The sequence below is a fragment of the Streptomyces sp. YS415 genome (assembly GCF_023544665.1).
Classification (GTDB): Bacteria; Actinomycetota; Actinomycetes; order Streptomycetales; family Streptomycetaceae; genus Streptomyces.
Window position 1 is genome coordinate 1 of sequence record NZ_JAMJFL010000007.1, and the last position, 56,549, is coordinate 56,549.

Sequence of the window (56,549 nt, forward strand, 5' to 3'; positions counted from 1 at the left end):
TGGTGTGGGGGTGCGCGGGTGGGCGGGGTGGGGCTCAGTCGCCGGGCTGGAGCAGGCGTTCCGGCGGCTGCCCGACGGTGCGGCGCGCAGACCCGCCCGGCGGGGCGGAGCTTGGCCCGCCCGGCGGAGCTGGTCCCGTGCCTGCCTGGCGGCTCCGCGCGCAGCGCTCAGTCGGCGGGCTGGAGCAGGTCCCAGCGGTTGCCGTACAGGTCCTGGAAGACGGCCACCGAGCCGTAGGGCTCGTGGCGCGGCTCCTCCAGGAAGGTCACGCCCGCGGCGAGCATCCGGGCGTGGTCGCGGGCGAAGTCGTCGGTGTGCAGGAAGAACCCGACGCGCCCACCGGTCTGGTCTCCGACCCGGGCGGCCTGGGCGTCGCCCTTGGCGCGGGCCAGCACCAGACCGGTCCCCTGGTCGCCGGGCTCCACGACGACCCAGCGTGAGCCGTCCGGACGCGGGCTGTCCTCGACGAGCCGGAACCCGAGGGCGCCGGTGTAGAAGCGGATCGCCTCGTCGTAGTCGTCGACGACGAGGGTGACCAGGGCGATGCGTCTCATCGGTACCTTCCGGGGACGGGCGATTGACGGGAGAGGTTATACGTAAAACCCACCTCGGCGCCAGTCCAAGCCCACCGGACCGCTCAGCGCTCGGTCCACGGGCCTAGGGCCAGGGCCCGAGGCGCCCCGGCACGGCGCTCGGTAGCGTCCCCGGCATGACGATCACCGATCCGCCCCGCACCCCCGACCAGCGCCGACGCGACGTCCTCGACCGGCTGGAGCGGGAGATCGACATCTGGGTCTCCACGGCGGACGCCGAGGGGGTGCCGTGTCTGGTGGCGCTCTGGTTCGTCTGGGACGGCGAGGCGCTGTGGCTGTCGACCCGGGGCACCAACCCCACCGGCCGCAATCTGCGCAACGGGCGGCGCGCCCGGCTGGCGTTCGGGGACACCCGCGATGTCGTCCTGATCGACGGTGAGGCGGAGGCGTTCACCGCCGAGGAGGTGCCGGCCGCGGCGGCGGAGGTGTTCGCGGCCAAGACGGGGTGGGACCCGCGCGCCGGGCGCGCGCCGTACGACTTCTTCCGGGTGCGCCCACTGGCGGTGCAGGCCTGGCACGAGCAGCACGAGTTGCCGCAGCGGCATCTGATGCGGGACGGGAACTGGCTTGTCCCGACAGGTTCGTCCCCTGTACCAGCCTCGGACATGTGATGCCCCCTGCGGGGTTACCCGGGGGTAACTCCTGATGGTTTGATGTGCGGCGCCACCCAAGCCCCCTCCACCACAGGGAGAACCCGTGACGCCTTCCGCACAGCGCCGTGCACAGGGATCGGCCGCGCTCGCCTTCTCGCTCGCCGTCGCGGGTCTGGCCGGCGCGACGCCCACCGCGTCCGCCGCCGCACAGACTCCGGCGCTCGATGTGTTGTCGTACAACGTGTTCCTGTTCAGCAAGAACCTCTACCCGAACTGGGGGCAGGACCACCGGGCCGCCGAGATCGTGAAGACCCCGTTCTTCCCCGGCAATGACGTGGTGGTGCTCCAGGAGGCCTTCGACAACTCCTCCTCGGACGCGCTGAAGTCGGCCGCCGCGGGCGCCTATCCGTACCAGACGCCCGTGGTCGGCCGGAGCAGGACCGGCTGGGACGCGACGGGCGGGGCGTACTCGGCGACGACCCCGGAGGACGGCGGGGTCACGGTGCTCAGCAAGTGGCCGATCGTCCGCAAGGAGCAGCACGTCTACCAGGACGCGTGCGGTGCGGATTGGTGGTCCAACAAGGGCTTCGCGTACGTGGTGCTGGACGTCAACGGCACCAAGGTGCACGTCGTCGGCACGCACGCCCAGTCCACCGATCCTGGGTGCGACGCCGGTGAGGCCGCCGCGACGCGCAGCCGTCAGTTCCGGACGATCGACGCCTTCCTGGACGCCAAGAACATCCCGGCGGGCGAACAGGTGCTGGTCGCCGGTGACTTGAACGTCGACTCGCACAGCGCGGAGTACGGCACGATGCTCGCCGACGCCGATCTGGTCGGCGCCGACGCGCGCACCGGGCACCCGTACTCCTTCGACACCCAGGACAACTCCATAGCGCGCGACCGCTACCCCGACGACCCCCGCGAGGACCTTGACTACGTCCTGCATCGCGCGGGCCATGCCCGTCCGGCCCTATGGAAGAACGACGTCCTCAAGGAGCAGAGCGCAACCTGGACGGTGTCTAGTTGGGGCACCGAGCACACGTACACCAATCTCTCGGACCACTATCCGGTGACCGGTTCGGCGGGCTGATCACGGCGGGGAGGCTTCACCGCCGGGCCCACTCCTCGGCCAGCAGCCGGTACGAGCGGACCCGGTCCGCGTGGTCGTGGGTCATCGTCGTGATGAGCAACTCGTCTGCTCCGGTGGCTTCCTGGAGCTGCTGGAGCTGGTCGGCGACCCTCCCCGGGGAGCCCACGAACTGGGTGTCGACGCGGTCCTGGACGAGCGCCCGGTCCGCTTCGGTCCAGTCGTGGGCGCGGGCCTCCTTCAGGGTGGGGTACTCGATGGCGCCCTCGGCGGTGCGGATGCTGCGGACCCAGGGACCGTAGCCCTCGGCGAGTTCCCGGGCCGTCTCGTCGTCCTCGGCGACGACGACGTCCGCCGAGACGCTCACATACGGGCTGTCGAGCACCTCCGAGGGCTGGAAGAAGGCCCGGTAACCGTCCACGGCTTCGAGGACGGTGGCCGGGCTGACGTGATAGTTCGCGGCGAAGCGCAGGCCGCGGGCGCCTGCCGCCTCGGCGCTCTGCCCGCCGCTGCTGCCCAGGATCCACACCTGGACGTCGGCGCCCTCGCCGGGCACGGCATGCGCCTCGATGCCGTCCGGGGAGCGGTAGGTGCCGGCGAGCAGGGCCAGGATGTCGTCCAGTTGCTCGGCGTACTCCTGCGACTGCGCGTTCGGCAGCATCAGGAGCTTGCGCTGGAGGGCGATCCGCGGGGAGCCGAGCAACTGCTCGAAACTGAAGCGGGGCGGGATGAGCAGGCCGTTCGCGGCGGCTCGGGGCGGGGCTTGCGCGGGCTTGCCCGTCGGGCGTCCGCCGGAGCGGCCGAGGCCCAGGTCGAGGCGGCCGGGGTGCAGGGCGTCGATCAGGCCGAATTCCTCGACCGTGGACAGGGCGGTGCGGTGGCCGAGTTGGACCGCGCCGGAGCCCAGGCGGATGGTGGAGGTGGCAGAGGCCGTCAAGGCCAGTACGACCGCGGGGGACGTTCCGGCCACTCCGGGGTTGAGGTGGTGCTCGGCGAACCAGTAGCGGGCGTAACCGAGGCGTTCGGTCTGCCGGGCGAGGTCGATGGAGTTGCGCAGGGCCTGGGCGGGGGTCGCGCCGGACGGAATGGGCACCAGGTCCAGGACGCCGAGGGGGATGGCTGACACGGGGTTCTCCTCAGAGGTCGGCTGGGACGGGCTCGGGCAGGACGGGGCCCCAGGGGAACGGTGGATCCGGGATGCTCCGGCGCAGCCGCGGTGCGACCTCCGCCTGGAACAACTCGAGCGACGCACGGTGCTGACGTGGCGTCAGTCCTCCTGCCTCGGCCTGCAGATGCAGGACGGTGTGGCCGAACTGCTCGTGATAGCGGTGCACCTTGTCGAGGACCTGCTGTGGGCTTCCGATCAGGGCGGAGCTGCGGGCGACGAAGTCCTCCAGTGTCGGGAAGACCGGCTCCAGGCCCATGCTGCGCTGCAGCTCCATGGTGCTTTCGAAGACCGGCCGGTAGGCGGCGATCGCCTCCTGCGAGGTGCGGGCCACGTACACGCCCGCGGTGCCGGCCCCGACCGCGATCCTCGCCGGGTCGTGGCCGTAGTGGTCCCAGCGCTCGCGGTAGTGGCGGATGAGCTCGGCGTACGGCTCGATGGGGTGGGTGACGTTCGCGGAGAACAACGGGTCGCCGTAGCGGGCGGCGAGGTCGACGCTCTCCTTGCTGGTCGCGCTGCCGTGCCAGACGCGGACGGGGTGCTGGTACGGCCGCGGCCACACCTCGGCGTCCTTGAGCGCGGGGCGGAAGCGTGTGCTCGCGGTGACCTTGTCCTGCCGCCAGAGCTGCCGGAACACCTCGTAGCTCTCGGCGTTGCGCTCCCACTGGTCCTCGGGCGTGACCTGGAACAGCTCGCGCTGGGCGGTCCCGTTGCCCTTGCCGATGATCAGTTCCAGACGGCCGCCGGAGAGGTGGTCGAGGGTGGCGTAGTCCTCGTGGGCGCGCACCGGGTCGAGCAGGCTGAGTGTGGTCACGGCCGTGAAGAGTCTGATCCGCCGGGTGAGAGCGGCTATGTGGCTGAGCACGACGGGCGGCGAGGAGGACAGGAACGGCCACTCGTGCCGCTCCCCCACGCCGAATCCGTCGAAGCCGAGTTCCTCGGCGAGCAGGGCGCTGTCGAGGACCTCGCGGAAGCGGTCGTGGGTCGGCTTCTGCTCCCCGGTGAGGGGATCCGGCCGGTGCACGATCAGGGTGATGGCGAGGAACTTCATGACGCCGCCCGCTGGTCGCCGAGGTCGTCCGGGTGGGCGAGGCCGAGGTGGTCGCGCAGGGTCGGGCCCTCGTACTCGGTGCGGAACACGCCCTGTTCCTGGAGGAGGGGGACGACCTTGTCGGCGAACTCGTCGAGGCCGCCGGGGGTGATGTGCGGGACGAGGATGAAGCCGTCACTGGCGTCGGCCTGCACGAGCTCGTTGATGGTGCGGGCGATCGTCTCCGCGGAGCCGATGAAGTTCTGCCGGTTGCCGGTCTCGATGACCAGGTCCCGGATCGACCAGTTGTTGGCGGCGGCCAGTGCGCGCCATTCACGGGCGGTGGCCACCGGGTCCCGGTACATGCGGACCTGGGCGCGGCCCTGGGAGATGTGGGTGTCGCTGACGTCCGGGTCGATGTCGGGGAGCGGCCCGTCCGGGTCGTAGGAGGACAGGTCCCGGTTCCAGACGAACTCCAGGTGCTTGAGGGCGGTGGCTCCGCTGACCTGCTGCCGGCGTACCGTCCTGGCCAGTTCCTCCGCCTCGGCGTCGGTGTCGGCGAGCGTGAAGGTGGCGGCGGGCAGGATCAGCAGCTGGTCGGGGCGGCGGCCGTACGTGGCCAGGCGGTTCTTGACGTCGGTGTAGAAGGCCCGCCCCTCGGTGAGGGTGGCGTACCGGCTGAAGATGGCGTCGGCGCTCGAGGCGGCGAACTCCCGGCCCTCGTCGGAGTCGCCTGCCTGGAAGATGACCGGGCGTCCCTGGGGGGAGCGTGGGACGTTGAACTGGCCGTGGATGTCGAAGTGGTCGCCGGTGTGGACGAAGGAGCCTGCCTTGGCGTCGCGCAGGAAGACCCCTGCGGCCTGGTCCGCGACGATCTCGCCGCCGTCCCAGGAGTCGAAGAGTTCGTTCGCCGTGGCGAGGAACTCCTTCGCGCGGGAGTAGCGCTCCTCCTGGGGCAGGAAGCCGCCGCGGCGGAAGTTCTCGCCGGTGAAGGCGTCCCAGGAGGTGACGACGTTCCAGGCGGAACGGCCGCCGGACAGGTGGTCAAGGGTGGCGAACTGGCGGGCCACCTCATAGGGCTCGTTGAAGGTGGAGTTGATGGTGCCGGTCAGCCCGAGGTGTTCGGTGACGGCGGCGAGGGCGGCCAGCACGGTGAAGGTGTCGGGTCGGCCGACGACGTCCAGGTCGTATATCCGGCCGCCCTGTTCGCGCAGTCTCAGGCCCTCGGCGAGGAAGAGGAAGTCGAACTTGGCGCGTTCGGCGGTGCGGGCGAAGTGGGCGAAGGAGCTGAACTCGATGTGGCTTCCGGCTGCGGGGTCGCTCCAGACGGTGGTGTTGTTCACGCCGGGGAAGTGCGCGGCCAGGTGGATCTGCTTCAGGGGCTTGGGCATCGGGGTCTCTCCGGCTCAGGCGGCGTAGCGGTTGGCGGGGCGGGTCAGGCCCAGCAGTCCGCGCAGGGTGGTGGCCTCGTAGGCGCGGCGGAAGGCGGCGCGGCGCTGGAGCTCGGGTACCAGGTGCCGGGTGATCCGCGGGAGGTCGTGCCCGAGTACGGCGGGCCGCAGCCGGAAGCCGGTGAGCCCTCCTTGCTGCAACTCCTGCAGCAGGTCGGCCAGTTCGGTGGGCGTGCCGGTGAAGACGAGGGCGTCGCCGGCGAACGGCTCTGCCGCGAGGGCGTCGAGGCGGTCCCGGCGGGCCGCGGCCGCACCGGGGTCGTCGTCGAGGAAGACCACCAGGTCACCGAAGACGTGCAGGGGCTGCTCGGCGCGGCCCGCCGCCGTCTGCTCGGCGCGGATCTCGGCGACGATCGCGCGTGCCTCGTCGACGTCGTGCGGGGTGATGTAGCCGATGTCCGCCTGCCGGGCGACCAGCCGGTACGGCACGGTCTGGTGGGCCAGGGCGGTGACGATCGGCTGGCCCTGGGGCGGTCGCGGGGTGATGGAGGGGCCCTTGACGCTGAAGTGGCGGCCGCGGAAGTCGATGTGGTGCAGCTTGTTCCGGTCGATGAAGCGGCCGGTGGCGGCGTCGCGTATCTCGGCGTCGTCCTCCCAGCTGTCCCAGAGGCGGCGCACGACCTCCACGTAGTCGGCGGCCTCGTCGAAGAGGTCGGGGACCGTGGGGTCGTCGTAGGTCTCGATCGTCGGAAGGGTGCGGCGGCCGAAGTGGTCGGCCTCGTTCGGGCGGGCGGTGATCTGCACGCGCAGGCCCGCCCGGCCGGTGCTGACGTAGTCGAGGGTGGCGATGGCCTTGGAGAGGTGGAAGGGCTCGGTGTGGGTGGCCACGACGGTCGGGACCAGGCCGATGCGGCTGGTGAGCGGGGCGACCCGGGCGGCGATGAGGACGGCGTCGAGGCGGCCGCGGACCTGGTCGGTTCGCTCGTCGGGGTCGAGGAAGTGCGAGGACTGCAGGCCGAGTCCGTCCTCGAAGGTCACGAAGTCGAGCAGTCCGCGCTCGGCCTCGGTGACCAGGTCGGCCCAGTATCCGGCGGTGAACAGGTCCTGGGGGCGGGCCACCGGCTCCCGCCAGGAGGCGGGGTGCCAGCCGGTGCCGTCGAGGGCGACGGCCAGGTGGAGCGGGGCATGGGGTGTCGAGGACACGAAGGGGTGCCTTCCTGAAGATCCGTACGGAGATCACCGGCCCGCGTATCGGTCGCGGGCACGGCCGTCGGGGAACGGTCAGGAACGACAGAGCGCGCCGGCCACGCGCTGGAGGTCGATGTGGGGCCGGGAGTGGAGGTGCACGGAACGGAACCGGTGGGTCACGTCCGTCACCTCCCTTCTTCGGGCGCGTGCCGGGGCCCGGTCCATGCTCTTGCTCCGCCCAACACCCGGACCGGGTCGCGTTGTTCCCGGTTCCGGTCCGCTGTGCACGGGGTGGAGTTCCTTCACAGCGGCTCGACCTGTGACGGGGCGGCCGGGGTGCCGTCCGCGTGGGCCGCCCAGTCCAGGATCTGGACGGCCGCTCCCGCCGCTTCGAGGCCCTGGCAGCGGGCATGGTGGCGGCGGGCGATCCCGTCCAGGTCGAGGTGGGCGCCGAAGGCCGGGTGGGCGGCGAGCCTGCGTGCGTAGGCCCACACGGTGGGGTGCCCGGCGACACTCTGCACCGCGGCGGCGTCCAGGTGGTAGCGGTGGACGGTGTCGAGCTGCACCAGGGTGACCCACAACTCGACATCGGCGGCGGTGAGGTGATCGCGGATCGCGTACTCGTGCCCGGCGAGCGACTGCTCCAGCGCGTCCAGGGTCTGCGTCAACTCCGCGAGCGCGTCTGCGCGTTCCGCCTGCTCGCCGCCGGCCGACCCGGCGCGCTGCGCGGCGCTCTCGATGCCCTGCGCGCACATCTGCGCGAACGCGTCGATCTCCGACTCCGCGTCGCACGGGTACAGCGGTGGGCGGTCGCCGCCGAAGTGCCGGGCCAGGTCACGGGTGATGTCTGGGGCGTGGGTACTGACGATGCGCCCCGACCAGTCGTCGCTGAGGACCGGGCCGAGAGCGGGTCCTGGGTAGCGGTGGGCGCTGGCGTCGTAGAGCGGGCGAAGCGCGGTGTGTCCGCCGTCGGGGCAGTCGGGGACGGCGGGCAGGTAGACGGCCGGACAGATGTCGTCGAGGCCGAGCAGGCTGTGGGTGACGGCGACGCGGAGGCCGTCGGGGCAGGCGGTCGACAGATGGAGCCGGAAGCGACGCGGCACCGCGTAGTGGCCGCTGCGTGCGTCCAGGCCGATGCGGCCGTGGAACGCGGCGGTGTGCTGCACGGACAGGTGGCCGGTCAGTGGTGTGACGGACATGACTCTCCCCGGGGCAGGAGCGCAGGGTGATGCGCGGTGGAAGCGACGGCTTGCGGGGGGGGTGGGCCGATCCGGGCGCGTCGACGGGAAGGGTGCGGTCGACGCCGGTCGGGTGCGGGCGCGCGGTGGTGGGACCCGGTTACCCGACGGGACCGATCGCGCTGCACACGCGCAGCAGATCGATGTGGCGACGGGACGTCAGCAGGGGCGAGGGCGCGTGCGTACGGCTCACTCGACTGGTGACCGGCTCCTCACGCTCCATGTTCCCTACCTGTTCACTAGGATTCCCTTTTCGGAGTGTCGATCGGGCGGCGGCCGACGTCAAGAGGGTGTCCACAGTGCGGCCGTCGGGACCACCGGCGTGGTCGGCGGTGGGGTGGGCGTAGGGCCTCATATGAGAAAGAGGGGCCCGTGACAGCGGCGGCCCAGCGCCGATGCGGGCCCCTCCGGATCTGCGTCCTACCGCGTACTCCCCGCGCCCGCGAAGGGCGTCAGGGAGCCGGCGACCGTGTCGGTCCGGAACGGGTGGGTCCACAGCCCCCGCGCCGCCAGCCTCGGCAGCACGCCCTCGCCGAACCAGTACGCCTCCTCCAGATGCGGATAGCCGGAGAGCACGAACTCGTCGATGCCCAGCCGGTGGTACTCCGTGATCCGCTCGGCGACCTCGTCATGGCTGCCGACCAGGGCGGTGCCCGCACCTCCGCGGACCAGACCGATCCCGGCCCACAGATTCGGGGTGATCTCCAAGTCGTCGCGCCTGCCGCCGTGCAGGGCGAGCATGCGCCGCTGCCCCTCGGACTCGCTGCGCGCGAGACCGGCCTGCACGGCCCGTACGGTCTCCGGATCGAAGCCGTCGAGGAGGCTCCGCGCCTCCGCCCAGGCCCGCTCCGACGTGTCACGCGTGATGACGTGCAGCCGGATCCCGAACCGGAGGGTCCGGCCGTGCCGTGCGGCCAGTCCACGGATCCAGGCGATCTTCTCGGCGACCTGAGCGGGCGGTTCGCCCCACGTCAGATAGACGTCGGCATGCCGGGCGGCGACCTCCCCGGCCAGGGGCGAGGAGCCGCCGAAGTACACCTCGGGCACGGGGTCGGGAACCCGGGCCAGCTGGGCGCCCTCGACCCGCACGTGCTCGCCGTGGAGGTCGACGGACTTGCCTTCCCACAACTCCCTGACGACGGAGAGGAACTCACCGGTACGGCGGTACCGGTCGTCCTTGTCGAGGAAGTCGCCGTACGCCCGCTGCTCCTGGCCCTCCCCGCCGGTGACGACGTTCAGCAGCAGCCGTCCGCCGGACTGCCGCTGGAAGGTGGACGCCATCTGCGCGGCCAGTGTCGGTGAGACGAAGCCGGGCCGGAAGGCGACCAGGAACTTCAGGCGCTCGGTGTGCCTGCTGACCATCGCGGTGGTCAGCCAGGCGTCCTCGCACCAGGCGCCGGTGGGCGTGAGCGCGCCGACGAAGCCCAGGTCCTCCGCGGCGCGGGCGATCTGGCTGAGATAGCCGACCGTCGGCGGCCGGTCCTGTCCGGAGGCGGTGGCGGGGGTGCCGTGGCCGCCGCCGACGACATGGCGGCTGTCGCCGTTGGTGGGCAGGAACCAGTGGAAGGTGAGGGTCACGGGGTCTCCGATCGGGGCGCGTGCGGTGCGGCGGAGGGTCAGCCGGCGGCGGCCAGCACGGGGCGGCCGCCGAGGGCGAGGGAGAACTGGTCGGTGACCTGGACCAGGGCCTCGGCGGAGCCCGGGGCGACGGTGAGGGTGCCGTCGTCCCTGACGGTGATGTCCTTGTCCAGCGTGAACCAGCCCGGGGTGATGTGGGCGGGCCCCATGGAGTTCAGGACGGGACGCAGGGCGTAGTCGATGGCGAGGACATGGGCGGTGGTGCCTCCGGTGGCCAGCGGCAGGACGGTCTTGCCCGCCAGGGCGTACTGCGGGAGCAGGTCGAGCAGCGCCTTGAGCAGGCCGGAGTAGGCGGCCTTGTAGACGGGGGTGCCGATCACGATGCCGTCCGCCCGCTGCACGAGGGCGGTGGTCTCGACGATCGCCGGGTGACGGAAGTCGGCGCCGAGAAGGGCGTCGGCGGGCAGGGTGCGGACGTCCAGGGGGATCACCTCGTGCCCCTGGGCCCTGAGCCGGTCGTCCAGGTGGCGCAGCAGGCGGGCGGTGCGGGAAGCGGCGGAAGGGCTGCCGGAGACGGAGAGGATGGTGGCCATGGCGAAACCTTTCGGGAGAGGCGGGGTCAGGAGGCGGTCTTGGGCAGGCCCGGAGGATTGATCTCGGACGCGGTCACGGCCTCGTCGGACAGGCCCCAGCGCTTGAGCACCTTCGCGTAGGTGCCGTTGTCGATGACCTCGTTGAGCGCGTCGGCGAGCGGTTCGGCCAGGCCGCTGTCCTTCTTGGTGGTGGCCGCGATGAGGCCCTGCAGGGTGGCTCCGGCGCCCGAATAGGTGCCGACCACCTCCGTCTTGCCGCTGGAGGCGGCGTGATAGGCGGCGGTCGGGTTGGGGCCCAGATAGACGTCGATACGGCCGGACTGGAGCGCGAGATAGGTGTCGCTGTCGTTCTGGTAGTACTTGATGTCCACCGGTTCGCGGCCGGCCTTCTCGTTCTCCTTGCTCCACTCGACGAGCAGCTTCTCCTGGTTGGTCCCGCTGCTCACGGCGACGGTCAGACCGGCCACGTCCGCGGGCCCGGAGATCTTCAGACCGCTGCCCTTCTTCGCCTCGAAGCCGAGGTTGTCCTCGCGGTAGGTGGCGAAGTCGTACTTCTCCTTGCGCTCCTCGGTGACCGTGATGTTGCTGAAGCCGACGTCGTACTTGGCGCTGTCCAGGCCGACGAAGATGTTCTCCCAGGACACGGGGTTGAGGCGGAGCTTCAGCCCGAGGACGTCGGCGACCAGGGAGGCGATGTCGGGTTCGACGCCGATGACGGTCTTGTTGTCGGTGGCGTAGAAGGTCAGGGGCGCGGCGGAGCCGGAGGAGTTGACCACCTCCAGCGTGCCTCTCTTGCGGATCTCCTCGGGGACCCGGTCGGCTATCGCCTCGACCTTCTCGGTGGTGACGCGGTTCTGGTCCGGGCTGAGGTTGATCTTCGTGGTGTCGCCGTTGGCGGCCGCGACCTCGGCCGTGGCGCCGTCGTCGGGGTTGCCACAGGCGGACAGGGCGAGGGCGGCGGTGAGTCCCAGCGCGGCGGCGGTGCGGCGGGCGATCGAGGCGGGCATGGCTGTGCTCCTTGCAGAGGTGGGGTTTCAGAGGACCTTGGAGAGAAAGGCACGGGTGCGGGCGTGCCGCGGTGCGTCGAGTACGGCCGTGGGCGGCCCCTGTTCCACGACGACACCGTCGTCCATGAACAGCACGGTGTCGGCGACCTCGCGGGCGAAGCCGATCTCGTGGGTCACGACGATCATGGTGGTTCCGGTGCGGGCCAAGTCCTTGATGACGTCGAGGACTTCGCCGACCAGTTCCGGGTCGAGCGCCGAGGTGGGCTCGTCGAAGAGCAGCACCTTCGGTTCCAGCGCGAGCGCCCGGGCGATGGCGACCCGTTGCTGTTGTCCGCCGGACAGCTGGCGGGGGTAGGTGTCCGCCTTGTCGGCCAGGCCGACCCGGGCGAGGAGTGCGCGGGCCGTCTCCTCGGCCTCCCGGCGGGGACGGCGCAGTGCGGAGACGGGCGCCTCGACGAGGTTCTCCAGCACGGTCAGATGCGGGAAGAGGTTGAAGTTCTGGAAGACGAACCCGATGTGGGTGCGCTGTTTGAGGACGTCCCGTTCCTTCAGCTCGTGCAGCTTGTCGCCGGAGCGGCGGTAGCCGATGAGCTCTCCGTCGATGCTGATCCAGCCCCGGTCGACCTTCTCCAGGTGGTTGATGGTGCGCAGCAGCGTGGACTTCCCGGACCCGGACGGGCCGAGGATCACGGTGACCTCGCCGGCCCGGACCTGGAGGTCGACCCCGCGCAGTACGGCGAGCGGGCCGAAGCTCTTGTGGACGCCGTGCACGTCGACCATGACGTCGTTCATGTCTTCTCCGTCAGCTGTCGGGTGGCCAGGAGCCGTTGGGTCGCCACGAAACGCCGGACGCGCTGGAGCGGGGTGGGCGGCGGGGTGCGGTTCGCGCCTCGGGCGTAGCGCCGCTCGACGTAGTACTGGGCGATCGACAGCAGGGAGGTGAGGACGACGTACCAGGCGGTGGCGACCAGCAGCAGCGGGATCACCCGGCCGTTGCGGCCGTAGATCACCTGCACCTGGTAGAAGAGCTCGCCGATGGACATGACGTAGACCACCGAGGTGCCCTTGAGCAGGCCGATGATCTCGTTGCCCGCGGTCGGCAGGATGGCGCGCATGGCCTGCGGGAGCACGATCCGGCGGATCTGGCGCAGCCGGGGGATGCCGAGCGCGGCGGCGGCCTCCAGTTGGCCGTGGTCCACGGCGATCACCCCGCCGCGCACGATCTCGGCGGCGTAGGCTGCCTGGTGCAGGGTGAGTCCGATGACGGCGGCGCCGATGGTGCCGATGAGGCTGTTGCTGTCGACCGACCAGAACACCGGCCCGAAGGGGATGCCGACGCCCAACTCCTCGTACAGGGCGCTGAGGTTGAACCAGAACACCAGCTGGACGATCATCGGGATGGACCGGAAGATCCAGATGTAGCTCCAGGCGACGGTCTGGAGCACCGGGCTGCGGGACAGCCGCATGAAGGCGATCACGGTGCCGAGCAGGAAGCCCAGGACGGTCGCGTAGGCGGTCAGTTGCAGGGTGACCCACACCGCCTGGACGATCGTCTCGGAGAAGATGTAGGCGCGGAAGACGTGCCACTCCCAGACGGGATTGGTGGCGAGCCCGTGGGTGAACTGGGCGAGCAGCACGATCACGGCGACGGCTGCGGCCCAGCGGGCGTAGTGGCGGGCGGGGACGACCGTCAAGTCACGTGTTGTGGCGGTGGGTTCGGTCAGAGTGTCGGTGGTCATGGGTCACCTGTGCTCGGGTGGATTGATCCGCGAGGTGTCGATCGCGGAGGCGGTGGTGCCCCACTTCTTGAGGATCCGGTGGTAGGTGCCGTCCTCGATCAGCTCGTTGACGGCCGCCTGGAAGGCCTTGGTGAGCGGGGAGCCCTTCTTGAAGGCGAAGCCGACGTCGAGGCGGTGGTACTCGCCGAGGAAGGTGGTTCCCGCGGCGGGCTGGGCCGCCTGGTAGCGCAGGCCGTTGATGGTCGACATGACGACATCGATACGGCCCTGCTGGAGCGCGGTGAGGGTGGCGCCGTTCTCCGAGTAGACCTTCACGTCGTACGGCTTCTTCCCGGCCTTCGCGCAGATGCCCTTCTGTGCGGTGAGGGTCGCCTCGAAGGTGGTGCCGGCGCCGGTGCCGATGGTCAGGCCGCACAGCTGGGTGAGGTCGGTGATCTTCTCGGTGAGTTCGGTGTTGCCCTTCTTCACCGCGAAGCCCTGGCCGTCGTTGATGTACGTGACGAAGTCGATCGTCTTGAGGCGATCGCTCGTGACGCCGAAGTTGCCGGTGCCGACGTCGTACTTGCCGCTGCCGAGGGCGGGCAGGATCGTCTCGAAGGAGGCGTCCTGGCGTTCCAGGCGTACGCCGAGCACCTTGGCCACGGCGTCGGCGAGGTCGATGTCCTGTCCGGCGGGCGCCTTGTCCTGGCCGTTCGGGTAGTACGCGCCGGGCGGGAAGCCGACCGAGCTGCCGATCCGCAGGCTGCCGACCTCGCGTACCTCGGCGGGGAGCAGGGCGGCGACGGAGTCCACCGTGCGTACGGCGGCGACCGGGTCGCCGGTCGGTGCCGGGGCGGCCTGTGCGCTCGCCGCGCTGTCGGTCCCGGGGGAGGCGCAGGCCGTCAGGGCCAGCAGGGCGACGGCGGCTGTGAGGGTGAGGCGCTTCACCGCGGGGACCTTTCCAGGTGCTTCTCGAAGGGCAGCGGGCCGATGGTTTCCGGGTCGGCCTCCGTGTCGAACAGGGGTGTGTAGCCGGCGGCGAGGTACAGGGCGCGGGCCTCGGGCTGGCGGGGTCCGGTGGTCAGGTGGATGCGGTGGTAACCGCGGCCCACCGCCTCGCGCTCCAGTTCGGCGACCGCCCGGCGGGCGAGGCCGCGCCGGCGGTGCGCCGAGTGCGTCCAGATGCGCTTCAGTTCGGCGGTCGTGGCGTCGTACCGGCGAAAGGCCCCGCCCGCGACGGTCTCGCCGCGTTCCAGCAGCAGCAGGAGCACGCCGCCGCGGGCCGGCGTGAACTCCTCGTCGGGATAGCGGGCGAGTTCGGCGTGGGCGTCCTTGCCGTAGCGGGCGGAGTACTCGTCGCCGAGTTCGCGCAGCAGGGGTCCCACCCGGGGGTCGGTGACCGCGACTTGAATGACCGTCAATGCGGCGGCGGACGGCGCCGAGGGTGCGGAGGTCATCCCTGCACCGCCGCCAGGGTTCCGCGAGCGGCGTCGCGCTTGGCGACTTCCTCGCGGACGAGCGGGATGACGTACCGGCCGAAGTCGATGGCGTCGTCGAGCAGGTCGTAGCCGCGGGCCGAGAGGATGTCGACGCCGAGGTCGTAGTAGTCCAGGAGTGCCTGCGCGACCGTTTCCGGGGTGCCGACCAGGGCGTTGGAGTTGCCCGCGCCGCCGGTGGCGGCGGCCGTCGGGGTCCACAGGGCCCGGTCGTAGCGCTCCCCCGCCTCGGCGATGGCCAGCAGCCGCTGGGAGCCGGTGTTCTGCGGCGCCCCGGTGCGATGGCGGCGCTTGAGCCCCGCCGCGCCCCGCTCCCGGATGGCGCCGACCGTGCGGTGGGCCTTCTCCCAGGCCAGCTCCTCGGTCGGCGCGATGATCGGGCGGAAGGCGACCTGGATGCGGGGGGTGTCGGTGCGGCCTGCGGCCCGCGCGGCGGCCTTCACCGACTCGATCTGTTCCGCCGTCCGTTCCAGCGGTTCGCCCCACAGGCAGTAGATGTCGGCCTCGGCGCCCCCGGCGGCGTACGCGGCGGGCGAGGAGCCTCCGAACGAGACGCGGGGGCGGGGCTGTTGGACGGGGAAGACCTCGCTGACGAAGTCGTGGAAGCGGTAGTGCTCGCCCTCGTGGTCGAAGGGCTCGTGGGTGGTCCAGATCTTCTTGACGATCCGGATGTACTCGCGGGTGCGGGCGTACCGCTCGTCCTTGGTGAGGGTGTCGCCCTCCCGGCCCTGTTCGTGGTCGTTGCCGCCGGTGATGAAGTGCACGGTGAGCCGTCCCTCGCTGATCCGGTCGAGGGTGGCGAAGGTCTTGGCGGCGAAGGTGGGGTAGGAGACGTTGGGCCGGTGCGCGAGAAGGATCTGGAGGCGGTCCAGGCGGCTCGCGATGTACGCGGCGGCGGGGGCCGGGTCCGGTGATCCGGAGCCGTAGGCGAACAGCACCCGGTCCCAGCCGTGTTCCTCGTGGGCGCGGGCGAGCCGGAGTGTGTAGTCCTTGTCGAAGGCGGCGCCGGAGCGCGGGGTGGTTTCGGAACCGTCGTTGGTGGCGGCGATCCCGAGGAATTCCACGGGCATGGAAGGGAGGCCTTTCGGAGACGAGCGCACGCGGGCAGGCCCAGGAGCAATGCGCTGCGGCATGGGTGACAGACCGTCAGAAACGGTGGTGACGACACCGGGCGTCAGGAAGAAAGAGACAGTGCTGCGGCAGCGCGCAAGAAGAGAGCTCGGCCCGCGACGGGGTCACCGAGGGAGGGAAGAAGGGCCGGTCAGACGGCCCGCTGCCGCGTCAGGTACAACACGCGGCGGACCACACCCGACCGAAGTCGATGTGGTCGCGTGAGACCAGACGTGGCTGGGGGTTCATGCGAACAATTGAGCAGGGCAACCAGCTTTTCGTCAAGCCGCGCCCGGATGGCGGACCGGGCCGGGGAGCTGCGCCATGCGTGGTTGACAGCGCGTCGCGAGGGGCCCGTACGATCGCCTCCTGGGCCGCGTTGAGGGACGCGGGCCCGGGTGACGGCACCGGGCGGATCGCTCCCACCTCCCCCGGAGAACTTCCTGATGGTCACGCCTTCCGATGTCTCCCCCGCCCTCGCCGTACCGCCTTCGAAGGAGCCCGGCACCGCCGACGACCCGCGGATCGTGCCGCGCCGGCGCCTCGGCCGCCTGCTGACCGCCGCGGTCGCGCTGCTGGTCCTCGCGATGGTGGTCAACTCCGTCGTCCGCAACCCGGCCTTCCAGTGGGATGTGGTGGCCCGGTACTTCACCACCGCCGCGGTGCTCGACGGGCTGCTGCTCACCCTGTGGCTGACCGGCGTGGTGATGGTGCTCGGGTTCGCGCTCGGCATCCCGCTGGCCGTGCTGCGGCTGACCGACAACCCGGTGCTGCGCACGCTGAGTTGGGGCTACGTGTGGATCTTCCGGTCCACCCCGCTGCTGGTGCAGCTGCTGTTCTGGTTCAACATCGGTGCCCTGTATCCGACGCTCGGCCTCGGCATTCCCTTCGGGCCGCAGTTCGTGTCCGTCCAGACGGTCGATCTGCTCGGTCCGACCCTCACCGCGGTCATCGGTCTGACCCTGCACGAGGCCGCCTATGCCGCCGAGGTCGTGCGCGGCGGCATCCTCTCGGTGGACCCCGGTCAGACCCAGGCCGCGCAGGCGCTCGGCATCGGCAGAGTGCGCACCCTGCGCCGGGTCGTCATCCCGCAGGCCATGCGGTCCATCGTGCCGACGGCCGGGAACATGCTGATCGGCACGCTGAAGGGCACCAGCATCGTCAGCGTGCTGGCGGTGCACGACCTGCTGTACTCGGTGCAGTTGGTCTACAACCAGACGTACCAGGTCATCCCGCTGCTGATGGTCGCCACCCTCTGGTACATCGGGGTCACGACGGTGCTCAGCGTGGGTCAGTTCTACGTCGAGCGCCACTACGCGCGCGGCTCCGCGAGGCTGCCCTGAGCGCGGCCTTCGGAGTGACCTTCCCTACTTTTCCTACCGAGTTACTAGGAAACCATTGACGGGACTCCGGCAGGGTGCGCAGGATGGTGCCATGTCCCACACGCAGCAACGACTCGTACGTCGTCGGCATGTCGACTTTGGTCACGTCGTCAGTGCCGCCTGCTGTTGCGCGTAAGGCACGCATCGCGCGTCGCCACTCCGCTCCTTCTCTTCTCTCACTCCCCCTGAAGGGCGAACGCCATGACCACGGCACTTCCCAGCACTCCCCTGTCCGACGTGCGCCATCTGCGCCTGGTGGACGACATCCCGCAGGACACCGCACCCGGGTCCCCGCCCCTCGTCGGCTACTTCGTCCTCGTGCCCGAGGGCACCGATCCCGCCGAACTCTTCGCCCGGGCCGGGGTGCAGCCGGTGGCGCCTCCGGTCCGGCAGCCGGCGGGCGACGACGTCCAGGTCGACCCCGAAGGCCATGTGGCGAAGGTCGAGGGACGCGAACTCGACCTCACCTACCTGGAGTTCGAGCTGCTGGCCCATCTCGTCCGGCACCCTCAGCACGTGCACACCCGTGAGCGGCTGATGGCGGAGATCTGGGGCTACGACCATGTCGGCGACGGCCGCACCGTGGACGTCCACATCGCGCGGCTGCGCCGCAAGCTCGGCAAGGCCTACCGGGACCGCATCGTCACCGTGCGGAGCGTGGGCTACAAGTACGTGCCCGGCCGGCAGGTCAGCGGCTCCGAGCCCGCGCTGCCCACCCGACTCTGAGGAGAGCACTTCGATGGGCGTCGCCCCTGCCCCGCCCCGGCCCACCCCGCCGCCCGTACCGGACCGCCCGCACTGGCTGCGGGTGGCCCGGGAGACGGCTGACGACCTGGCCACCGACGCGGTGGCCAGGGAGCAGGCGGGCAAGGCGCCCTTCGACGAGGTGTCCCGGCTGCGCGAGGCGGGCCTGCTGACGCTGCTGGCCCCGGCCGCGCTCGGGGGCGGCGACGCGGACTGGCCCACCGCCTACGCGGTGGTTCGCGAACTCGCGGGCGCCGACGCCGCCATCGGCCGGCTGCTCGGCTGTCACTACGTCCTGTCGTGGAGCGCCCGGCTCTTCGCCGAACCGGCGCTCGCCGCGCGCCTCGAACAGAGGTCGGCGGCCGAGCAGTGGTGCTGGGGCGGCGGCATCGCCCGCCAGGAGCCGCGGCTGATGCTGGTGCCGTCGGAGAACGGGTACGTGCTCGACGGCCGGCAGAGCTACCCCACCGGAGTACTGGTCGCCGACCGGCTGGTGGTACGAGCGGTGCGCGCCGACACCGGCGAACCGCTCGCTGTCGTGACCGACCCCGGCCGGGAGGGCGTACGGATCGACGACGACGCCGACCCCTTCGGCCAGCGGCTCGCCGCCGGGGGGAGCGTGGAGTTCGACGGCGTCCGGGTGGACTCCGACGAGGTACTCGGCTCCCTCTCCCTCGACGAGGACCTCCTCTCCCCGGCGGCCTCGCTGGCCTCGCCGCTGGGACGGCTGGTCTCGGTGCAGGTCTGTCTCGGCCTGGCCGAAGGCGTACTGGCCGAGGCCCGTGAGTACAGCCGGATCGGTCACTCGTCCTGGCATCCGGACTGGCCGGCCGGGTCTCCCCAGGATCCCCGCACTCTGACGGAGTACGGGGAACTCACCGTCCTCACCCGCGGCGCGTCCGCACTCGCCGCCGAGGCGCTGACGGCCCTGGACAGCGGGCTGCAACGCGGAGCGGACCTCACTTACGACGAGGGCGCCGAGATCTCGGTCCTGGTCGCGGTCGCCGAGGCCGCCGCCGCCCGGGCCGCACGCGAATCCACCGCCCGTGCCCTGGACATCATCGGCGCCCGTTCCGCCTCCGCCCGGCTGGGCCTGGACCGGTTCTGGCGCGACGCCAGGACCCACACCCTGCAGGAGCCCGTGGCCCAGCGATTCCGCGACGTGGGGGGCTACTTCCTCAGCGGAGAACACCCGCCGTTCACGCTGCCGACCTGAGGCTTCTCACATAGCAAGATTAGCCTGTCCAACATGCGAACACCCCCTTGGGTCGGTGGCCGACTTCTGCCACGATCCCTAGCAACCCGGTAGGGAAGCTAGGAATCGATGGGGGGGGTGGCCATGGGACCGTGCGTCCGCGCAGCGCTTTCGCTGCCGCTGCTGACCTCCCGCCGCCACATCGACCTTCGCCGTACGTCGAGCGCCATCTGTCGGCCTGTCTGAGGCCGCAAGCCCACCTGTCGGCCTGGACCTGAGGCCCTGAGCCGAGCTGTCGGCCCGGCTCGAGGCCGTTCGCCGAACGTGTCGGCCCCCGTACTTCCTTCAGCGATCACCCGCGCCCTCCTCCGAGCGGGCGTGTGGCCGCGCACCCCTGATCCACCACACCCGAGAGGACACCTCCGTGTCTGCCGCAAGACCGCTCACCCCCCTGCGCACCCTCGCCGCCATAGCCGCGCTCCCCCTTCTGCTCACCGCCTGCGGTTACGGTTCGGACTCCGCCGACGACGACAAGCAGGCGCAGGTCGCGGCCGACGCCAAGAAGCTCTCCGCCGACGAGGTGCGGATCGGCTACTTCCCGAACCTCACGCACGCCACGGCTCTGGTGGGCGTCGAGGAGGGCATCTTCCAGAAGGAGCTCGGCGGCACCACGATCAAGGCCTCGACCTTCAACGCGGGCCCCTCCGAGATCGAGGCGCTCAACGCCGGTTCCATCGACATCGGCTGGATCGGCCCGTCCCCCGCGATCAACGGCTACAGCAAGGCGGACGGCTCGAACCTGCGGATCATCTCCGGCTCGGCGTCCGGCGGGGTGAAGCTCGTCGTGAACCCCGACAAGATCAAGTCCCTGAAGGACGTCAAGGGCAAGAAGATCGCCACCCCGCAGCTCGGCAACACCCAGGACGTGGCCTTCCTCAACTGGATCGCCGAGCAGGGCTGGAAGGTCGAAGCGCAGAGCGGCAAGGGTGACGTCTCCGTCGTCCGCACCGACAACAAGGTCACCCCCGACGCCTACAAGTCCGGTTCCATCGACGGCGCCTGGGTGCCCGAGCCGACCGCGTCCAAGCTGGTCGCCGAGGGCGGCAAGGTGCTGCTGGACGAGGGCGATCTGTGGCCCGACAAGAAGTTCGTGATCACGAACATCATCGTGTCCCAGACGTTCCTCAAGGAGCACCCGGACGTCGTCGAGGCCGTACTGCGCGGCTCGGTGAAGGCCAACGAGTGGATCAACGCCAACCCGGACAAGGCCAAGGCCGCCGCCAACGAGGCCCTGAAGAAGGAGTCCGGCAAGGCGCTGCCCGCCGAGGTCATCGACCCGGCATGGAAGTCGATCAGCTTCCTCGACGACCCGCTGGCCGCGACCCTCGACACCCAGGCCGAGCACGCGGTGAAGGCCGGACTGCTCGAACAGCCCGACCTGAACGGCATCTACGACCTCGCGCTCCTCAACAAGATCCTCGCGGCCGAGGGCAAGGACGAGGTCGACGACGCCGGTCTCGGCGTCAAGTAGCGGATCCGAAGAGCTCCCAGGAGGTGACGACCATGGCCATCACGATCGCCAAGACCGACGGCACGGACACGTCGGTCGAGCACGCCGCACGCATCGACCACGTATCGAAGTCCTTCGCCGGCCCGGCCGGGCCCCAGCTCGTCCTCGACGACATCACCCTCGATGTCGCGCCCGGCGAGTTCGTCACCCTCCTGGGAGCCTCCGGCTGCGGCAAGTCGACGCTGCTCAACCTGGTCGCGGGCCTGGACCGGCCGAGCGCGGGCGCCATCAGCACCGACGGCCGTCCCGCGCTGATGTTCCAGGAGCACGCCCTGTTCCCGTGGCTGACCGCGGGCAAGAACATCGAACTCGCGCTGAAACTGCGCGGGGTGCCCAAGCCCGAGCGGCGCGCCGAGGCCGACCGGCTGCTCGGACTGGTCCGACTGCAGGAGGCGTTCGGCAAGCGGGTGCACGAACTCTCCGGCGGTATGCGGCAGCGGGTCGCACTGGCGCGGGCGTTGGCGCAGGACAGCAAGCTGCTGCTGATGGACGAGCCGTTCGCGTCACTGGACGCGATCACCCGGGACGTGCTGCACGATGAACTGACCCGGATCTGGCGCGAGACCGGCGTGTCGGTGCTGTTCGTGACGCACAACGTCCGCGAGGCGGTACGGCTGGCGCAGCGGGTCGTGCTGCTGTCCTCGCGGCCCGGGCGCATCGCCCGGGAGTGGACGGTCGGCATTCCGCATCCGCGCCGCATCGAGGACAGCGCGGTGGCCGAGCTGTCCGTCGAGATCACCGAAGAACTGCGTGGGGAGATCCGCCGCCATGGCCAGCACTGAGACCACCGCCAAGGAGGCGAGCGACCTCGCCGGACTCGAAGCCGGCCTGGACGCCCTGGACGCCGTCCAGACCAGCCGCACCTCCGTCCGTGAAACGCTCACCAGCAAGGTGCTGCCGCCGGTCACGGCCGTCGCACTGGTGCTGTTGGTGTGGCAGGCGCTGGTGTGGATAGAGGTCGCCCCCGCCTACAAGCTCCCTTCGCCCTCCGCTGTCTGGGACGAGGTCCACGCCGCCTGGCTGCAGGGCACGCTCCTGGACTACATCTGGACCAGCGTCTCGCGCGGTCTGCTCGGCTTCCTGCTCGCCCTCGCCATCGGCACCCCGCTCGGTCTGCTGGTCGCCCGGGTGAAGTTCGTGCGGGCGGCGATCGGTCCCATCCTGTCCGGCCTGCAGTCCCTGCCGTCGGTGGCCTGGGTGCCGCCGGCCGTCATCTGGCTGGGCCTGAACGACTCGATGATGTACGCCGTGATCCTGCTCGGTGCGGTCCCCTCCATCGCCAACGGTCTGGTCTCGGGCATCGACCAGATCCCGCCGCTGTTCCTGCGCGCGGGACGGACGATGGGCGCGACGGGGCTGCGTGGTGCCTGGCACATCGTCATGCCCGCGTCGCTGCCCGGTTATCTGGCGGGTCTGAAGCAGGGCTGGGCGTTCTCCTGGCGCTCGCTGATGGCCGCCGAGATCATCGCCTCCTCCCCCGACCTCGGGGTGGGGCTGGGCCAGTTGCTGGAGAACGGACGCAACAACGCCAGCATGTCCCAGGTGTTCCTGGCCATCTTCCTGATCCTGCTCGTCGGCATTGCCATCGACCTGCTGCTCTTCAGCCCGCTGGAACGGCGGGTGCTGCGCAGCCGCGGCCTGCTGGTGAAGAGCTGATCCGCACCTCAGGTCAGCGGCTTCTCCAGGACGGCTTTGCGGTGACTGAACGTCTCGAGGGAGTAGCGGCCGTGGTAGTTGCCCGTGCCGCTCTCCCCCACCCCGCCGAACGGCAGGTCGGACACGGTGAGATGGGCCAGCGGGAGACCGAGGCCGAGGCCGCCGGACGACGTCTCGACGGCGATGCGCCGACGTGTGTCGTCCGACTCGGTGAAGACGTACAGGGCGAGCGGCTTGTCGCGGTCGTTGATGAAGCCGATGGCCTCGTCCAGGCCGGGGACGGTGACGATCGGCAGGACCGGACCGAAGATCTCCTCGCTCATCACCGGCGAGGCGGGGTCGACGTCGGCCAGCACGGTCGGCGCGAGGTACTTCGACGCGCGGTCACCCGAGCCGCCCAGGACCACCCGCCCCGAGTCGAGCAGCCCGCTCAGCCGGTCGAAGTGCCGTTCGTTGACGATGCGGCCGTACTCGGGCGAGGCCGCCGGGTCGGTGCCGTACAGCGACTCCACCGCGCGGACGAGCTCGGGCTCCAGCGCGGCGGCGGTGGCCGGGTCGGTGAGGACGTAGTCGGGGGCCACGCAGGTCTGCCCCGCGTTGAGGAACTTGCCCGCCGCCAGCCGGTCGGCGACGACCTTCAGGTCCGCGTCCCGGTCGACGAACGCCGGTGACTTGCCGCCGAGTTCGAGCGTGACCGGGGTCAGGTGCTCGGCCGCCGCACGCATCACGATGCGGCCGACCGTGCCGTTGCCCGTGTAGAAGATGTGGTCGAAGCGCTCGGCCAGCAGGGCCGTGGTCTCGGGAACTCCGCCCTCCACGACCGCCACCGCCTCCGGGTCCAGGTGGGTGCGCAGCAGCCGGGCCAGCACCGCCGAGGTCGCCGGGGCCAGCTCGCTGGGCTTGGCCACGACCGCGTTGCCCGCGGCGAGGGCGCCGAGGAGCGGGGTCAGCAGGAGTTGCGCCGGGTAGTTCCAGGGGGCGATGACGAGGACGACGCCGAGCGGGTCGTACTGCGTCCAGGCGCGCGCGTCGGCGCCGAGGTGGTCCGGGACGGGGGCGGGCTCGGGGCGCAGCCAGTCGTCGAGGTGAGCGAGGGTGTGGTCGATTTCGCGGACGGTGAAGCCGATCTCGGTGCGCTGGGCCTCCGTGGCGCTTTTGCCGAGGTCGGCGTGGAGGGCCGCGGCCAGTTCCGGGGTGTTCTCGGTGAGCATCGCGCGCAGATTGCGCAGTTGCGTGACGCGCCACTCGACGGGCTTGGTGCGGCCGGTGCTGAAGGCGGCGCGCAGGCGCGCCACGGTGTCGGCGGGGTGGTTCACGGTGCCTCACTGGGGATCGACGCATTGATGCATAGACCAACCATTCGGGCACGCGATCCATTCCCGTGCCCGCTCACCACCTCTCACCTCTACACATAAAGCCTGAATAAGAGCAGACTGTAGGAAAGCGGCGCTTATCCGCATACCGCACCAGACGCGGTCGGGCCTAGTCGAAGGAGACGAGTGATGGCCAACGTCTCGCCCACCAGAGGTGACATCACCAGCCACCCTGATGCACCCGAGATGCGGGATCGGTACGCCCGCATGCTCGGCGGTCGTGATGTGGCGCTTGTGGACGGACCGGTGTTCCTGCTCGGTCTGTACTGCGCCGTATCCCCCTGGGTCGTCCACTTCACGACCAGCCAGCCGAACCTCGTTCCGCACAACCTGGTCATGGGCATCGCGATCGGCCTCCTGGCCCTCGGCTTCACCCGCGCCCCGGAACGCATGTACGGCCTGAGCTGGGCCATGTGCGCGCTGGGCATCTGGATGATCGTCTCGCCGTGGATCGTCGGGGAAAGCCCGGACGCGGGCGTCGTGTGGAACAACATCATCATCGGCGCCCTGGCATTGATCCTCGGCCTGGTATGCGCCGGTACGGCGGCGAAGAGCGTCCCCCGGCCGTAGAGCCACGAAGTGAGGAACGAGAGACAGAAGGAGGACGCGCCGGCCGGTCCGTGACGACACGGGCCGGCCGGCGCTCTGCGTCCGCGGTCAGTTCCCCGGCACCAGCCAGGGCTCCTGCGGCAGCGCACTGCCCGTCTCCAGCAGCGACTTGAGGTTGGACAGCACGGCCGGCCAGCCCAGGGACACATCCGCCAGGTCGCGCTCGGTGCGCAGGTCCTCGTGGGTCACGGTCAGGCGCACGATGTCACCGTGCTGCCGGATGTCGAAGGTGACGCGGGAGGACCGGTCCGCATGCCCCTCGTTCTCCGGCTCGGTCCAAGTGGTGACGAGCCGGACCGGGCGCTCGCTCTCCACCACGGTGCCGACCACGTCGGCGACGCCGGAGCCGTCGGTGCGGACGTGCTCCCAGCGGGAGCCGCGCTGCCAGTCGGAGACATTGCTGTGGCCCCAGTAGGCGGCGGTGAGGTCGGCGTCGGTGAGGGCGTCCCAGACCTTCTCGGGCGTGCTCTCGATGTAGGTGACGTAGACGAAGGTCGGCTTGTCGGTCATGGCTTCCTCGGCTTGTCGCTTGACGGCACCGAGCACGCGCAGGCGCGGGCGCTCGAACTTGTCGATCCATCGCTCCTGGATCTCGTGGAGCGGGACCGGGTTGAGGTAGTGCAGCTTCTCCCTCCCCCGCCGCACCGTGCTGATCAGGTTGGCCGCCTCCAGGACGGCCAGGTGCTGCGTCACGGCCTGGCGCGTCATCTCGACACGCGCGCACAGCTCGCCGAGCGTCTGGCCGTTCTCCTCGTGCAGCCGGTCGAGAAGCCGCCTGCGGGTGTCGTCGGCCAGAGCCTTGAACGCCTTGTCCATGAGGGAGTCACTCTCCGATCGCACACTCACAGTTATGCAGGCAATTACTTGCATGTCAAGCTGCGCCCCGGAACGCTCAGCCGAGTTCCCCGCGGTGGTCCGCCACCCAGTCGTAAGCCGCCCGCACCTGCTCCACCACACCCCGGTCACGGAGGGCGACCATGGCCCCCTCTCCTCGCTCGGCCCCGGCCGCGATGCCCCGCAGGCACCGGTCCTGCCACCACAGCACGGTGTCGATCAGGCCGCCGAGGTCACCCTCGCCGTACGTCTCGCGGACGAGCCGGATCCGCCGGGCGGCCCCGGCCACGTCGGTCACACCCGGGCCGAGGTCGAGGTACTGCCAGCAGACATGGGCGACGTCGTGCACGCGCTCCCCGGGCGCGGCGAGGTCCCAGTCGATGAAGGCCCTCGGCCGTCCAGTGCCGTCGTACACGGTGTTCTTCGGCGCGAGGTCGTTGTGGCAGACCACGTCCCGGTCGCCGGCCAGGGGCGTGCCGTGGGTCAGGTCGTGGAACTCCCGGACCAGCCGGACGGTCCGCACCAGGGCTTCGTCCGCACGGGCCGCGGCCCGCTCCTCGGGGCTCACCGCGGCGCGCCCCTCGATGAAGTCGAGAACCTCCCGCCCCTCCTCGTCGGTGCCGAGGAAGCGCGGGGCGCCCGGCCACCGGTGGCGTTCGAAGAGGGCGAGCAGGTCGCGCACGTACGCCGATCCCGGTGACGGCTCGCGCCGGACCGTCGCTCCCACGCGTACGGCCTTGCTGACCGCCCCGCCATGCAGCGCGTGTTCCTTCATCCGCCCGAGTATCGCCGGTGGCCGGCCGGAACGGTTGCCGCCTCGGTCGTGGGCGTTCCGGGCCGCCGGGTCCGGTGCCGGGCCCGCTGCCGGTCAGCACCGGCCGAGCCATTCGGCGTACCAGGCCACCGTGGCGTCGATCGTTTCGGCCAGGGGGGTCGGCGTCGCGCCGAAGGCCCGCTCGAAGGCCGAGGAGTCCATGATCTGGGGCTCGGTGTGCTGGTAGAACATCTCCGCGTACTCGGCCATGAACTCCGCGTCGAAGGGGCCGAAGGGGCGGGCTTCGGGCACGGGCACGACGGTCAGCGGACTGCCCGCCCGCTTCTCGATCATGGTGAGGACCTCGCGGGTGGTGACGGCGGGCGCGGTGGGCAGATGCCAGACACGGCCGTCGCCTTCGGGCCGCTCGCCGAGGGTCGCGAGGCCGGCGGCCACGTCCTCGATGCTCGTGTAGCTGTGCGGCAGGTCGATGTCACCGAGCCCGGGCACCTCCCCGCCGGTGAGCGCGGCCGGGAACACGGCACCGCCGAGGGTGGAGCTGATCACCCCCGGGCCGACGAAGTCGGCCGACCGGCCGAGGACGACACGGGCGCGGCCCTCGCGGTGGGCGGCGAGGTACTTCTCGTCGAGTTCGGCGCGCATCCGCCCCTTGCGGGTGGTGGCCCGCCACGGCGAGTCCTCGGTCATCACCGCTCCGCCGGTCTCGCCGTACGGGTACAGCGTGTCCAGCACCACCAGGCGGGCGCCGACGGCCTCGACGGCGGCCAGGACGGCCTCCTGGATCCGGGGCATCACCTCGACCTGGAGGTGATAGCCGACGTTGACGCAGTGGTAGGCCACCGCGGCTCCGTCCACGGCGGCCCGGGCGCCCTCGGCGGTGGACACATCGGCGGCGAACCGCTCGACACCGTCGAGCGCGGGCCCCTCCCCCTTGCGGTCGACGAGCCGCACCGGGTGACCGCGGCGGACCAGTTCCCGGGCGAGCGCGGTTCCGGCGGGGCCGGAGCCGAGGACGACGTGCAGAGGGCGTGCAGTGGCAGTCACGGCTGACCCCTTGTCGAAAGTTAGTTACTGACTCCTTTGTTAGAGACTATAACCATCACGACAGGGTCTGGCAACGGCGGCCGGACGTAGGGTGCGAGGCAAGATCACCCGCGCGAGAAAGGTCGTACGCCATGGCCGTGAAGGACTCCGAACTGCCGCACCTGCGCCGCTGTGTGGAGCTGGCGGCCGAGGCGCTGGACGCCGGGGACGAGCCGTTCGGTTCGGTGCTCGTCGGGGCGGACGGCTCGGTGCTCGCCGAGGACCACAACCGAGTGGCCTCCGGCGACCGCACCCGCCACCCCGAGTTCGAACTGGCCCGCTGGTCGGCGGCGCACCTCACCCCCGGGGAGCGGGCGGCGGCCACCGTCTACACCTCCGGCGAGCACTGCCCCATGTGCGCGGCCGCCCACGCCTGGGTGGGACTGGGCCGCATCGTCTACGTCGCCTCCAGCGAGCAGCTCGGCTCCTGGCTGACCGAGCTGGGCGTGCCCGCCCCGCCGGTGCGCACGCTGCCGGTCCACGAGGTCGCGCCCGGCGTGACCGTCGAGGGCCCGGTGCCCGAGCTGGTGGACGAGGTGCGCGCGTTGCACGTCCGCTTCCACCGCCGACAGGGCTGACCAGGGGCGCTCGCCCGCCGAGATGCAGGGCCGGAGCCACGCTGCCTACGATCGGGAAAGGCCTTCGGCCGGATGGACGGCCGGGCCCCTCCCACGTGGAGGCGGATGCCCTTGCAGCCGGCTCAGCGGCCGATGGCCGCACTGTTGACGCTGGTCGCGGTCGCCACCGTCGTCTATCTGACGGTCCCCGCCGCGCTCACCCCCCTGTGGGCCGTGATCGGTCTGATGGGGGTGGCCGCCGTCCTCATCGGTGTCCACCTCCACCGCCCCGCTCACCGCTGGCCCTGGTGGGCGCTCGCGGCCGGTCTGCTCACCTTCATCGCCGGGGACACCTACTACAACGCGATGGAGGCCTACTTCGACGCCTCCAACCCCTTCCCCTCCCCCGCCGACGCCTGCTACCTCGCCACCTACCCGCTCTTCGCCATCGGCCTGTCCGGCCTGGTCCACTACCGCTGGGCCGGCCGCGACCTGCCGAGCCTGCTGGACGCGCTGATCCTCACCGCGGGTCTGGCCCTGCCGGTGTGGGTGTACCTGGTGCAGCCGCTCACCGAGCTGGAGGGGCTGACCTGGCAGCAGCGGGCGATCAGCATCGCCTATCCGCTCGGTGACGTGCTCGTCCTCGCCCTGCTGGTCCGACTGCTCGCCCCGACCCCGCTCAAAGGACCCAACCGGTCGGTACAGCTCCTGGTCATCGGCACCCTCACGCTGCTCTGCTTCGACATCGCCTACGGCATCCTCCAGCTCAACGGGACGTGGCAGACCGGCACGCTGCTCGACGCCGGGTGGATCCTCTTCTACACGGCGTGGGGCCTGGCCGCCCTGCACCCGGCCATGGTGGAACTGACCGCCTCCGTGCCCACCCGGGAGTCCCTGCTGCCGCCCGCTCGCCGGTTGCTGATCCTGGCGCTGGCGACACTGATCGCACCGGCGATCCTGCTCCACGAGGCGGTGCGCGACGCCGCCCATGACGCCGCCGTGATCGCCGCCTTCTCGGCCGTCATGTTCCTGCTGGTCATCCTGCGCCTGGCCGTCATGGTCGTGGCTCATCGCCGGGCCGTGGCCCGGGAACTCGCGCTGCGCGGCGCGGCCGCCTCCCTGGTCTCGGCGGCGCACCGGCAGGACGTCAACCGCGCCTGCCAGGCGGCCGTGACCACCCTCCTCGGGCCCGACGTGCACCATCGCACCCTGGTGCTGCCGCCCGAGGAGGTCACGGACCCGGCGCTGCGCAAGGCCCACATGACGGCTCCCGACGCCCTTGGGCCCTCGCTCACCGCCGAGCTGGGTGATCTGCCCTCGGTGCTGGTCTGTCCCATGACCCCGCCCGACCGGCCACCCGGCGATGCCGCGAGCGTGCTGCTGGTGGCCGGGCCCGCCCGCCCGCTCGCCGAGACCCGCGGTTCCCTGGAGATCCTCGCCTCGCACGCGGGGCTCGCCGTGGAGCGGGTGATGCTGCGCCAGGAGGTCGTGCGCCGGGAGAGCGAGGCGTACTTCCGCACGCTGGTGCGCAACACCTCGGACGTCATCCTGATCGTCGAGGACGACAACACGATCCGGTACGCGAGCCCGTCCGCCGGCTCCGTGTTCGGCACCTCCGACCTGGCCGGCAGCTCGCTGCCGGAGCTGGTGGAGCCCCGGGACCGGACCCGGGCGGCCCGGGCGCTGGCGTCCGTGCGGGACGCGCAGTCCCACGCCGGGCACGACCACTGGTGGGTGCGCCGCCGCGACGGACATGTCGAGGTGGAGGTGCGGTGCACCGACTTCCGCGAGGAGGCCACCGTGGGCGGCCTGGTCGTCACCCTGCGGGACGTGACCGAGCAGCGGCGGCTCCAGCACGAGCTCACCCAGCGCGCCTTCCACGACTCGCTGACCGGGCTGCCGAACCGGACGCTGCTGCTGGAGCGAACCGAGCGCGCCCTCCTGCGCGGTCGCCGCGAGTCGGCGCTGACCTGTCTGCTCTTCATCGACCTCGACGACTTCAAGCAGGTCAACGACACGCTCGGGCACTCCACGGGCGACCGGCTGCTGGAAGCCGTCGGCACCCGGCTCTCCCGCACCCTGCGCCGCAGCGACACCGCGGCCCGGCTCGGCGGCGACGAGTTCGCCGTACTGATGGAGGACGCGCGGGAGCCGCTGGACGCGGAACTGCTCGCGGCCCAGGTCATCCAGGCGCTGTCCCGGCCGATCGCGCTGGCCGAGGAGACGGTGACGGTGTCCGCCAGCGTCGGTGTGGCCACCGCGCGGGACAGCACGGACGCGGAGGAGCTGCTGCGCCACGCCGACCTCGCGCTGTACGCCGCGAAGGCGGCGGGAAAGCGGCAGTGGCGGCGCTTCCAGCAACTGCTGCACACCCGCATGGTCGAGCGGCACGATCTGCAGAGCCGGCTCGCCCGGGCCGTGGCCGACGAGGATTTCACGCTGCGCTACCAGCCGGTGGTGGACATCAGCGTGGGCCAGGTCGTCGGCTTCGAGGCGCTGGTGCGCTGGCCGAGGGCGCCCCAACCGCCCGTGCAGCCGGAGCAGTTCATCACCCTGGCCGAGGAGACCGGACACATCGGCGAGCTCGGCGCGTGGGTGCTGGAGAACGCCGTCCGCGACGCCGCGGGCCTGCAGAAGCTGTCGCCGCGCGACGGATCGCCGTTCATCAGCGTCAACGTCTCCGCCCGGCAGTTCCGCGACCACGCGTTCCTGGACCAGGTCGGGCAGGCCCTGCGCACCCCCGGCCTCACGCCGGGCTCGCTCCAGCTGGAGCTGACCGAGACGGTGCTGCTGCGGCAGGACGCCCAGATCCAGTCGGTGCTGCACGCGCTCAAGGAACTGGGGGTGCGCATCGCGGTCGACGACTTCGGCACCGGGTTCTCCTCGCTGCGCTATCTGCGGGACTTCCCCATCGACGTACTGAAGATCGACAAGTCCTTCATCGACGGCATCACCCGCGACGCCCAGCAGGTCGCGCTGGTCGAGGGCATCGTGCGCCTCGCCGACACCCTCGGCCTCCAGGTGATCGCCGAGGGCATCGAGCACCCGGCCCAGCGGGACCTGCTGGCCGGCATGGGCTGCCGGCTCGGGCAGGGCTATCTGTTCGCCCGCCCGATGTCGTTCGAACAGACCGAGCGGGTCCTGCGGCAGCGCGGCGGGAAAGCCACGCCACCGACCCCCGCCCCGGCCGCACCGACCAGCCGCTGGGCGGACCTGGACCGGCTGCGCCGCACCAGCCCCATGAGCGACGCGGTCCTGGACGAGGTACGCGGACGCCACATCCGCTGCGGCGACCACTGGCTGATCGACTTCGCCTCGTGCAACTACCTCGGCTTCGACTGGGACCCGGAGATCGTCGCGCAGGTCGAACCCGCCGTACGCCACTGGGGCACCCATCCGAGCTGGTCCCGCCTGCTGGGCAGCCCCCGGCTGTACCCCGACATCGAGGAACGGCTCAGCGGCCTCATCGGCGCACCCGACACGCTGCTGCTGCCGACGCTGACCCTGATCCACAGCTCGGTCATCCCCGTCCTCGCCGACCAGGGCCAGGTCTTCGTGGAGGCCACCGCCCACCGCACGGTCTACGACGGCTGCCTGGTCGCCCGCGGGCAGGGCGCCACCCTGCACCGCTTCCACGCCGACCGCCCCGGCGAACTGGAGGCGATGCTGGCCTCGGCGCCGGCGGGCGCGCCCCGGCTGGTGTGCCTGGACGGCGTCGACAGCATGACCGGCAACATCTGCGACCTGCCCACTCTTGCCGCCGTGTGCCGCACGCACGGCGCCACGCTGTACGTCGACGACGCGCACGGCTTCGGTGTGATCGGGGAACGCCGCCCGGACGAGCCGTGTCCGTACGGCTCCCGCGGCAACAGCGTGGTGCGGCACACCGGGGAGTCGTACGACGACATCGTGCTGGTCGCCGGGTTCTCCAAGGCGTACTCGTCGCTGCTGGCCTTCGTCGCGCTGCCGACCGAGCTGAAGAACCGCCTGAAGACGGCCGCGGCGCCCTATCTGTACTCGGGTCCCTCTCCTACGGCGTCCCTGGCCACCGCGCTGGCCGGACTCGACGTCAACGACCGCCGCGGTGACGCGCTGCGCGCCGACCTGCATCGCAAGACGGCCCGCGTCCTGGACCGTCTGGCGACGCTGGGGGTGCGCACCCTCAACCGCGACGGGCTGCCGATCGTGGAGGTCCCGCTGGCCGATCCGAACGACCTGGACGCGGTGGGGCGGTTCCTGTGGGACGAGGGCATCTATGTGACGCTCGCCGCCCATCCGCTCGTGCCGCGCGACCGGGTGGGGTTCCGCGTCCAGGTCACGGCGCTCAACTCGGACGACGACATCGACCGGCTCAACGCCACCCTGACCCGGCTGGCCGGACGCTACCCGCTGCGCACGCGCGGAGCGCGGGCCGAGGCACAGGGACCGGTGCGGCCATGACGACACACAACGACGACGTGGACTGGAACCGCTGGCCGGTCGCGGACTACCTCGCCGAGAACTACCGGGAGGTGCACCCCTCGGACGCGGCGGTCATCGCCCACCACTCTGCGTTCTACCGGCGGCTGGCACCCGGATCGGTGGCCCGCTCGGTGGAGTTCGGGGCGGGACCGAACCTGTATCCGCTGATGCTCGCCGCCGCCGTGAGCCGCCGGATCGAGGCCGTGGAGGCGGGAGCCTCGAACATCGCCTATCTGGAGCGGCAGATCCTGTGCGGCCCGGAGGCCAGCTGGCTGCCGTTCCACGCCCTGTGCAGACGGCTCAACCCGGCGGTGCCGGCCACCCCGGCGCAGGCGCTGGCCCAGGTGTACGTGGTGCACGCGGACGTCCGTGACCTGCCGCCGGACACCTACGGTCTGGCGTCCATGCACTTCGTCGCCGAGGGCGCCACCGAGGACTTCGCGGAGTTCACCGCGTTCTGCCGGACCTTCGTGCGCTGTGTCGCCCCGGGCGGATACCTGGTGGCGGCGTTCATGGAGAACATGCCGACGTACCGGATCGGACCGGCCTCGCGCTGGCCCGGCTGCCCGATCGACCCGGACCGGGTCACGGAGGTGTTCACGCCCCTGACCCGGGAGCTCACCGTCACCCGCATCGACTCGGACCCGACGCTCCCGGACTACGGCGACTCCGGGATGGTGCTGCTGACGGGGGTGGCGCGCTGAGCGCGGCGACGGCCCCACCGGTCGCGCGACCGGTGGGACCTCGCCTGCCTGGCGTCAGCGGGTCGTCCGGGCGCGGGAGCGCCGGTAGAGGACGGCGCCACCGAGGACGAGGGCGGCGCCGGCCGCCGCCGCGGGGACGGTGTGGTCCGCCCCGGTGCGGGCGAGCGCGGCGCCGGGGCGGTCCTGGACGTGCTCCGCGGGCTTGGGACCCGGCTGGGCGCGGGGCGGCGCGGGCGGCCGGGGCGCCGGTTCCGCGGGGCGTTCGGGTCGTACGGGGCGGCCGGAGGAGTTCTCCGACTCGTTGCCGGCGGCCGCGTTGCCGAGGCCGACCACGTTCACGCTGTTGCCGCTCACGTTCACCGGGAGCTGGACCGGCAGCTGCACGCCGTTGCCGGAGACCACACCGGGCGAATCCTTTCCGCCGCCCCGCGCGGACGCCCCGCCCCCAGCGGACGCCCCGCCGGGCGCGCCGCGCTCGTCCCCCGCGCTCCGGTCGGCGCACGTGTTGCCCGCGGCCGGGTTGAGCAGTCCCACCACGTTCACGGTGTTCCCGCACACGTTCACCGGGACGTGCACCGGGAGCTGGACGGTGTTGCCGGAGATCAGTCCGGGCGAGCCGACCGCGGCGCCGTCGGCCCCGGAGTCGGCCTGCGCGGGCATCGTCAGGGCCATCGCACCGGACACGGCGGCGACGGCGATCACACCGTTTCGGGTAACCCGTCTCATAGGTTCCCTGCCTTCCAGACATGGATGCGGGCACTCACCCGCACCGGATAAAACGCGGGCGAACCATCGGAGTTATGGCTAATCGGCCTTTCACCCCATCGAGCGTCAGGTTTATCGAACTAGCGGCAAAAGCTGTTGTATGGGATTCAGTGATACGTATGCGCATGCAAGAGGCGGCGGGAAGAGCCCGGGAAGCGGCCCCTCGCGGGCGCTGTCGCTCGTCCGGAGGCGGAGCCCCGGAGGGCCGCTTATCGTGATCGAGGGCGCCGGATCCCGGTCCGCCGACGGGCGTCCCTGGAGGCATCGATGCTGGGCAAGCTGCCGAAACGGCCCGCCCTGCGGCACTGCGCCGTCATCTCGGCCGTAGGGCTCACCGTGCTGGGCCTGGGACTGCCCGCGGTGGACGGTGACGATCCCGGTCTGGCGCGGTTCTACCGCCAGAAGGTGGCGTGGGGGAAGTGCCAGGGCATGGAGGCGCCCAAGGACCTCCAGTGCGGCAAGATCACGGTCCCCCTCGACTACGCCGACCCGGCGGCCGGGACGCTCGACCTGGCGCTGGCCCGCTACCGGGCCACGGGCAAGGCGCGCGGCTCGGTGCTGCTGAACTTCGGCGGGCCCGGGGGTGCGGGCGTCGACCAGCTCGCCTACGGCGGCAAGGACTTCATGGGCCTGACCGACGAGTACGACGTGGTGACCTTCGACCCGCGCGGTGTGGGCCGGTCCTCGCCGGTCAGCTGCGGCGACGGCGCCGAGGCGACCGCCGACTCGTCGGACGACAGCGCCGAACTCGACGCCGATCCGCAGGCGGTGCTGGAGGAGATCCGCGCCACGGCCGCCGCGTGCGCCGAGCACTCCGGGCCCGTGCTGCCCCACATAGGCACCGTGAACGCCTCCCGGGACCTGGACGTGATGCGCGAAGCCGTCGGCGACAAGAAGCTCAACTACCTCGGCTTCTCCTACGGCACCCGGCTCGGCGCGGTCTATGCGAAGCAGTTCCCCGACAAGGTGGGCCGCATGGTGCTCGACGGCGTGGACACCCTCACCGAGCCGCTCACCGAACAGGGCGTGGCGGGCGCCGAGGGACAGCAGAAGGCACTGGACGAGTTCGTCACCTGGTGCACCCAGGACATCGGCTGCCCCTTCGGGCAGGATCCGCGCACCGCGCGCAAGGAGGTCGAGCGGCTCGTGGAGTCGCTGGACGAGGATCCCGTGCCGACGGACTTCGGGGACGAGTTCACCGGCCAGGACCTGGTGGGCGCCATCGGGCAGGCCCTGTACAGCGAGGACCTGTGGCCGTCGCTGCAACGCGCCCTGACCTCCCTGGTGGAGGACGGCGACACCAGCGGCGTGGTGGGCTTCGCCTCCGGCGGCCTGACCGTGCCCGGCCGCAACGGCGACGGCGACCACAGCGGTCTGGTGGACACGGAGGACGTCCCCCTGGACAACCTCCCGGCGGCGCTGATGGCGATCAACTGCGCGGACGATCCCGACCGGCCCAGCGCCAAGGACATCACCCGCAATCTCGACCGGCTGCGCGCCGAGTACGAGCGGGCTTCCCCGGTGTTCGGCCGCTACCGGCTCACCGAGGTCCTGATGTGCTACGGCCGCCCCAAGGGCACCGACTTCATCCGCGAGAAGGTCAAGGATCTGGACGGCCCGAAGATGCTCCTGGTCGGCACCCGGGGCGACCCGGCGACGCCGTACCGCTGGACCGTGCAGACGGCACGCCGCCTCGGCTCCTCGGCCGTGGTCCTGGACAACCGCGACGGCGGCCACACCGGGTACGCCTCCTCCAAGTGCGTGCACGAGAAGGTGGACGCGTTCCTGCTGTACGGCTCCCTGCCGCCGAACGGCAGTTCCTGCGGGCCGGGGCAGGACGACTGAGGCGGCCCGGTCAGTCCTCCGCGTACGCGATCCGGTGCAGGGCGGCCGCGGTCCGGCCGAAGCCGTCGTCGCCGAGCAGGTCCCGCAGTTCGGCGTTGAAGCGGTCGATCTCGGGGCGGGCGGCGCCCAGGGCGGCGGTGCCGGCGTCGGTCAACTCCAGGACCACGGCCCGGTGTTCGCTGGGATGCGCCCGCTTGGCGAGGAGCCCGGCCGTGGTCAGCCGGGTCACGAGACCCGTGACGGCCGACTCCCGCAGGCCGAGCGAGCGCGCCAGCTGCTGCTGGGTGACGCCCGGTTGGTCCTCGACGGCGAACAGGGCGCCGAGCTGGGCGGTGGTGACCCCGGCGGCCGCCACACAGCGCCGGTCGGCGGTGGTGCGCAGCCGGTGCGCCGCTCGCTGCAACAGGAAGTAGAGGCGCTGATCAGGCTCGGGCATGGCCCGATCTTGACAGAGCCAGCAGGCCCGCGCCACCCTCACTTCACTACTGAAGTGAGGTTTTCATGAGCGACTCCCTGGACCTGGCGTCGGCCAGGAAGGTACTGGCCGCGCAGCCCTTCAGCGCCCTGCTCGGGGCCCGCCTGACAGCGTTCGGCAAGGGCGCGGCGACCCTGGAACTGGACATCCGCGGCGAGCTCCTCCAGCAGTTCGGCTACGTCCACGGCGGTGTGCTCGGCTATGCCGCGGACAACGCGTCGGCCTTCGCCGCGGGAACCGTGGCCGGCCCGCGCCTGACCACGTCCGGGCTCACGATCGACTTCCTGCGTCCCGCCAGGGGCGAACTCCTGCGCGCCCGTGCGGAGGTGGTCCGCGCGGGCCGTACCCGTGTCGTGTGCCGCTGCGATCTGATCACCGTCGACGGCCAGGGCACGGAGACACTCTGCGCGGTGTCCCAGGGCGCCATCGCGGTGACCTGACCGGGCCGTCACCGGCGCGCCGGAGCCGACCTCGGCGTACGACGGATTCGCCCCCCATGCCCCATTCGCGAATCAGACCTATCGTGCTGTCATGGAGCATGCACTGAGCCCCGCCACACTCGCCGAGCTGCGCCGCCCGCGTCCCTACCCCGCGGTGTCCGTCCTGACCCCGACGCACCGCAGGGAGCCCGACAACGCCCAGGACGCGGTCCGGCTTCGCAATGTCGTGGCCGACGCCAAGAAGCAGCTGGAAACGGACCCCGCGGTCAGCCGGGAACGGCGGATCGACGTCGTCCGGCAGCTGGAGGAAGCGCTCGCCGAGGTCGACCTGACGCACGCCGAGGACGGTCTCGCGATCTTCGCCGCGCCGGGTGAGCACCAGGTGTGGTCACTGGCCCGCCCGGTGCCCGAACGCGTGGTCCTCTCGGACACCTTCCTGACCCGCAACCTCGTCTCGGCGCAGGCCGCCGAGCGGCCGTTCTGGGTGCTCTCGGTCTCCGCCGACCGGGTCACGCTGTGGAGCGGCGGCACCGACCGGGTCGTGGAGGAACACGCCGGCGGCTTCCCGCTCACCCGGAGTACGGACAACTTCGACGCCGAGCGCCAGGAGCGGATCGGCGACCTGTCGAGCACCTTCCGCGACGAGGGCACCCGGCACTTCCTGCGGGAGGCCGACACCGCCGTCGGCAGGCTGCTGCGCCACGATCCGCGCCCGCTGTACGTCACGGGCGAGACCGCGGCACTGTCCCTGCTCGACGAGGTCGGCAGCGCCACCCGCGACGCCGTCCACGTCCGGCACGGCGGTCTCTCCCACGCCACCCCGGACACGGTGTGGCAGGCGGTACGGCCCGTGGTCGCGGCCGACGGCCGCAAGACCGTCGACCAGGTGGCCCGGGAGCTGGAGACGGCCAGGGGCCGCAAGGCGTACGCGGCCGGCCTGGACGAGGTCTGGCAGAGCGCCCGCGAGGGCCGGGTCCGGCTGCTGGCGGTCGAGGAGAACTACCGTGCCACCGTCCGCGACGACGCCGGCGACCACCTGATCCCGGCCGAGAGCGGCGACCTCGACGCCCGCGAGGACATCGTGGACGAGATCGTCGAGCAGTGCCTGGAGACCGGCGCCGACGTCCGCTTCGTGCCGGACGGCACCCTGCAGGACGCCGCCGGGATCGCGGGCGTCCTGCGCTACTGAGCCGGGTCAGACGCTCCCGAAGAGCGCGCTGAGCCCTTCGTCCACGGCCGACCCGATGTCCTCCTGGCCGACGGCGACGACCGCGCAGCTGCGCGCCAGGAAGCGGCGCAGCGCCGCGCTGTCGAACTGCAGCAGGGCCAGCCCGTACGGCGAGTGGAACTCCAGTACCGTACGGGCCGGACCGCACGGCCAGATGTGCACGTCCCCGGCTCCGGCCGGGCCGTGCAGCCCCTCCGCCAGCAGCGAGCGGGCGAAGGTCCAGGTGACGCCCTCCCCGTCGAGGGAGACCTCGGACGGGAAGTCGATGTGCACGGCCAGCGGGTCGGTCGACCTGTACCGGAGCGTGGCGGGAGCGGGCACCACCTCCTCGTCGGCGGTGATGAGACGAGCGCGAACGGGCTGCTCCAAGGTGACGTCCATAACGATCTCCCCCGTGATCGATGAGGTCGGACCGGCGAAAAGCCGGTATGTCTTTAGGACCTCGCAGCCGCCCTTCGCATTACGCCCGAGCCGGATCCCCTCGGGTGACCTGCGTCACGCCCCGACGGAGCATTCTCGCCTTACCCGTACGAAGCCACCCGAAGCCCCCGCGTCAGCGGCAGAAGCCTTCGAACACGCTGTCGTCGAACACGGGGATGGGCATGCGATCGTCGGGCCGACACACCGTCAAACCACGTACTCCGTCTACGACTTGGCTTGGGAAAGCAGTACGCCATGGACATGGCCTGACCGCCCCGTGAAGACACTGGCATATGCCAGAAGCACCACCGCGTCGGGTGTTGCCAAATCCCTTACAGCGCATCGCGGGCTGTGCAACAGTCGTAACGGTCCCTCCGTCAATCTGGTCGTACCGTCCCCTTCACCGGAGTGCGTCATGCCGTCCCATCTCTCCGCGGACCGCCCAGCCGCCCAGCCGCCCGGACGCGGCTCGGTCGACGCGCTGATCACGCAGGCGCGACGCCTCAAGGGCGACGTGGACGCGGTGCGGCGGGACACGCCCGGCGACGGTTCGGACCCGCAGGAACGCTGGCAGCGAGCCCTGTGCGACCTGGCCCTCACCCAACTCGACGACCTCGACGCCCACTTGGCCCAGCTGCGGGAGGGACCGCCGCCGGCGCCCCCCGCACCGGAGACACCCGCGGCCGCCGAGTCCGCGCCGCCCGCCCCGCCCGGCGAGTCACTGCTCAGCCGGGTCGGCAGCGCGGAGTGGAACCTCCTGACGGACGAGGCCAGTTGGTCCGGCGAGCTGTACCAGATCCTGGGCCGGGACGCCGCCGCTCCTCCGCTCACCCTGGACGAACTGCCCTCCCTGGTCCTCGACGAGGACCGGCCGCGGCTGACCGCGATGGTCACCGACTGCCTCGTCGACGCCAAGCCGATCGACGGGGAGTTCCGCATCGTCCGCCCGGGCGGTGAGGTACGGACCGTTCACATGATGGGCGAGCCCGTGCTCGACGCCGACGGCAGCACCGCCTCGATGTGGGCCGTGCTGCGGGACGTCAGCGAACTGCGCCGCAGCCAGCGCGAGGTGAGCGAGACCCGTGACTCGCTCCAGCGCCAGCAGCACCGCGCGCAGACCGAGCACCGGCTGGCGGTCGAGTTGCAGGAGGCTGTGCTGCCGCCGTGGCGCGGCTCCCTGCGACTCCCGCACGAGGGCCCGGAAACCCTGGACCTCGCGGCCCGTCACCTGCCGTCCACAGGCGGCTCGCCGATCGGCGGCGACTGGTACGACGCGCTCGAACTACCGGGCGGCGCGACACTGCTGAGCGTCGGCGGCCTCACCGGCCAGGGCGTGGCCGCGGCCTCGGGCATGGCGACCCTGCTGGGTGCCGTGCGCGGCATGGCGATGGCCGGCACCGCGCCGGGCCAGCTGATGTCCTGGCTCAACCAGTTGCTCGATGCCACTGTCCAGCCCGCCCTCGGCAGCGCGGTCTGCTGCCGCTACCGGCCCGCCACCCGCACCCTGGTCTGGGCCCAGGCGGGACACCCCGCCCCGCTGCTGTTCCGCGGCGGGACGGGGCGCCGACTGGCCGCGCCGGAGGGCGTGCTGCTGGGCGCGACGACCGGTGCCTCCTACGACCAGGCCGAAGTCACCCTGGACGCCGGCGACCTGCTGCTCCTGCACACCGATGGACTGGTGTCCGGGCAGGGCGGAACCGACACGTCGGACCGTCTCCTCGACCTGGCTCCGCGCTTCGACGCGGCGCACTCCGCACAGGACTGCGTGCGGATGGTGATGGAGGAGTTCGGCGGGACCCCACGCGCGGACGACGCCTGTGTGCTGGTCGCCAGGGTGATCTGAGCCGGGTGATGTGAGGCGGGATCGAGCGCACGGGTCCCCTGTGCCCGTGCGATCCTCTATGCCCGTGCGCTGCTGCCGCCCTTCGCCGGCTTGGGCAGGGCCACTCTGATCTCCTCCCGCAACTCGTTGATTTTCGGGTACCTGGAGTACTCGGCGGTCAGCCGGTACATCTGACGCAGCCGGTCCCATGTGCGGTGGGAGGAGTTGGATCCCATCGACATCAGGGCGAGACGGGCGTAGCGGTCGGCCTGTTCGGGGTCGTCGGCGATGAAGCAGGCGGAGGCCATGGACAGGAAGTCGAAGATCTTCGAGCGCTGCCGCCCGTCGACCCTCAGGGACAGGGCCTTCTCCGCGTAGTGCTGGGCGTGCACGGCCGCTTGGGGCTCGAACTCCGCCAGCGTGCGGTAGGCCAGGGCCTGCATGCCGTACAGGTCCTCCTCCTTGAAGGTCTGCATCCAGCTCGGGGGCGGCACATCGCCCTTGTCGGAGACGAACAGGTCCTCCGCCTGTCCGAGGGTGCGGCGCATCGCCTGGCCCTTGCCCATGGAGGCCTGAGCCCAGGCCTCGATGGTGTGGAGCATCGCCCGGGTCCGCGGCAGCACCTCGGCGCCGGAGCCGGACTGGGCGAGCTTCATCAGGTCCAGTGCGTCGTCGGGCCGGCCCAGGTGCACCATCTGGCGAGCCGCTCGGGAGAGCGCCTCCCCGGCACGGGGCCGGTCGCCGCCCTCACGGGCCGCGTGGGCGGCGATGACGAAGTACTTCTGTGCCGTGGGCTCCAGGCCGACGTCGTGCGACATCCAGCCCGCGAGCACGGCGAGATTGGCGGCGACGCCCCACAGGCGCCGCTGGAGGTGTTCCGGATGCCGGTAGGCGAGCATGCCGCCCACTTCGTTGAGCTGCCCCACCACCGCCTTGCGTTGCAGCCCGCCACCGCGGGCGGCGTCCCAGGCACGGAACACCTCTACGGAACGCTCCAGTTCCTCGATCTCCTGCGACCCGATGGGGGCGGCCTCGTAGCGGTCGAACCCAGCGGGGTCGGCGTGCAGGGGATCGTCGAATCGGGGAGCGTCGGCCTTGAGAGTCGGATCGGAGAGCAGCCAGTCGTGCATGGCGCTGCTGAGTGCGGATCCCGCGGCGAGCGCGGCACCCGCGCCCACCAAGCCGCGTCGGTTGAGCATGAGGTCCATTCCCGTGAATTCGGTGAGGACCGCAGCTGTCCGTTCGGGCGCCCACGGCACGCCGTCGGGATGTTCCACATTCCCGCCGCCCTGCCGTTTCCCTGCACGCCCGTGCCGGACCAGACCGAGGTCCTCGATGGTCACGACACGGCCGAGTCGCTCGGTGAACAGAGCCGCCAGCACCCGCGGTACCGGATCGCGCGGGATCTCTCCCATGTCGATCCAACGCCGCACCCGCGAGGTGTCGGTCGACAGCTGGGGGTGGCCCATGGCCGCCGCCTGCCGGTTGACCAGCCTCGCGAGCTCACCCTTGGACCAGCCGGCCAGGCCGAACAGGTCCGCGAGGCGGGAGTTGGGTTGTCCGTTCACGTCAAGCCCCCAGGTTCTCGGCTGAGTTGACAGTAGCCCGGGGAGAGTTGCCGGGCGACTATTCGCCAGGGTTCGCCAGGGTGCGCCAGATGGTGTGCCACTGGGCATCGGGTGTCAGGTAGGAACGCGCCACCCCGACCCGGTCGCCGCTCTGCAAAGGGCGCATTCCCCAGGGTGCATCCGTGCGGCCGGGCCGGGTAGTGCGTTTGCGCAAAGCAGGCAGTGAAGGCACACGAAGGGATCTGTTTCGCCCATGTACACAGCATCGTCCTCCGTGTCCGCCCCGCCCCGGACGCTGTACACCCGCCCGGCGGGCAGCGGCCCCTACCTCGACCCCGCCCGCTCGGGTACGGCCCCCGTCATCGGGACGGGCCGTACCCGCCGCGCGACGGGGCTCGGCACCCAACCCCTCAGCGGGAGACTCGACTTGTCCGGCCCTCAGGGCGCCCAGCTGCGTACGGCCATCGCGTCGGTGCACCGGATCTGCCCGGAGTTCGCTCCGGTCCAGGTCCTGCGCCGGAGCGGGCGGTCCGTGCTCCTCGTGGGGACGACAGGACGCAGCACGGCCGTCGCCAAGTGTTTAGTGGATCAATCACCGGTCTGGGCCGAGCGGATCAGGCACGAAATAGCCGCCTACCGCTCCTTCGTCCGGCACCGCCCCCCGGTGCGGGCGCCCCGGCTGATCGCGGCGGATCCGGACAACTGCACGCTGGTCATCGAGCGGATGCCAGGGCGCGTGGCGGCCCTTCAGCGGCACCCGTCCGAGGCCCCGCCCCGCGCGGATGTCAGGGCGGCCCTGGCGGCGATCTGCCGACTGAACGCCTGGCGGCCGCCGGCGGGCACCTTCGACGCCCCGCTGGACTACGCCTCGCGCATCTCCCGCTACCACGAACTGGGGCTGCTCACCGACCGGGACATGGGCGACCTGCAGAAGCTGCTGCACGGCATCGCGCACTCGGCGGGCCGGCAGGGCATGGGCCAGTTCTGCCACGGCGAGGCACTGCTGTCGAACATCCTGCTCTCACCGGCCGGTCCCGTCCTGGTGGACTGGGAGCATGCGGGCTGGTACCTCCCGGGCTACGACCTGGCCACCCTGTGGTCGGTCCTCGGGGACGCGCCGGGCGCCCGTCGGCAGATCAGCCAGATCGCCCAGTCGGCGGGTCCGGCCTCACGGGACGCGTTCCTGGTGAACCTGATGCTCGTACTGACCCGGGAGATCCGTACCTACGAGACGGCCGTGCAGCGTTCCATGCACGACCCCGCCCCGGCGGCACCGGGCACGGCCCAGCCGGGTGCCGTGCCGTCCGGCGAGGAACAACGCCTGCTGCTCAGGCGGCTGCACGACGACTGCCAGCTGGCCCGCCGGGCCGTACGCGCCGCGGTCGGCACGCGCTGAAGGGAACGGCGGGCCGCGGTGCGCCCTGAACGGGGACGCACCGCGGCTCTTCGTATGCCCGCCTCTTCGCCTGCTCCTGGGCATGATTGACGGATCGTCGGCAGGCCGGTAGCACGGACGCATGGCCCGGCCCCGCACGGCTCATCGCGCCCGACCGTCCCAGGAGGCTGCATTGCGACGATCCGTCACCGCCCTGAAGAAAGCCGCCGGTCCGCTGGCCTGCGCCGCCCTGGTGCTCCCGCTGCTCGGCGCGGCCCCTGCCCCGGCCCGGCCGCCCGCACCGCTTCTGCAGTCGGCGTTCTCCTCCGCCGCGAGCGAGTACGGCGTGCCGCGCAGTGTGCTGCTGGGCGTCTCCTATCTCCAGTCCCGTTGGGACACGCACGCCGGAGCGCCGAGTGTGACGGGCGGCTACGGCCCGATGCATCTGACCGACGCCCGGACCGCGCTGGCCGGCGCGGCCCATCACAGCGAGGGCGCGGAGGACGCCCGCGGCGACGAGGCCCGCGCCGCGCTCGTCCCCGAGGAACGGATTCCCGAGGCCGGTGAGATCCCGGCGCGGCTGCGGACGCTGCCCCGCGCGGCGGAGCTGACCGGTCTGAGCGCCGAACGGCTGCGCACGGACCCCGCCGCCAACGTGGCGGGCGGTGCCGCGCTGCTCGCCGCCGCCCAGCGGAGCCTGGGCGAACCGCTGAGCGCGGATCCGGCGGACTGGTACGGCGCAGTGGCCCTGTTCTCCGGCGCCGACGACCGCGCCACGGCGGCGGCGTACGCGAACGACGTCTACGACGTGATCCGCACCGGCGGCGAGCGCCGCACGGACGCCGGCCAGCAGGTCGTCCTGGCGGCCCGGCCGGACCTGGCGCCCGACACCCGCACCCTCCAGGCCGCGGGGCTGCGCGCCCCGGCCGCCGGGGACACGGAGTGCCCGGCGTCGGTGTCCTGCGAGTGGATCCCAGCGCCGTACGAGGAGTTCGGGGACGGCGACTACGGCAACCACGACCTGGGGAACCGCCCGGGGTCCCAGAGCATCGACTACATCGTCGTGCACGACACCGAAGGCGCCTGGGAGGGTGTGCTCAGGCTCGTCCAGGACCCGACCTACGTCTCCTGGAACTACTCCCTGCGCTCCACCGACGGCCATGTCGCCCAGCATCTGAAGGCGAAGGACGTCGGCTGGCACGCGGGCAACTGGTACGTCAACGCCAAGTCGATCGGCCTGGAGCACGAGGGGTTCCTGGCGAACCCGGACGCCTGGTACACGGAGGCGATGTACCGCTCCTCGGCCCGGCTGGTGAAGTACCTGGCCAAGAAGTACGACATCCCGCTGGACCGCCAGCACATCCTCGGCCATGACACGGTGCCGGGACCGACCGGCGCGACGATCAGGACCATGCACACCGACCCGGGCCCGTACTGGGACTGGCAGCACTACTTCGAGCTGCTCGACCGGCCGTTCGAAGCGACCGCCGGGAAGAGGGGCGGCATGGTGACGATCCGCCCGGACTACGCCACGCACCGCCCCGCGTACACGGGCTGCACGGCGGCGGGCGAGCCCTGCGCGCCCCACGGTTCGAGCGCGGTCCGGCTGCGCTCCGGGCCGGGGACGTCGTACCCCTTGATCAAGGACATCGGACTGGGGACGACCCCGTCCGCGGGGGTGAACGACCTGTCCTCCCGGGTCTCCACCGGGCAGCAGTACGCGGTCGCCGGGCGGGACGGGGACTGGACGGCGATCTGGTACCTGGGCCAGAAGGCCTGGTTCCACAACCCGGCGAAAAGGCCGACCGCCGTGCACGCGACGGGCCTGGTGGTGACCCCGAAGGACGGTCTGGAGGAGGTCCCGGTCTACGGGCGGGCCTATCCGGAAGCGTCCGCCTACCCGGAGGGAGTACCCGCCCAGCCGGTGTCGCCGCTGCCCTACCGGCTGCCGAAGGGCCAGAAGTACGTGGTCGGGGACAAGGTGCCCGGCCAGTACTACTACGCCGTCACCTTCGACGAGGCCGCGCACCGGGTGGTGACCGGGAAGGAGCTGTACTACGAGATCCAGTTCGGTCACCGGGTGGCGTTCGTGCGGGCCGCGGACGTCGAGGTCGGGTCCGCGGCCGAGTAGCGAGCCGCCCCTCAGCCCTGCTGGAACAGCTCCGCGGGGAGCGGCTTCAGCAGGGCGTAGAGGTCGTCGGTGATGGGGCGGTCCCAGGCGGCGATGGTCACCAGGACGTTGTCGCTGCGGTCGAACTGCACGCAGGAGATCCGGCTCTCCGACAGCTTCAGGCGGCGCACGATCAGGAGGTTGTCACCTTGCATCACCGGCACGTCCTCGGTGCCGACGACGGTGATCTCCTCGTCGTTCTCCAGCGCCAGCAGCAGCTGGGCGACCTCGAAGGGGATCTCTCCCTCGGCGATGTCACGGGCCGGGGAGCCCTCCGGCAGATTGCCGATGATCATTGCGGGACCGCGGCCGCCGAACAGGTCATAGCGCAGGAAGACGCCCTGGCAGCTGCCGTCGGGGGCGGGCAGCAGCCCGGCGCCCAGATTGCCGGGCCAGTCGCCCGGATCCATGGCCAGTACGTCGAAGTCGGGCCCGGCGGGCGTGGCGCTGCGGCGGCGGAGGAACGACATGCCGCCCATGCTACTTGGCCGTGCGCCCTCCTGGGCTGCCACCCGGTGCCGTCTGCCGGGTGCGGCACCGGCGTGGTCCGTCGCCCGGTTCCCCGCTCACCGAGCGGCGCTTTCGGTCCGCCCCGCGTCACTCCTCCGGCGGGGACGGGGGCACCACCGCGACCGGGCTCGCCGCGTGCAGCAGGACGGCCTGGGTGACGGAGCCGAGCAGCCGGGCCGGGGCCAGCAGGCGGCGCCGGTGGCGGCCGACGACGACCAGGTCCGCGTCCTTGGAGGCGGCGACGAGATGGCCGGCCGCGTCGCCCGGGGCCACGTACGGTTCGGCGGCGACGTCCGGGTAGCGGGCGGTGTGCGGTGCGAGGAAGCCCTCCACCAGGGCGCGGGTCTCGTTCTCGACGGCCCGGTCGTCGACGGGCGGGGGCACGATCTGGGCGGGGGCAGCCGTCCAGATCTGTACCGGGGACGGGTAGGCGGCCACCACCTGCAGACGGGCCTCGCGCCGGGCGGCCTCGGCGAAGGCGAAGCCGAGGACGGCCTCGTCGGAGCTGTCGACCTGGAGGCCGACCACGACTCTGGGCCCGGGTGCGGCCGGTGCGCCCTCGTGGACCTCGCGTCCGGGCCGGGGCACCACCACGACGGGGCACTCGGCGTCCCGGGCGGCGGCCATGCCGTTGGAGCCGAGGATCAGGCTGGCGAAGCCGCCCCGGCCCCGGGAGCCCAGCACCAGCAGCTGGGCGGTGGCGCCCAGTTCGGACAGTACGGCGCCGGGGGCGCCCTCCAGGGCGACGTACTCCGTGTCCGGCTGCTCCGGCACGGCGGCCAGGTGGGCGCGGACCTGGCCGAGGACCGGATCCTCCTCCGCCACGGGCGGTCCCGCGACGAGGACGTCGGCCTGCATCCAGGCCGCGTACTGCCGCACGTGGACCACGCGCAGCGGTGCCTGGCGGCGGCGGGCGGTGTCGAGGGCCCAGTCCAGGGCCCGCAGGCTGTCGTCCGAACCGTCGACCGCGGCGATGACCGGCAGGGTGCTCATGGGTTCCTCGCTTCCCGAGTACGACCGTCCCCCTCCCGGGTCAGCCTGGCTCAGGGGCCGGTCCCGGGAGGGTGGTGGAGGTCGCGTGTCCGGAAAAACGGGCGGAACACCCCCGGATCGGCTCGCCGGACGGGGTCCGGCGGGGGCGGCTCAGGTGAGGTCGAACTCTCCCTCCCGTGCGCCCGACACGAAGGCCCCCCACTCGGCGGGGGTGAAGATCAGCGAAGGGCTCTGTGGGCGGCCGCTGTTGCGCATCGCGATGAAACCCTCGACAAAGGCGATCTGAACGTCCCCCAGACCGCGACTGCTCGAGTGCCACTCGGCGCTGCTGAGGTCCAGCTCCGGCTTGTCCCAGCCCGTGAGCGGCTGCTGCTGGATGGTGCTCTCGGCCACGTCCGTGCTCCTCCCGGTTCGTCGTCCGCGGCCAGCCTAGCGATCGGTCCCGGGTGCCGACAGGCCACGTGAGGGGGACCCTTCGCGCAGCCCGCTCAGGAGTCGGGGGGCCGGGCTCCCACGAGCCACATGGAGAAGAACTGCGAGCCGCCGCCGTAGGCGTGTCCCAGTGCCCGCCGGGCGCCCGCCACCTGGTGCTCCCCGGCCTGTCCGCGCACCTGGAGCGCGGCCTCGGCGAACCGGATCATGCCGGAGGCGCCGATGGGGTTGGACGACAGGACCCCGCCCGACATGTTGACGGGAAGGTCGCCGTCCAGCTCGGTGACCCCCGCTTCGGTGAGCTTCCAGCCCTCGCCCTCGGCGGCGAAGCCGAGGTTCTCCAGCCACATCGGCTCGTACCAGGAGAACGGCACGTACATCTCGACGGCGTCGATGTCCCGGCGCGGATCGGCGATGCCGGCCTGCCGGTAGACATCGGCGGCGCAGTCCTTGCCGGCCTGCGGGGACACGGCGTCCTTGCCGGCGAACAGGGTGGGTTCGCTGCGCATCGCGCCGCCGTGCATCCAGGCGGGCGGCCGGGGCGCGCGGGCGGCTCCGGCGCGGTCGGTGAGGACCATGGCGCAGGCGCCGTCGGAGGAGGGGCAGGTCTCCGAGTAGCGGATGGGATCCCACAGCATGGGCGAGGCCTGGACCTTCTCCAGGGTGATGTCGTGCTCGTGGAGGTGGGCGTAGGGGTTCTTCAGGGCGTTGCGCCGGTCCTTGTAGGCGACGAGGGAGCCGACGGTGTCGGGGGCGCCGCTGCGGCGCATGTAGGCGCGCACGTGCGGGGCGAAGAAGCCGCCGGCGCCGGCGAGCAGGGGCTGCTGGAAGGGGATCGGCAGGGACAGGCCCCACATCGCGTTGGACTCGGACTGTTTCTCGAAGGCGCAGGTCAGTACCGTGCCGTGGACGCGGGAGGCGACGAGGTTCGCCGCGACGAGCGCGGTGGAGCCGCCGACCGAGCCGGCCGTGTGCACGCGCAGCATGGGTTTGCCCACCGCGCCGAGCGCGTCGGCGAGGTACAGCTCGGGCATCATGACGCCCTCGAAGAAGTCGGGTGCCTTGCCGATGACCACGGCGTCGATGTCGGCCCAGGTCAACTCGGCGTCGTCCAGGGCCCGTCGGGACGCCTCGCGCACCAGCCCGGCGATGGACACGTCCCGGCGCGCCGCCACGTGCTTGGTCTGGCCGATCCCGACGACGGCCACGGGTTCCTTGCTCATCGCGGATCCCCTTCCAGTACGGCGACCAGGTTCTGTTGCAGGCAGGGGCCGGAAGTGGCGTGGCCGAGGGCCCGCTCGGACTCGCCCCGGTGGATGCCGGCGGCGGCCTCTCCGATGCGGATCAGCCCGGCGGCCATGACCGGGTTCGCGGCGAGGGCGCCGCCGGAGGGGTTGACGCGCACGCTGTCGTCGAGCCGGAGCGCCTTGCGCAGGACGACCTCCTGGGCGGTGAAGGGCGCGTGCAGCTCGGCGGTGTCGACGGGCCGGGCGAAGGCGCCGGCCCGCTCGGCGGCGAGGCGGGTGGAGGGCGAGTCGGTGAGGTCGCGGACGCCGAGGGAGTGGGCCTCGATGCGGTGGTCGATCCCGCGGATCCAGGCGGGCCGCGCGCACAGGTCCCGGGCGCGGTTCCCGGCGGCGAGGATCACGGCGGCGGCGCCGTCGCCGATGGGCGGGCAGTCCCCGGTGCGCAGCGGGCGTACGAGGTAGTCGCCGTGCGGCACCGGACCCCGTAGCTGTGCGTGCGGGTTGCCGGTCGCCCGGCTGCGGGCGGCGATCGTCGCGAGCCGGGGTTCGTCCGTCTCGCCCGCGTCGATGAGGGCCTGGGCCTGGAGGGCGGCGAGGGCGACGGAGTCCGGCCACAGGGGGGCGACGTAGTACGGGTCGAGCTGGCGGGTGAGGACGTCGCGGAGGGGGCCCGGGGAGGACTTGCCGTAGGAGTAGACGAGGGCGGTGTCCGCGTCGCCGGTGAGGAGTTTGATCCAGGCCTCATACAGGGCCCAGGCGCCGTCCATCTCGACGTGGGACTCGGAGATGGGGGGCCAGGCGCCCACCCCGTCGAGGGCGAGGGTGAAGGAGAAGGCGCGGCCCGCCAGGTAGTCGCTGGAGCCGGAGCAGGTGAAGCCGATGTCGGCGGTCTTGAGCCCGGTCCGGTCCAGGACCCGGTGCAGGACGGGCATCAGCATCTCGACCTCGGAGAGGTCGTCGCTGGTGCGCCGGTGGTCGGTCTGGGCGAAGGCGACGACGGCGATCTCGCGGGTCACAGCAGCTCCCGGTAGGTGTCGTAGTCCGCGTCGGGTTCGCCGGTGGGCCGGTAGTGGTCGGGGTAGCGGGAGCCCTCGGTCCATACCGGTTCCACCCGCAGTCCCATGCGGACCTGGTCGTAGGGGATGCCGGCGATCCGGCCGTGCAGGGCGAGCCCGGCGCCGTCCAGGGCGATGTGCGCGTAGACGTAGGGGACGTCGATGTCGAGGTTCTTGGCCTTGATGTTGACGATGCAGAAGGTGGTGACGGTGCCGTGCGGACCCACGTCGACCTGCTCGGTGGTGGCGACCCCGCAGGTGGGGCAGGCGCCCCGGGGCGGGACGTACACCTTGTGGCAGGAGGGGCAGCGTTCGCCGACGTTGCGGTGGTCGGCGAGGGCGTTGATGTAGGCGGTCTGCGCCCGGCCGGGCGCGTAGGTGTAGTCGAGCCGGGCGGGGGCGACGATGCCGGTGACCATGTCCTCGAACCGGCCGGTGTGACGGCCGGGCCGGGCGGGGTCGCCGTCGTACGGCTCGAAGCAGGCGATGTCGGTGATGGCGCCGGTGCGGCCCTCGGCCCAGCGGACGCGGACGCGCAGGCCGGTGCGGACGGCGTCGGGGCCGGGGGCGTCGAGGGCGTGCAGGAGGGCGGTGTCGGCGCCGTCGAGGCGGACCAGGACCCAGGCGAAGGGGGTGTCCAGGGGCTGGCCGCGGCGGGGTTCGTGGTTCCAGGCCCAGGTGGTGACGGTGCCGGTGGGGGCCACCTCGACGAGGTCGCGGATCTCCTCGGCGGTGACCGGGTCGTACTCGACGGGCGGGACGAGGGTGCGGCCGTCGGTGGTGCGCACGCCGAGGACGACGCGTTCGCGCAGGCCGGTGAGGAAGGCGCTCTGGACGGGGCCGAGGGAGCGGGTGAAGGGGAACTCGACGACGAGGGGGGCTTTGAGGACTTCGGGCACGGGAGCTCCTCAGGCGCGCTTGTAGTGGGGCGGTCGCTTCTCCGCGAAGGCGCGGGCGCCCTCCTTGGCGTCGGCGGTGTCGAAGACGGGCCAGCCGCGCTTGAGTTCGGCGGCGAGGCCCTCGGTCTCGGTCAGCTCGGCGGCCTCGTACACCGACGCCTTGACGGCCTCGACGGCGAGCGGGCCGCAGGCGTTGATCTGTTCGGCGATCTCCAGGGCCTTGTCGAGGGCCGTGCCGTCGGGGACGACGTGGCCGATCAGGCCGATGCCGGCGGCCTCCTGGGCGCTGTAGGGGCGGCCGGTGAGCAGCATCTCCAGGGCGTGGGTTCGCGGGATCTGGCGTGGCAGCCGGACCGTCGAGCCGCCGATCGGGAACAGGCCCCGCCGGACCTCGAAGAGGCCGAAGGTCGCGGATGCGCCGGCGACGCGGATGTCGGTGCCCTGGAGGATCTCGGTGCCGCCGGCCACGCAGTACCCCTCGACCGCGGCGATCACCGGTTTGCGGGGGCGATGGTGGCGCAGCATGGCCTTCCAGTGCAGGTCGGGGTCGGCGGTGAGCCGGTCCCGGTACTGATCGCCCGCCATCCTTCCGCCCGCCAGGGCCTTGAGGTCCATGCCCGCGCAGAACGCGCCGCCCGCGCCGGTCAGCACGATCGAGCGGACGGTGTCGTCCTCGTCGGCCTCGATCCAGCCGTCGTGCAGACCGACGAGCATGGGCAGCGAGAGCGCGTTCCTGGCCTCGGGCCGGTTCAGTGTGAGCACGAGTGTGGCGCCCTCGCGCCGCACGGTGAGGTGTTCGGTTCCGCTCATCGCCCGTCTCCCCTCATGGCCCGTCTCCCCTCGGGAGAACGAGAACAGGTTGCAGGAGTCGGAGGAGCACTTCAAGAGTTTTCTGACAGACAGTCAGATTTGTTGTGCGCGCAGTCTTCACAGTCATGCCGCCCTTTGCTCTGATGACCGGCAACCGAGGGACAGCGAGGTCAGGAGGAGCGGTGGAGTACAACCTTGCCGACCTGTTCGAGTCGGTCGTGGACGTGGTGCCGGACCGCGAGGCGCTGGTGTACCTCGACCATCCGGGCACGGGCGCGGAGCGCCGGCTGACGTACGCCGGGCTGGACGCGGCGGCCAACCGGATCGGGCACCATCTGCTGGACAGCGGGATCCGCCCCGGCGAGCACCTCGGACTGCATCTCTACAACGGCGTCGAGTACCTCCAGACGGTGCTGGGCTGTCTGAAGGCCCGGATCGTGCCGGTCAACGTCAACTACCGCTACGTGGCCGAGGAGTTGGCCTACCTCTACCGGGACGCCGATCTGGCGGCGGTCGTCTTCGACGCCGAGTTCGAGGACCGTGTGGCGGCGGCCCGGCCGCGGGCCGAACGGCTCCGGCACCTGGTGCGGGTGGGGGACGGCACCACGGGCATCGCCTTCGCCGAGGCGGAGGCCGGAGGCTCGCCGGAGCGGGGGTTCCCGGCGCGGTCGGGCGACGACCGGTTCATCATCTACACCGGCGGCACCACCGGGATGCCCAAGGGCGTCATGTGGCGTCAGGAGGACCTGTTCTTCGCGGGGCTCGGCGGCGGGGCGCCGACCGGTGAGCCGGTGAAGACGCCCGAGGAACTCGCCGAGCGGGTCGCCGCGGGCGGGTCCGGGATCACCTTCTTCCCCGCTCCCCCGCTGATGCACGGCACCTCCACGCTCACCGCGTTCATCGGCTTCAACTTCGGTCAACGCGTCGTGCTGCACCGCCGGTTCGTGCCCGAGGAGGCGCTGCGCACGATCGAGAAGGAGAAGGTCACCAGCGTGTCGCTGGTCGGCGACGCCATGCTGCGGCCGCTCATCGACGCGCTCGGCGGGCCGCTGAAGGGCACCGACTGCTCGTCGCTGTTCAGCGTGTCGTCGTCCGGGGCGATCATGTCGGAGACCGTGCGCCGGCAGTTCCTGGACCTGGTGCCGAACGTGATGCTGCTGAACAACTTCGGCTCCTCGGAGTCCGGCTTCAACGGCACGGCCACAGACGACTCCGGTCCCGGGCGCGGCTTCCGCATCCGCGTCAACTCCCGTACCCGGGTGGTCGATCCGGCCACGCGCGAGCCGGTCGGGGTCGGCGAGGTGGGGCGGGTCGCGCAGTGCGGACACGTACCGCTCGGCTACTACAACGACCCCGCGAAGACCGCGGAGACCTTCTTCGAGAAGGACGGGCAGCGGTGGGTGCTGCTCGGGGACATGGCGACCGTCGACGAGGACGGTGTGGTGACCGTCCTCGGCCGCGGTTCGCAGTGCATCAACACCGGCGGCGAGAAGGTGTACCCGGAGGAGGTGGAGCAGGCGCTCAAGTCCCATCCGGACGTGTACGACGCACTGGTCGCCGGGGTCCCGGACGCCAGGTGGGGCCACCATGTGGCGGCCGTCGTGCAGCTGCGCGCGGGCGCGGGCAGGCCCTCCCTGGAGGACATCCAGAGCCACTGCCGTTCCCACCTCGCCGGATACAAGATCCCCCGGCAACTGGTGGTCACGGACGCCATCCGCCGTTCGCCGAGCGGCAAGGCGGACTACCGGTGGGCACGGGAGGTGGCCGCGGCGGCGCAGGGGTAGGACGGACCGGCCTCTCCGCCGCGGCGGCGCAGGGATGGGACGGACCTGCCGCTCCGGTTCCATGTGCCGCACATGCCGACCTGCCGGAAAGCTGGGATTCTGTTGAAAGGAACACAGACCATGTCCTGACGGATGGTGGTGGTCGGCATGGCCGCGGTCGAACCGAGCGCGCCGGCGGTCACGCCGAGCGCGGGCGCCCATCCGCTGGGCGCCCCCCGGCTGCCCGGGCGGTTCGCCATCCCGGCCAGACCCGCCACCTTCCAGCACCGCGGGCGTCTGCGACGCCATCTCGACCTGGGCCGGACGACGCCGCTGACCATGGTCAACGGAGCGGCGGGGGCGGGCAAGACCCTGCTGGTCGCCGACTGGGCCGCGAGCCTGGACGAACCGGTCGTCTGGCTCACCGCCGACGCGGGGCAGACCCCCGGGCTGTTCTGGGCGTGTGTGCTGGAGGCCCTGCACCACCAGGGGCTGGTCGACCCCGCCGAGGTGGGCTTCCCTGCCGACGCGCACCGCGTGGACCGCAAGCTGCTGGCCCGGCTCGGCTTCGGCCTCGCGGCCCGGCGGCGACCCGTGGTCGTCGTGCTCGACGAATACGACCGGGTGACCGGCCCCGTCGTCAGCGAGCAGGTGGAGTTCGTCCTCCAGAACGCCGGGCCGGGCCTGCGCCTGGTGCTCGTCACTCGCACCGAGCCCCTGCTGCCCCTGCACCGGCACCGCGCGGCCGGGACCCTCACGGAGATCCGCAACGCCGAACTGGCCTTCACACCCGAGGAGGCGGTCGGCCTGCTCTCCCTGCACGGTCTCGAGCTGTCCGTGGACGCCGCCGGGGCGCTGGTGGAGCGGACCGGGGGCTGGGCGGCGGGCCTGCGGCTGTGTGCCCTGGCCGCGCAGGAGGCCGACGACGCCGAGGTCTACCTCAAGGAGTTCGAGGCCGGCCAGAGCACGGTCGCCGACTATCTGCTCGACGAGGTCCTCAAGCGGCAGCCTGCCGAGACCCAGGATCTGCTGCTGCGCGTCAGCGTCCTGGAACGGTTCTCCCCCGCCCTGGCGAACGCCCTCACGGGCCGCCCCGACGCCGAAACCGTCCTGGACGGGCTGCGCCGCCAGAACGCCTTCGTCGAAGCGCTCGGGCACTCCTGGTACCGGCTGCACCCCCTGTTCGGCGAGATCCTGCGGGCCCACCTGGAGGTGACCCGGCCCGGTCTGCGCCCCCGCCTGCACCGCCGGGCGGCACAGTGGCTGCAGCACGCCGGATACCTTCCGGAGGCGCTGTGCCACGGTGCCGCCGCGGGCGACTGGGAGTTCACCGCCGGCGCCTTGGTCGACGACCTGGCCATCGGGCAGCTCTTCACGGGCCTGCGCGCCGATGGCCTGGCCGGGCTGTTCTCCCGTATGACCCCCGAGACAACGACCCCTGCCGCCGAACTCGTCCGGGCGGCCCTCGCCCTCACCCGCCACGACGTCGACCGCGCCCTGGTCCATCTGCACCACGCCGAGCGGACCCTGGCCGACGAGGCGTCCGACCCCGCCGCCGCCCAGCTCGGCTGCGCGCTCCTGGAAGCCCACGCGGCCCGGCTGACCGGCGCCCCGGCCCGGGCGGAGAAGGCGGCCCGGTCGGCCCGGACCCTCCACCCGCAGGTGCCCGCCCGGCTCCTCGAACAGCATCCCGAGCTCGACGCCCTGCTGCTGACCCACCTGGGCGCGACCCTGCTGTGGGCCGGACGGTTCCAGGAGGCGCGGGAGGCCCTGAACGCCGTCGTCGCGGGTCCCGCCGGCACCGCGACGGCACTGCCCCGGCAGGAGAGCCTGAGCCACCTCGCGCTCATCGACTACCTGGACGGCTGGCTCGACCGGGCCGAGAGCAAGGCGCTCGCCGCGCTCACCGAGACCGAACGGTACGGGCTGCCTCTCTCGGCAGGCTCGGCGGTGGGACACCTCGTCCGGGCCGCGGTGGCCGTCGAGCGCGATGAACTCGAGTCGGCGCAGCGCCTGCTCGACGAGACGGCCGCGCCCGCGCGGACGGGGCCGGACGACCCGGTGACTGCCGCGACCCGTGCCCTGGTCACGGCCCGGCTGCGCCTCGCGCAAGGGGATCCGCCCGCCGCCGTCGCCGCGGCCCGGCCCACCGTCCGCGCCGAAGCGGTCTCCCCCTGGGAGCAGGGCCATGCCGCCGCCCTCGCCTGCGCCGCGCAGCTGGCCGAGGGACACCCCGAGGCGGCCGTCCACGTGCTGCTCGATGCGCCGGACGGGCCGGCCGCCTGCACGGTGGATGCCGCACGGGCCCTGCTCGCGGCGGGACACCCCGGCCCGGCGATCGACCTGCTCGACGCCCTGCCCCCCGACGAGGGGGCCGGTCCCGCCGTCACCGTGCCGGCGCTGCTGCTGCGCGCCCGGGCCTGCGACCTGGCAGGGGACCCGGAGACCGCGCGGCGCCTGGTCACCCGGGCGCTGCTGGACGCCCGCGGTGAGCGGCTGCGCAGGCCGTTCCTGGACGCCGGGCCCTGGGTCCTGCGGATGCTCGGCGCCGGCGGGCCGGAGGCACTGGCCGAGGGCTGGCTGCTGCGGGGCCGGAACGTGGCCGAGGCGAGCGGCCCGCTCGTCGTGGAGGAACTCAGCGCCCGCGAGCACGACGTCCTGGTGCGGCTCGCGCAGATGATGTCCACCGAGGAGATCGCCGCGGACCTCTTCGTCTCCGTGAACACGGTCAAGACCCATCTGAAGGGCGTCTTCCGCAAGCTGGCCGTGAACCGGCGCACCGACGCGGTACGGCGGGCCCGGCAGCTGGGGCTGATGTGACCGTTGCCTCCCCCGTGGCGGGTGAGGCGCGGCGCGGACGTGTCCGGTGACATGGAGGAGGCGGCCGCGCAGCCGAGGCCGCTGCCCGGCCGCCCCCACCGGCGTCCCGGGCCGAGTTCTGCGAGGTGGCTCCGTGGCGCATTGGCGGCCTCTGATGGTGCTCGGCACGGCCCAGTTCCTGATGGTCCTGGACACCTCCGTCATGAACGTCTCGATCAGTCAGCTGGTCGAGGACTTCGACACCGAGGTCACGGCCATCCAGGGCGTCATCACGCTGTACGCGCTGATGATGGCCGCGTTCATGGCCGTGGGCGCCAAACTCGGCGACATCCTGGGACGCCGCAAACTGTTCCTGCTGGGGCTGACGGTCTACGGCGTCGGATCGGGCCTCACCGCGGTGGCACCGACCCTGGGCGTACTGGCGCTCGGCTGGTCGGTCATCGAAGGGCTCGGCGCGGCCATGGTGCTGCCGGCCATGGCCGCGCTGGTCGCGGAGACCTACCGGGACCGGGAGCGCGCCGTCGCCTACGGCGTCATCGGCGGGCTCGCCGGTGCGGGCATCGCGGTGGGCCCGCTGCTGGGCGGCTGGGTGACGACGTATCTCTCCTGGCGGCTGGTCTTCGCCGGTGAGGTCGTGCTCGTCGTGGCCATGCTGCTGTGCCGCGGGATGATCAAGGAGGCTCCCCGGACGGGTCCCCGGCCCAGGATGGACGCCGTGGGCGCGGCACTGTCCGCGAGCGGCCTCGCGCTCGGCGTCCTGGCCGTGCTGCAGAGCGGTACCTGGGGCTGGGTCGAGCCCAGGAACCCGCCGTTCACGGTGTTCGGCTTCGCTCCGACGATGTTCGTCATCGGGGCCTCGGCCCTCGTCCTGGCCGCCTTCGTCCGCTGGGAGCACCGGCGCGCCGCACAGCGCCGGGATCCGCTGGTGCACCTGGCTTTGCTGGAGCGGCCCGCCCTGCGGGCCGGGTTGCTGACCATGCTCAGCCAGAACCTCATCCTGCTCGGACTGTTCTTCGCCATCCCGCTCTATCTCCAGGTGGTCCAGGGCTTCGACGCCTTCGAGACCGGGCTGCGGCTGCTGCCGGTCTCGGTCACCATGCTCGTCGCCTCCCTGGGCGCCTCCCGGTTCGCGCGCCAGGTCGCGCCGCGCACGCTCGTCCGGGTGGCACTGCTGACCCTGGC

52 protein-coding genes (1 of these 52 running past the window's edge) are annotated in these 56,549 nt (G+C 71.7%); 22 read left to right on the forward strand and 30 right to left on the reverse strand.

Going from position 1 to position 56,549, the window contains the following annotated elements; genetic code table 11:
- Positions 1–167: 167 nt before the first annotated feature.
- Entirely contained in the window at positions 168–554 is a 387-nt protein-coding gene (locus M8H82_RS10640) for a VOC family protein (RefSeq protein ID WP_250072537.1), read from the reverse strand.
- A 155-nt stretch (positions 555–709) separates the two neighbouring features.
- Between M8H82_RS10640 and M8H82_RS10645 the strand changes: the two genes are divergently transcribed.
- Together M8H82_RS10645 and sph are read left to right on the forward strand one after the other, a co-directional pair.
- Positions 710–1,204: a pyridoxamine 5'-phosphate oxidase family protein gene (locus M8H82_RS10645; RefSeq protein WP_250072538.1), complete on the forward strand. Its 495-nt coding sequence runs from the start codon at positions 710–712 to the stop codon at positions 1,202–1,204.
- A gap of 85 nt (positions 1,205–1,289) precedes the next feature.
- Positions 1,290–2,276 (forward strand): sphingomyelin phosphodiesterase, encoded by a 987-nt coding sequence (sph, locus tag M8H82_RS10650; RefSeq protein WP_250072540.1) that lies wholly within the window; start codon positions 1,290–1,292, stop codon positions 2,274–2,276.
- Between the two features lie 16 nt (positions 2,277–2,292).
- Here the strand turns inward: sph and M8H82_RS10655 are convergent, their stop codons facing one another.
- The 14 genes from M8H82_RS10655 to M8H82_RS10715 form a co-directional block, all read right to left on the reverse strand.
- Positions 2,293–3,399: an LLM class flavin-dependent oxidoreductase gene (locus tag M8H82_RS10655; RefSeq protein ID WP_250072543.1), complete on the reverse strand. Its 1,107-nt coding sequence runs from the start codon at positions 3,397–3,399 to the stop codon at positions 2,293–2,295.
- Positions 3,400–3,409: 10 nt separating this feature from the next.
- Entirely contained in the window at positions 3,410–4,489 is a 1,080-nt protein-coding gene (locus M8H82_RS10660; RefSeq protein ID WP_250072545.1) for an LLM class flavin-dependent oxidoreductase, read from the reverse strand.
- Positions 4,486–5,859, reverse strand: a complete 1,374-nt coding sequence (locus M8H82_RS10665; protein WP_250072546.1) for an NtaA/DmoA family FMN-dependent monooxygenase — start codon at positions 5,857–5,859, stop codon at positions 4,486–4,488. The genes M8H82_RS10660 and M8H82_RS10665 overlap by 4 nt, the downstream gene beginning before the upstream one ends.
- Positions 5,860–5,874: 15 nt before the next feature.
- Positions 5,875–7,062: an LLM class flavin-dependent oxidoreductase gene (locus tag M8H82_RS10670; RefSeq protein ID WP_250072548.1), complete on the reverse strand. Its 1,188-nt coding sequence runs from the start codon at positions 7,060–7,062 to the stop codon at positions 5,875–5,877.
- 78 nt (positions 7,063–7,140) lie between these two features.
- Positions 7,141–7,272 (reverse strand): putative leader peptide, encoded by a 132-nt coding sequence (locus tag M8H82_RS36755; protein ID WP_374211648.1) that lies wholly within the window; start codon positions 7,270–7,272, stop codon positions 7,141–7,143.
- 77 nt (positions 7,273–7,349) lie between these two features.
- Entirely contained in the window at positions 7,350–8,246 is an 897-nt protein-coding gene (locus M8H82_RS10675) for a glutathione S-transferase C-terminal domain-containing protein (RefSeq protein ID WP_250072550.1), read from the reverse strand.
- 459 nt (positions 8,247–8,705) lie between these two features.
- Positions 8,706–9,863, reverse strand: coding sequence for an LLM class flavin-dependent oxidoreductase (locus M8H82_RS10680; protein ID WP_250072552.1), 1,158 nt, complete (start codon positions 9,861–9,863; stop codon positions 8,706–8,708).
- A gap of 38 nt (positions 9,864–9,901) precedes the next feature.
- Positions 9,902–10,456, reverse strand: a complete 555-nt coding sequence (ssuE, locus tag M8H82_RS10685; RefSeq protein ID WP_250072554.1) for an NADPH-dependent FMN reductase — start codon at positions 10,454–10,456, stop codon at positions 9,902–9,904.
- 26 nt (positions 10,457–10,482) lie between these two features.
- Entirely contained in the window at positions 10,483–11,463 is a 981-nt protein-coding gene (locus M8H82_RS10690) for an ABC transporter substrate-binding protein (protein WP_250072557.1), read from the reverse strand.
- A gap of 27 nt (positions 11,464–11,490) precedes the next feature.
- Positions 11,491–12,255 carry an amino acid ABC transporter ATP-binding protein gene (locus M8H82_RS10695; RefSeq protein WP_284048769.1) on the reverse strand — a complete coding sequence of 255 codons (765 nt, stop codon included), beginning with the start codon at positions 12,253–12,255 and terminating at the stop codon, positions 11,491–11,493.
- Positions 12,252–13,202, reverse strand: coding sequence for an amino acid ABC transporter permease (locus tag M8H82_RS10700; RefSeq protein ID WP_250072559.1), 951 nt, complete (start codon positions 13,200–13,202; stop codon positions 12,252–12,254). The genes M8H82_RS10695 and M8H82_RS10700 overlap by 4 nt, the downstream gene beginning before the upstream one ends.
- 3 nt (positions 13,203–13,205) lie before the next feature.
- Positions 13,206–14,129, reverse strand: coding sequence for an ABC transporter substrate-binding protein (locus M8H82_RS10705; protein ID WP_374211649.1), 924 nt, complete (start codon positions 14,127–14,129; stop codon positions 13,206–13,208).
- Entirely contained in the window at positions 14,126–14,638 is a 513-nt protein-coding gene (locus tag M8H82_RS10710) for a GNAT family N-acetyltransferase (protein ID WP_250072560.1), read from the reverse strand. The genes M8H82_RS10705 and M8H82_RS10710 overlap by 4 nt, the downstream gene beginning before the upstream one ends.
- A complete protein-coding gene (locus M8H82_RS10715) occupies positions 14,635–15,747 on the reverse strand; it encodes an LLM class flavin-dependent oxidoreductase (RefSeq protein ID WP_250072562.1) in 1,113 nt (370 codons plus the stop codon). The genes M8H82_RS10710 and M8H82_RS10715 overlap by 4 nt, the downstream gene beginning before the upstream one ends.
- A 486-nt stretch (positions 15,748–16,233) precedes the next feature.
- Between M8H82_RS10715 and M8H82_RS10720 the strand changes: the two genes are divergently transcribed.
- From M8H82_RS10720 to M8H82_RS10745, 7 genes are all read left to right on the forward strand, one after another.
- A complete protein-coding gene (locus tag M8H82_RS10720) occupies positions 16,234–17,130 on the forward strand; it encodes an amino acid ABC transporter permease (RefSeq protein WP_250072564.1) in 897 nt (298 codons plus the stop codon).
- Positions 17,131–17,370: 240 nt separating this feature from the next.
- Positions 17,371–17,895, forward strand: a complete 525-nt coding sequence (locus M8H82_RS10725; protein WP_250072565.1) for a winged helix-turn-helix domain-containing protein — start codon at positions 17,371–17,373, stop codon at positions 17,893–17,895.
- Positions 17,896–17,908: 13 nt separating this feature from the next.
- Positions 17,909–19,129 (forward strand): acyl-CoA dehydrogenase family protein, encoded by a 1,221-nt coding sequence (locus tag M8H82_RS10730; protein ID WP_250072571.1) that lies wholly within the window; start codon positions 17,909–17,911, stop codon positions 19,127–19,129.
- A 123-nt stretch (positions 19,130–19,252) separates the two neighbouring features.
- Entirely contained in the window at positions 19,253–19,354 is a 102-nt protein-coding gene (locus tag M8H82_RS36760; protein WP_351981591.1) for a putative leader peptide, read from the forward strand.
- A 178-nt stretch (positions 19,355–19,532) separates the two neighbouring features.
- On the forward strand, positions 19,533–20,639 hold the full coding sequence (locus M8H82_RS10735) for an ABC transporter substrate-binding protein (protein WP_250072573.1): 1,107 nt from the start codon (positions 19,533–19,535) through the stop codon (positions 20,637–20,639).
- A 32-nt stretch (positions 20,640–20,671) separates the two neighbouring features.
- On the forward strand, positions 20,672–21,460 hold the full coding sequence (locus M8H82_RS10740) for an ABC transporter ATP-binding protein (protein WP_250072575.1): 789 nt from the start codon (positions 20,672–20,674) through the stop codon (positions 21,458–21,460).
- Entirely contained in the window at positions 21,447–22,334 is an 888-nt protein-coding gene (locus M8H82_RS10745; RefSeq protein WP_250072576.1) for an ABC transporter permease, read from the forward strand. Before M8H82_RS10740 ends, M8H82_RS10745 begins: the two co-directional genes overlap by 14 nt.
- 8 nt (positions 22,335–22,342) lie before the next feature.
- Here the strand turns inward: M8H82_RS10745 and M8H82_RS10750 are convergent, their stop codons facing one another.
- On the reverse strand, positions 22,343–23,650 hold the full coding sequence (locus M8H82_RS10750; protein ID WP_250072577.1) for an aldehyde dehydrogenase family protein: 1,308 nt from the start codon (positions 23,648–23,650) through the stop codon (positions 22,343–22,345).
- Between the two features lie 186 nt (positions 23,651–23,836).
- Here M8H82_RS10750 and M8H82_RS10755 point away from each other — a divergent pair, with 186 nt between their 5' ends.
- Positions 23,837–24,277 carry an SPW repeat protein gene (locus M8H82_RS10755; protein WP_250072578.1) on the forward strand — a complete coding sequence of 147 codons (441 nt, stop codon included), beginning with the start codon at positions 23,837–23,839 and terminating at the stop codon, positions 24,275–24,277.
- 87 nt (positions 24,278–24,364) lie between these two features.
- On the opposite strand, the gene M8H82_RS10760 is transcribed toward M8H82_RS10755, so the two are convergent.
- From M8H82_RS10760 to M8H82_RS10770, 3 genes are all read right to left on the reverse strand, one after another.
- Positions 24,365–25,132, reverse strand: a complete 768-nt coding sequence (locus M8H82_RS10760) for a metalloregulator ArsR/SmtB family transcription factor (protein ID WP_250073061.1) — start codon at positions 25,130–25,132, stop codon at positions 24,365–24,367.
- Positions 25,133–25,208: 76 nt separating this feature from the next.
- Positions 25,209–25,925, reverse strand: a complete 717-nt coding sequence (locus tag M8H82_RS10765; protein ID WP_250072579.1) for a phosphotransferase — start codon at positions 25,923–25,925, stop codon at positions 25,209–25,211.
- 93 nt (positions 25,926–26,018) lie between these two features.
- The gene (locus tag M8H82_RS10770) at positions 26,019–26,969 is read right to left on the reverse strand and encodes an SDR family oxidoreductase (protein WP_250072584.1); all 951 of its coding nucleotides are present in this window, start codon (positions 26,967–26,969) and stop codon (positions 26,019–26,021) included.
- A 131-nt stretch (positions 26,970–27,100) separates the two neighbouring features.
- Here M8H82_RS10770 and M8H82_RS10775 point away from each other — a divergent pair, with 131 nt between their 5' ends.
- From M8H82_RS10775 to M8H82_RS10785, 3 genes are all read left to right on the forward strand, one after another.
- Entirely contained in the window at positions 27,101–27,586 is a 486-nt protein-coding gene (locus M8H82_RS10775) for a nucleoside deaminase (RefSeq protein WP_250072587.1), read from the forward strand.
- A gap of 132 nt (positions 27,587–27,718) precedes the next feature.
- The gene (locus M8H82_RS10780; protein ID WP_250073062.1) at positions 27,719–32,005 is read left to right on the forward strand and encodes an aminotransferase class I/II-fold pyridoxal phosphate-dependent enzyme; all 4,287 of its coding nucleotides are present in this window, start codon (positions 27,719–27,721) and stop codon (positions 32,003–32,005) included.
- Complete coding sequence (locus M8H82_RS10785; RefSeq protein WP_250072589.1) at positions 32,002–32,730, forward strand: class I SAM-dependent methyltransferase; 729 nt, start codon at positions 32,002–32,004, stop codon at positions 32,728–32,730. Before M8H82_RS10780 ends, M8H82_RS10785 begins: the two co-directional genes overlap by 4 nt.
- Before the next feature lie 54 nt (positions 32,731–32,784).
- On the opposite strand, the gene M8H82_RS10790 is transcribed toward M8H82_RS10785, so the two are convergent.
- Positions 32,785–33,456: a chaplin gene (locus M8H82_RS10790; protein WP_250072590.1), complete on the reverse strand. Its 672-nt coding sequence runs from the start codon at positions 33,454–33,456 to the stop codon at positions 32,785–32,787.
- 306 nt (positions 33,457–33,762) lie between these two features.
- Here M8H82_RS10790 and M8H82_RS10795 point away from each other — a divergent pair, with 306 nt between their 5' ends.
- Entirely contained in the window at positions 33,763–35,340 is a 1,578-nt protein-coding gene (locus M8H82_RS10795) for an alpha/beta hydrolase (protein ID WP_250072591.1), read from the forward strand.
- A gap of 10 nt (positions 35,341–35,350) precedes the next feature.
- On the opposite strand, the gene M8H82_RS10800 is transcribed toward M8H82_RS10795, so the two are convergent.
- Positions 35,351–35,776 (reverse strand): MarR family winged helix-turn-helix transcriptional regulator, encoded by a 426-nt coding sequence (locus M8H82_RS10800; protein WP_250072592.1) that lies wholly within the window; start codon positions 35,774–35,776, stop codon positions 35,351–35,353.
- Positions 35,777–35,841: 65 nt separating this feature from the next.
- Between M8H82_RS10800 and M8H82_RS10805 the strand changes: the two genes are divergently transcribed.
- Positions 35,842–36,255, forward strand: coding sequence for a PaaI family thioesterase (locus M8H82_RS10805; RefSeq protein WP_250072593.1), 414 nt, complete (start codon positions 35,842–35,844; stop codon positions 36,253–36,255).
- A gap of 91 nt (positions 36,256–36,346) precedes the next feature.
- Positions 36,347–37,444: a chemotaxis protein gene (locus M8H82_RS10810; RefSeq protein WP_250072594.1), complete on the forward strand. Its 1,098-nt coding sequence runs from the start codon at positions 36,347–36,349 to the stop codon at positions 37,442–37,444.
- A gap of 6 nt (positions 37,445–37,450) precedes the next feature.
- Here M8H82_RS10810 and M8H82_RS10815 read toward each other — a convergent pair whose 3' ends face one another.
- A complete protein-coding gene (locus M8H82_RS10815; RefSeq protein ID WP_250072596.1) occupies positions 37,451–37,864 on the reverse strand; it encodes an SsgA family sporulation/cell division regulator in 414 nt (137 codons plus the stop codon).
- A 454-nt stretch (positions 37,865–38,318) separates the two neighbouring features.
- On the opposite strand from M8H82_RS10815, the gene M8H82_RS10820 reads away from it, so the two are divergent.
- Positions 38,319–39,746 (forward strand): PP2C family protein-serine/threonine phosphatase, encoded by a 1,428-nt coding sequence (locus tag M8H82_RS10820; RefSeq protein ID WP_250072598.1) that lies wholly within the window; start codon positions 38,319–38,321, stop codon positions 39,744–39,746.
- A gap of 56 nt (positions 39,747–39,802) precedes the next feature.
- On the opposite strand, the gene M8H82_RS10825 is transcribed toward M8H82_RS10820, so the two are convergent.
- Positions 39,803–41,293 (reverse strand): hypothetical protein, encoded by a 1,491-nt coding sequence (locus M8H82_RS10825; protein ID WP_250072600.1) that lies wholly within the window; start codon positions 41,291–41,293, stop codon positions 39,803–39,805.
- A gap of 253 nt (positions 41,294–41,546) precedes the next feature.
- Here M8H82_RS10825 and M8H82_RS10830 point away from each other — a divergent pair, with 253 nt between their 5' ends.
- Both M8H82_RS10830 and M8H82_RS10835 read left to right on the forward strand, forming a co-directional pair.
- Positions 41,547–42,689, forward strand: a complete 1,143-nt coding sequence (locus tag M8H82_RS10830; RefSeq protein ID WP_250072602.1) for an aminoglycoside phosphotransferase family protein — start codon at positions 41,547–41,549, stop codon at positions 42,687–42,689.
- Positions 42,690–42,810: 121 nt separating this feature from the next.
- Entirely contained in the window at positions 42,811–44,799 is a 1,989-nt protein-coding gene (locus M8H82_RS10835) for an N-acetylmuramoyl-L-alanine amidase (RefSeq protein ID WP_374211650.1), read from the forward strand.
- An 11-nt stretch (positions 44,800–44,810) separates the two neighbouring features.
- Here the strand turns inward: M8H82_RS10835 and M8H82_RS10840 are convergent, their stop codons facing one another.
- From M8H82_RS10840 to M8H82_RS10870, 7 genes are all read right to left on the reverse strand, one after another.
- Entirely contained in the window at positions 44,811–45,308 is a 498-nt protein-coding gene (locus tag M8H82_RS10840) for a hypothetical protein (protein ID WP_250072606.1), read from the reverse strand.
- A gap of 127 nt (positions 45,309–45,435) precedes the next feature.
- Entirely contained in the window at positions 45,436–46,341 is a 906-nt protein-coding gene (locus tag M8H82_RS10845; protein ID WP_250072609.1) for a universal stress protein, read from the reverse strand.
- Between the two features lie 150 nt (positions 46,342–46,491).
- Positions 46,492–46,734 carry a DUF397 domain-containing protein gene (locus tag M8H82_RS10850; protein ID WP_250072611.1) on the reverse strand — a complete coding sequence of 81 codons (243 nt, stop codon included), beginning with the start codon at positions 46,732–46,734 and terminating at the stop codon, positions 46,492–46,494.
- 95 nt (positions 46,735–46,829) lie between these two features.
- A complete protein-coding gene (locus M8H82_RS10855) occupies positions 46,830–47,996 on the reverse strand; it encodes a thiolase domain-containing protein (RefSeq protein WP_250072613.1) in 1,167 nt (388 codons plus the stop codon).
- Positions 47,993–49,036: a thiolase domain-containing protein gene (locus M8H82_RS10860; RefSeq protein ID WP_250072623.1), complete on the reverse strand. Its 1,044-nt coding sequence runs from the start codon at positions 49,034–49,036 to the stop codon at positions 47,993–47,995. The genes M8H82_RS10855 and M8H82_RS10860 overlap by 4 nt, the downstream gene beginning before the upstream one ends.
- Positions 49,033–49,974, reverse strand: coding sequence for an OB-fold nucleic acid binding domain-containing protein (locus M8H82_RS10865; RefSeq protein ID WP_250072625.1), 942 nt, complete (start codon positions 49,972–49,974; stop codon positions 49,033–49,035). Before M8H82_RS10865 ends, M8H82_RS10860 begins: the two co-directional genes overlap by 4 nt.
- Positions 49,975–49,983: 9 nt before the next feature.
- Positions 49,984–50,784, reverse strand: a complete 801-nt coding sequence (locus tag M8H82_RS10870) for a crotonase/enoyl-CoA hydratase family protein (RefSeq protein WP_250072627.1) — start codon at positions 50,782–50,784, stop codon at positions 49,984–49,986.
- A gap of 182 nt (positions 50,785–50,966) precedes the next feature.
- Here M8H82_RS10870 and M8H82_RS10875 point away from each other — a divergent pair, with 182 nt between their 5' ends.
- From M8H82_RS10875 to M8H82_RS10885, 3 genes are all read left to right on the forward strand, one after another.
- Positions 50,967–52,568, forward strand: coding sequence for an acyl-CoA synthetase (locus M8H82_RS10875; RefSeq protein WP_250072629.1), 1,602 nt, complete (start codon positions 50,967–50,969; stop codon positions 52,566–52,568).
- A 147-nt stretch (positions 52,569–52,715) separates the two neighbouring features.
- Positions 52,716–55,367 (forward strand): LuxR C-terminal-related transcriptional regulator, encoded by a 2,652-nt coding sequence (locus M8H82_RS10880; protein ID WP_250072633.1) that lies wholly within the window; start codon positions 52,716–52,718, stop codon positions 55,365–55,367.
- A 133-nt stretch (positions 55,368–55,500) separates the two neighbouring features.
- Positions 55,501–56,549 carry the 5' portion of an MFS transporter gene (locus M8H82_RS10885; RefSeq protein WP_250072636.1) on the forward strand. Its footprint extends 550 nt past the window's final position, so 1,049 of the gene's 1,599 nt are visible here — the first part of the coding sequence; its start codon is at positions 55,501–55,503; its stop codon lies beyond the right edge, outside the window.

Coding starts and splice junctions, on each gene's coding strand:
- M8H82_RS10660 (WP_250072545.1), bottom strand. CDS start 4,489: ATGAAGTTCCTCGCCATCACCCTGATCGTGCACCGGCCGGATCCCCTC.
- M8H82_RS10790 (WP_250072590.1), bottom strand. CDS start 33,456: ATGAGACGGGTTACCCGAAACGGTGTGATCGCCGTCGCCGCCGTGTCC.
- M8H82_RS10820 (WP_250072598.1), top strand. CDS start 38,319: ATGCCGTCCCATCTCTCCGCGGACCGCCCAGCCGCCCAGCCGCCCGGA.
- M8H82_RS10690 (WP_250072557.1), bottom strand. CDS start 11,463: ATGCCCGCCTCGATCGCCCGCCGCACCGCCGCCGCGCTGGGACTCACC.
- M8H82_RS36755 (WP_374211648.1), bottom strand. CDS start 7,272: ATGGACCGGGCCCCGGCACGCGCCCGAAGAAGGGAGGTGACGGACGTG.
- ssuE (WP_250072554.1), bottom strand. CDS start 10,456: ATGGCCACCATCCTCTCCGTCTCCGGCAGCCCTTCCGCCGCTTCCCGC.
- M8H82_RS10740 (WP_250072575.1), top strand. CDS start 20,672: ATGGCCATCACGATCGCCAAGACCGACGGCACGGACACGTCGGTCGAG.
- M8H82_RS10640 (WP_250072537.1), bottom strand. CDS start 554: ATGAGACGCATCGCCCTGGTCACCCTCGTCGTCGACGACTACGACGAG.
- M8H82_RS10760 (WP_250073061.1), bottom strand. CDS start 25,132: ATGGACAAGGCGTTCAAGGCTCTGGCCGACGACACCCGCAGGCGGCTT.
- M8H82_RS10715 (WP_250072562.1), bottom strand. CDS start 15,747: ATGCCCGTGGAATTCCTCGGGATCGCCGCCACCAACGACGGTTCCGAA.
- M8H82_RS10840 (WP_250072606.1), bottom strand. CDS start 45,308: ATGTCGTTCCTCCGCCGCCGCAGCGCCACGCCCGCCGGGCCCGACTTC.
- M8H82_RS10845 (WP_250072609.1), bottom strand. CDS start 46,341: ATGAGCACCCTGCCGGTCATCGCCGCGGTCGACGGTTCGGACGACAGC.
- M8H82_RS10710 (WP_250072560.1), bottom strand. CDS start 14,638: ATGACCTCCGCACCCTCGGCGCCGTCCGCCGCCGCATTGACGGTCATT.
- M8H82_RS10720 (WP_250072564.1), top strand. CDS start 16,234: ATGGTCACGCCTTCCGATGTCTCCCCCGCCCTCGCCGTACCGCCTTCG.
- M8H82_RS10800 (WP_250072592.1), bottom strand. CDS start 35,776: ATGCCCGAGCCTGATCAGCGCCTCTACTTCCTGTTGCAGCGAGCGGCG.
- M8H82_RS10815 (WP_250072596.1), bottom strand. CDS start 37,864: ATGGACGTCACCTTGGAGCAGCCCGTTCGCGCTCGTCTCATCACCGCC.
- M8H82_RS10730 (WP_250072571.1), top strand. CDS start 17,909: ATGGGCGTCGCCCCTGCCCCGCCCCGGCCCACCCCGCCGCCCGTACCG.
- M8H82_RS10700 (WP_250072559.1), bottom strand. CDS start 13,202: ATGACCACCGACACTCTGACCGAACCCACCGCCACAACACGTGACTTG.
- M8H82_RS10675 (WP_250072550.1), bottom strand. CDS start 8,246: ATGTCCGTCACACCACTGACCGGCCACCTGTCCGTGCAGCACACCGCC.
- M8H82_RS10725 (WP_250072565.1), top strand. CDS start 17,371: ATGACCACGGCACTTCCCAGCACTCCCCTGTCCGACGTGCGCCATCTG.
- M8H82_RS10855 (WP_250072613.1), bottom strand. CDS start 47,996: ATGAGCAAGGAACCCGTGGCCGTCGTCGGGATCGGCCAGACCAAGCAC.
- M8H82_RS10755 (WP_250072578.1), top strand. CDS start 23,837: ATGGCCAACGTCTCGCCCACCAGAGGTGACATCACCAGCCACCCTGAT.
- M8H82_RS10645 (WP_250072538.1), top strand. CDS start 710: ATGACGATCACCGATCCGCCCCGCACCCCCGACCAGCGCCGACGCGAC.
- M8H82_RS10665 (WP_250072546.1), bottom strand. CDS start 5,859: ATGCCCAAGCCCCTGAAGCAGATCCACCTGGCCGCGCACTTCCCCGGC.
- M8H82_RS10805 (WP_250072593.1), top strand. CDS start 35,842: ATGAGCGACTCCCTGGACCTGGCGTCGGCCAGGAAGGTACTGGCCGCG.
- M8H82_RS10795 (WP_250072591.1), top strand. CDS start 33,763: ATGCTGGGCAAGCTGCCGAAACGGCCCGCCCTGCGGCACTGCGCCGTC.
- M8H82_RS10870 (WP_250072627.1), bottom strand. CDS start 50,784: ATGAGCGGAACCGAACACCTCACCGTGCGGCGCGAGGGCGCCACACTC.
- M8H82_RS10785 (WP_250072589.1), top strand. CDS start 32,002: ATGACGACACACAACGACGACGTGGACTGGAACCGCTGGCCGGTCGCG.
- M8H82_RS10745 (WP_250072576.1), top strand. CDS start 21,447: ATGGCCAGCACTGAGACCACCGCCAAGGAGGCGAGCGACCTCGCCGGA.
- M8H82_RS36760 (WP_351981591.1), top strand. CDS start 19,253: ATGGGACCGTGCGTCCGCGCAGCGCTTTCGCTGCCGCTGCTGACCTCC.
- M8H82_RS10775 (WP_250072587.1), top strand. CDS start 27,101: ATGGCCGTGAAGGACTCCGAACTGCCGCACCTGCGCCGCTGTGTGGAG.
- M8H82_RS10830 (WP_250072602.1), top strand. CDS start 41,547: ATGTACACAGCATCGTCCTCCGTGTCCGCCCCGCCCCGGACGCTGTAC.
- M8H82_RS10695 (WP_284048769.1), bottom strand. CDS start 12,255: ATGAACGACGTCATGGTCGACGTGCACGGCGTCCACAAGAGCTTCGGC.
- M8H82_RS10810 (WP_250072594.1), top strand. CDS start 36,347: ATGGAGCATGCACTGAGCCCCGCCACACTCGCCGAGCTGCGCCGCCCG.
- M8H82_RS10765 (WP_250072579.1), bottom strand. CDS start 25,925: ATGAAGGAACACGCGCTGCATGGCGGGGCGGTCAGCAAGGCCGTACGC.
- M8H82_RS10780 (WP_250073062.1), top strand. CDS start 27,719: ATGGCCGCACTGTTGACGCTGGTCGCGGTCGCCACCGTCGTCTATCTG.
- M8H82_RS10880 (WP_250072633.1), top strand. CDS start 52,716: ATGGCCGCGGTCGAACCGAGCGCGCCGGCGGTCACGCCGAGCGCGGGC.
- M8H82_RS10835 (WP_374211650.1), top strand. CDS start 42,811: ATGGCCCGGCCCCGCACGGCTCATCGCGCCCGACCGTCCCAGGAGGCT.